This window comes from Companilactobacillus hulinensis, from assembly GCF_003946555.1.
In the GTDB taxonomy this organism is placed as follows: Bacteria; Bacillota; Bacilli; order Lactobacillales; family Lactobacillaceae; genus Companilactobacillus; species Companilactobacillus hulinensis.
Genome location: NZ_RHOO01000014.1, coordinates 1 through 57,671, shown reverse-complemented (window position 1 = coordinate 57,671; position 57,671 = coordinate 1). Strand labels below are relative to the sequence as shown.

At 37.1% G+C, this 57,671-nt stretch carries 49 protein-coding genes and 1 other annotated feature (1 of these 50 running past the window's edge); of the genes, 28 read left to right on the top strand and 21 right to left on the bottom strand.

The genetic code is table 11. The annotated features are described in order from the left end of the window. Window positions 1-404, bottom strand: the start of a protein-coding gene (locus EKM66_RS08180; RefSeq protein ID WP_125763480.1) for an aldo/keto reductase. The gene continues 439 nt to the left of window position 1, outside the view; only the first 404 of its 843 coding nucleotides appear in the window; it begins with the start codon at window positions 402-404; its stop codon lies beyond the left edge, outside the window. A gap of 166 nt (window positions 405-570) precedes the next feature. Between EKM66_RS08180 and EKM66_RS08175 the strand changes: the two genes are divergently transcribed. Beyond that, on the top strand, window positions 571-1,497 hold the full coding sequence (locus EKM66_RS08175) for a DMT family transporter (RefSeq protein ID WP_125763478.1): 927 nt from the start codon (window positions 571-573) through the stop codon (window positions 1,495-1,497). Window positions 1,498-1,777: 280 nt separating this feature from the next. Here the strand turns inward: EKM66_RS08175 and EKM66_RS08170 are convergent, their stop codons facing one another. Together EKM66_RS08170 and EKM66_RS08165 are read right to left on the bottom strand one after the other, a co-directional pair. Next, the gene (locus EKM66_RS08170; protein WP_125763476.1) at window positions 1,778-2,125 is read right to left on the bottom strand and encodes a DUF2178 domain-containing protein; all 348 of its coding nucleotides are present in this window, start codon (window positions 2,123-2,125) and stop codon (window positions 1,778-1,780) included. Beyond that, window positions 2,112-2,351 carry a helix-turn-helix transcriptional regulator gene (locus EKM66_RS08165; protein WP_125763474.1) on the bottom strand — a complete coding sequence of 80 codons (240 nt, stop codon included), beginning with the start codon at window positions 2,349-2,351 and terminating at the stop codon, window positions 2,112-2,114. The genes EKM66_RS08170 and EKM66_RS08165 overlap by 14 nt, the downstream gene beginning before the upstream one ends. A 145-nt stretch (window positions 2,352-2,496) precedes the next feature. Here EKM66_RS08165 and EKM66_RS08160 point away from each other — a divergent pair, with 145 nt between their 5' ends. From EKM66_RS08160 to EKM66_RS08150, 3 genes are all read left to right on the top strand, one after another. Continuing rightward, entirely contained in the window at window positions 2,497-2,733 is a 237-nt protein-coding gene (locus tag EKM66_RS08160) for a cytochrome b5 domain-containing protein (RefSeq protein WP_125763472.1), read from the top strand. 113 nt (window positions 2,734-2,846) lie between these two features. Next, window positions 2,847-5,381, top strand: coding sequence for a M1 family metallopeptidase (locus tag EKM66_RS08155; protein ID WP_125763470.1), 2,535 nt, complete (start codon window positions 2,847-2,849; stop codon window positions 5,379-5,381). A gap of 318 nt (window positions 5,382-5,699) precedes the next feature. Further along, entirely contained in the window at window positions 5,700-6,875 is a 1,176-nt protein-coding gene (locus EKM66_RS08150) for an RNA-guided endonuclease TnpB family protein (RefSeq protein WP_125763468.1), read from the top strand. 239 nt (window positions 6,876-7,114) lie between these two features. Here the strand turns inward: EKM66_RS08150 and EKM66_RS08145 are convergent, their stop codons facing one another. From EKM66_RS08145 to EKM66_RS08130, 4 genes are all read right to left on the bottom strand, one after another. Further along, entirely contained in the window at window positions 7,115-7,813 is a 699-nt protein-coding gene (locus EKM66_RS08145; RefSeq protein WP_125763466.1) for a Bax inhibitor-1/YccA family protein, read from the bottom strand. Window positions 7,814-7,883: 70 nt separating this feature from the next. Beyond that, window positions 7,884-8,966 (bottom strand): YdcF family protein, encoded by a 1,083-nt coding sequence (locus tag EKM66_RS08140; RefSeq protein WP_125763464.1) that lies wholly within the window; start codon window positions 8,964-8,966, stop codon window positions 7,884-7,886. 32 nt (window positions 8,967-8,998) lie between these two features. Beyond that, entirely contained in the window at window positions 8,999-12,166 is a 3,168-nt protein-coding gene (locus EKM66_RS08135) for an SbcC/MukB-like Walker B domain-containing protein (RefSeq protein WP_125763462.1), read from the bottom strand. 1 nt (window position 12,167) lies between these two features. Continuing rightward, window positions 12,168-13,352 carry an exonuclease SbcCD subunit D gene (locus EKM66_RS08130; protein ID WP_125763460.1) on the bottom strand — a complete coding sequence of 395 codons (1,185 nt, stop codon included), beginning with the start codon at window positions 13,350-13,352 and terminating at the stop codon, window positions 12,168-12,170. 412 nt (window positions 13,353-13,764) lie between these two features. Here EKM66_RS08130 and EKM66_RS08125 point away from each other — a divergent pair, with 412 nt between their 5' ends. Further along, window positions 13,765-16,608 (top strand): bacterial Ig-like domain-containing protein, encoded by a 2,844-nt coding sequence (locus tag EKM66_RS08125; RefSeq protein ID WP_125763458.1) that lies wholly within the window; start codon window positions 13,765-13,767, stop codon window positions 16,606-16,608. 95 nt (window positions 16,609-16,703) lie between these two features. On the opposite strand, the gene EKM66_RS08120 is transcribed toward EKM66_RS08125, so the two are convergent. Next, entirely contained in the window at window positions 16,704-18,551 is a 1,848-nt protein-coding gene (locus EKM66_RS08120; protein ID WP_125763456.1) for an FAD-binding protein, read from the bottom strand. A 184-nt stretch (window positions 18,552-18,735) separates the two neighbouring features. Between EKM66_RS08120 and EKM66_RS08115 the strand changes: the two genes are divergently transcribed. After that, window positions 18,736-19,923 (top strand): NADH-dependent flavin oxidoreductase, encoded by a 1,188-nt coding sequence (locus tag EKM66_RS08115; RefSeq protein ID WP_125763454.1) that lies wholly within the window; start codon window positions 18,736-18,738, stop codon window positions 19,921-19,923. Window positions 19,924-20,039: 116 nt separating this feature from the next. On the opposite strand, the gene asnA is transcribed toward EKM66_RS08115, so the two are convergent. Further along, window positions 20,040-21,047, bottom strand: a complete 1,008-nt coding sequence (asnA, locus tag EKM66_RS08110; protein WP_125763452.1) for an aspartate--ammonia ligase — start codon at window positions 21,045-21,047, stop codon at window positions 20,040-20,042. Between the two features lie 72 nt (window positions 21,048-21,119). Next, window positions 21,120-21,372, bottom strand: a binding site (T-box leader). Between the two features lie 314 nt (window positions 21,373-21,686). Here asnA and EKM66_RS08105 point away from each other — a divergent pair. Beyond that, window positions 21,687-22,658 carry a hypothetical protein gene (locus EKM66_RS08105; RefSeq protein WP_125763450.1) on the top strand — a complete coding sequence of 324 codons (972 nt, stop codon included), beginning with the start codon at window positions 21,687-21,689 and terminating at the stop codon, window positions 22,656-22,658. Between the two features lie 52 nt (window positions 22,659-22,710). Here the strand turns inward: EKM66_RS08105 and EKM66_RS08100 are convergent, their stop codons facing one another. The 3 genes from EKM66_RS08100 to EKM66_RS08090 all read right to left on the bottom strand — a co-directional run bounded on the left by EKM66_RS08100 (window position 22,711) and on the right by EKM66_RS08090 (window position 26,371). Then, entirely contained in the window at window positions 22,711-23,391 is a 681-nt protein-coding gene (locus EKM66_RS08100; RefSeq protein WP_164505094.1) for a matrixin family metalloprotease, read from the bottom strand. 146 nt (window positions 23,392-23,537) lie between these two features. Continuing rightward, window positions 23,538-24,680 carry an ArgE/DapE family deacylase gene (locus tag EKM66_RS08095; protein ID WP_125763446.1) on the bottom strand — a complete coding sequence of 381 codons (1,143 nt, stop codon included), beginning with the start codon at window positions 24,678-24,680 and terminating at the stop codon, window positions 23,538-23,540. Window positions 24,681-24,964: 284 nt separating this feature from the next. Next, on the bottom strand, window positions 24,965-26,371 hold the full coding sequence (locus EKM66_RS08090) for a C69 family dipeptidase (RefSeq protein WP_125763443.1): 1,407 nt from the start codon (window positions 26,369-26,371) through the stop codon (window positions 24,965-24,967). A 177-nt stretch (window positions 26,372-26,548) separates the two neighbouring features. Between EKM66_RS08090 and EKM66_RS08085 the strand changes: the two genes are divergently transcribed. The 3 genes from EKM66_RS08085 to EKM66_RS08075 all read left to right on the top strand — a co-directional run bounded on the left by EKM66_RS08085 (window position 26,549) and on the right by EKM66_RS08075 (window position 31,112). After that, the gene (locus EKM66_RS08085; RefSeq protein ID WP_125763441.1) at window positions 26,549-28,483 is read left to right on the top strand and encodes a M13 family metallopeptidase; all 1,935 of its coding nucleotides are present in this window, start codon (window positions 26,549-26,551) and stop codon (window positions 28,481-28,483) included. Window positions 28,484-28,660: 177 nt separating this feature from the next. Further along, entirely contained in the window at window positions 28,661-29,734 is a 1,074-nt protein-coding gene (locus EKM66_RS08080) for a C40 family peptidase (protein WP_125763439.1), read from the top strand. A 439-nt stretch (window positions 29,735-30,173) separates the two neighbouring features. Beyond that, the gene (locus EKM66_RS08075) at window positions 30,174-31,112 is read left to right on the top strand and encodes an FAD:protein FMN transferase (RefSeq protein ID WP_125763516.1); all 939 of its coding nucleotides are present in this window, start codon (window positions 30,174-30,176) and stop codon (window positions 31,110-31,112) included. Window positions 31,113-31,115: 3 nt separating this feature from the next. On the opposite strand, the gene EKM66_RS08070 is transcribed toward EKM66_RS08075, so the two are convergent. Further along, on the bottom strand, window positions 31,116-32,072 hold the full coding sequence (locus EKM66_RS08070; RefSeq protein ID WP_125763437.1) for a LysR family transcriptional regulator: 957 nt from the start codon (window positions 32,070-32,072) through the stop codon (window positions 31,116-31,118). Between the two features lie 192 nt (window positions 32,073-32,264). On the opposite strand from EKM66_RS08070, the gene EKM66_RS08065 reads away from it, so the two are divergent. The 8 genes from EKM66_RS08065 to EKM66_RS08030 all read left to right on the top strand — a co-directional run bounded on the left by EKM66_RS08065 (window position 32,265) and on the right by EKM66_RS08030 (window position 39,767). Further along, window positions 32,265-32,888 (top strand): NADPH-dependent FMN reductase, encoded by a 624-nt coding sequence (locus EKM66_RS08065; protein WP_125763435.1) that lies wholly within the window; start codon window positions 32,265-32,267, stop codon window positions 32,886-32,888. Further along, complete coding sequence (locus tag EKM66_RS08060) at window positions 32,888-35,317, top strand: flavocytochrome c (RefSeq protein WP_125763433.1); 2,430 nt, start codon at window positions 32,888-32,890, stop codon at window positions 35,315-35,317. Before EKM66_RS08065 ends, EKM66_RS08060 begins: the two co-directional genes overlap by 1 nt. Before the next feature lie 49 nt (window positions 35,318-35,366). Further along, window positions 35,367-36,593 carry an L-lactate MFS transporter gene (locus EKM66_RS08055; protein ID WP_125763431.1) on the top strand — a complete coding sequence of 409 codons (1,227 nt, stop codon included), beginning with the start codon at window positions 35,367-35,369 and terminating at the stop codon, window positions 36,591-36,593. Window positions 36,594-36,742: 149 nt separating this feature from the next. Further along, on the top strand, window positions 36,743-37,669 hold the full coding sequence (locus tag EKM66_RS08050) for a hypothetical protein (RefSeq protein WP_125763428.1): 927 nt from the start codon (window positions 36,743-36,745) through the stop codon (window positions 37,667-37,669). Between the two features lie 22 nt (window positions 37,670-37,691). Further along, complete coding sequence (locus EKM66_RS08045) at window positions 37,692-38,018, top strand: STAS-like domain-containing protein (RefSeq protein WP_125763426.1); 327 nt, start codon at window positions 37,692-37,694, stop codon at window positions 38,016-38,018. Between the two features lie 2 nt (window positions 38,019-38,020). After that, window positions 38,021-38,578: a hypothetical protein gene (locus tag EKM66_RS08040; RefSeq protein WP_125763424.1), complete on the top strand. Its 558-nt coding sequence runs from the start codon at window positions 38,021-38,023 to the stop codon at window positions 38,576-38,578. Window positions 38,579-38,662: 84 nt separating this feature from the next. Next, entirely contained in the window at window positions 38,663-39,394 is a 732-nt protein-coding gene (locus tag EKM66_RS08035; protein ID WP_125763422.1) for a class I SAM-dependent methyltransferase, read from the top strand. A 73-nt stretch (window positions 39,395-39,467) separates the two neighbouring features. Next, on the top strand, window positions 39,468-39,767 hold the full coding sequence (locus tag EKM66_RS08030) for a DUF2316 family protein (RefSeq protein WP_125763420.1): 300 nt from the start codon (window positions 39,468-39,470) through the stop codon (window positions 39,765-39,767). 150 nt (window positions 39,768-39,917) lie between these two features. Here the strand turns inward: EKM66_RS08030 and EKM66_RS08025 are convergent, their stop codons facing one another. Next, a complete protein-coding gene (locus EKM66_RS08025; protein ID WP_125763418.1) occupies window positions 39,918-40,760 on the bottom strand; it encodes a mechanosensitive ion channel family protein in 843 nt (280 codons plus the stop codon). A gap of 198 nt (window positions 40,761-40,958) precedes the next feature. Here EKM66_RS08025 and EKM66_RS08020 point away from each other — a divergent pair, with 198 nt between their 5' ends. The 4 genes from EKM66_RS08020 to EKM66_RS08005 all read left to right on the top strand — a co-directional run bounded on the left by EKM66_RS08020 (window position 40,959) and on the right by EKM66_RS08005 (window position 44,488). Then, window positions 40,959-41,519 carry an NADPH-dependent FMN reductase gene (locus tag EKM66_RS08020; protein WP_125763416.1) on the top strand — a complete coding sequence of 187 codons (561 nt, stop codon included), beginning with the start codon at window positions 40,959-40,961 and terminating at the stop codon, window positions 41,517-41,519. 21 nt (window positions 41,520-41,540) lie between these two features. After that, complete coding sequence (locus EKM66_RS08015) at window positions 41,541-42,683, top strand: NAD(P)H-dependent oxidoreductase (protein WP_125763414.1); 1,143 nt, start codon at window positions 41,541-41,543, stop codon at window positions 42,681-42,683. A gap of 2 nt (window positions 42,684-42,685) precedes the next feature. Continuing rightward, window positions 42,686-43,621 (top strand): FAD:protein FMN transferase, encoded by a 936-nt coding sequence (locus EKM66_RS08010; protein ID WP_125763412.1) that lies wholly within the window; start codon window positions 42,686-42,688, stop codon window positions 43,619-43,621. Window positions 43,622-43,897: 276 nt separating this feature from the next. After that, on the top strand, window positions 43,898-44,488 hold the full coding sequence (locus EKM66_RS08005) for a helix-turn-helix domain-containing protein (RefSeq protein WP_164505093.1): 591 nt from the start codon (window positions 43,898-43,900) through the stop codon (window positions 44,486-44,488). Between the two features lie 10 nt (window positions 44,489-44,498). On the opposite strand, the gene EKM66_RS08000 is transcribed toward EKM66_RS08005, so the two are convergent. Next, entirely contained in the window at window positions 44,499-44,714 is a 216-nt protein-coding gene (locus tag EKM66_RS08000) for a hypothetical protein (protein ID WP_125763408.1), read from the bottom strand. 586 nt (window positions 44,715-45,300) lie between these two features. On the opposite strand from EKM66_RS08000, the gene EKM66_RS07995 reads away from it, so the two are divergent. The 3 genes from EKM66_RS07995 to EKM66_RS07985 all read left to right on the top strand — a co-directional run bounded on the left by EKM66_RS07995 (window position 45,301) and on the right by EKM66_RS07985 (window position 48,326). Then, complete coding sequence (locus EKM66_RS07995; RefSeq protein WP_125763406.1) at window positions 45,301-45,882, top strand: peptidylprolyl isomerase; 582 nt, start codon at window positions 45,301-45,303, stop codon at window positions 45,880-45,882. Between the two features lie 260 nt (window positions 45,883-46,142). Further along, window positions 46,143-47,570, top strand: a complete 1,428-nt coding sequence (locus EKM66_RS07990; protein WP_125763404.1) for a C69 family dipeptidase — start codon at window positions 46,143-46,145, stop codon at window positions 47,568-47,570. Window positions 47,571-47,678: 108 nt separating this feature from the next. After that, window positions 47,679-48,326, top strand: coding sequence for a nitroreductase family protein (locus EKM66_RS07985; protein WP_125763402.1), 648 nt, complete (start codon window positions 47,679-47,681; stop codon window positions 48,324-48,326). 239 nt (window positions 48,327-48,565) lie between these two features. Here EKM66_RS07985 and EKM66_RS07980 read toward each other — a convergent pair whose 3' ends face one another. Continuing rightward, window positions 48,566-49,783, bottom strand: coding sequence for an ArgE/DapE family deacylase (locus tag EKM66_RS07980; RefSeq protein WP_125763400.1), 1,218 nt, complete (start codon window positions 49,781-49,783; stop codon window positions 48,566-48,568). Between the two features lie 161 nt (window positions 49,784-49,944). Between EKM66_RS07980 and EKM66_RS07975 the strand changes: the two genes are divergently transcribed. Then, window positions 49,945-50,271: a DUF2200 domain-containing protein gene (locus tag EKM66_RS07975; protein ID WP_404811462.1), complete on the top strand. Its 327-nt coding sequence runs from the start codon at window positions 49,945-49,947 to the stop codon at window positions 50,269-50,271. A gap of 120 nt (window positions 50,272-50,391) precedes the next feature. On the opposite strand, the gene EKM66_RS07970 is transcribed toward EKM66_RS07975, so the two are convergent. The 5 genes from EKM66_RS07970 to EKM66_RS07950 all read right to left on the bottom strand — a co-directional run bounded on the left by EKM66_RS07970 (window position 50,392) and on the right by EKM66_RS07950 (window position 55,671). After that, window positions 50,392-51,627, bottom strand: a complete 1,236-nt coding sequence (locus tag EKM66_RS07970; RefSeq protein WP_225426575.1) for a DUF389 domain-containing protein — start codon at window positions 51,625-51,627, stop codon at window positions 50,392-50,394. 21 nt (window positions 51,628-51,648) lie between these two features. Beyond that, the gene (locus EKM66_RS07965) at window positions 51,649-52,824 is read right to left on the bottom strand and encodes a cation:proton antiporter (RefSeq protein WP_125763396.1); all 1,176 of its coding nucleotides are present in this window, start codon (window positions 52,822-52,824) and stop codon (window positions 51,649-51,651) included. Window positions 52,825-52,989: 165 nt separating this feature from the next. After that, on the bottom strand, window positions 52,990-53,712 hold the full coding sequence (locus EKM66_RS07960) for an ABC transporter permease (RefSeq protein WP_225426574.1): 723 nt from the start codon (window positions 53,710-53,712) through the stop codon (window positions 52,990-52,992). After that, on the bottom strand, window positions 53,709-54,563 hold the full coding sequence (locus EKM66_RS07955; protein ID WP_125763393.1) for an ABC transporter ATP-binding protein: 855 nt from the start codon (window positions 54,561-54,563) through the stop codon (window positions 53,709-53,711). The genes EKM66_RS07960 and EKM66_RS07955 overlap by 4 nt, the downstream gene beginning before the upstream one ends. 112 nt (window positions 54,564-54,675) lie before the next feature. Further along, window positions 54,676-55,671 (bottom strand): LytTR family transcriptional regulator DNA-binding domain-containing protein, encoded by a 996-nt coding sequence (locus EKM66_RS07950; RefSeq protein ID WP_125763391.1) that lies wholly within the window; start codon window positions 55,669-55,671, stop codon window positions 54,676-54,678. Between the two features lie 109 nt (window positions 55,672-55,780). Between EKM66_RS07950 and EKM66_RS07945 the strand changes: the two genes are divergently transcribed. Both EKM66_RS07945 and EKM66_RS07940 read left to right on the top strand, forming a co-directional pair. Next, window positions 55,781-56,599, top strand: coding sequence for a metallophosphoesterase family protein (locus tag EKM66_RS07945; RefSeq protein ID WP_125763389.1), 819 nt, complete (start codon window positions 55,781-55,783; stop codon window positions 56,597-56,599). A gap of 124 nt (window positions 56,600-56,723) precedes the next feature. Next, a complete protein-coding gene (locus EKM66_RS07940; RefSeq protein WP_125763387.1) occupies window positions 56,724-57,221 on the top strand; it encodes a GNAT family N-acetyltransferase in 498 nt (165 codons plus the stop codon). Window positions 57,222-57,671: the final 450 nt, after the last annotated feature.

The following is a 57,671-nucleotide window of genomic DNA, read 5'->3' as shown; positions in this document are numbered from 1 at the left end:
AGGGTGTAGTTAGGATCAACACGATGCAATTGTAATAGGTCGATGTGATCCAGTCCTAGTGTCATCATATTGAGTTCAACTTGTTGGCGAAGATAAGCAGGTGTACCAACTGGAGTCCATAGATCAGGACCTTGCCTAGTGTTACCAACCTTTGTGGCAACCATAACATTGGCATCTTGGCGTTGTTTTAAGGCTTCTTTAACATACAAGTTAGAATAGAAAGGACCATAGGCATCAGCGGTGTCAATGAAGTTAACACCATTGTCGATTGCAGTAGTGATGACTTTGACAGCATTGTCAGGGTCACTTGAAGGTCCCCAGACACCTTTTCCAGGTAATTGCATTGCTCCGTAACCTAGACGGTTGATATTAAGATCTTTATCAAATGAGAATGTTTTATTCATGTGTTTTACTTCCTTTTGATAGATAATATATTTATTGATGACTATAAACTACACCTTGAAGTTCACTTTAAGGCAAGTTTTTTTAGTGGAGGATGATGTGGAAGAAAAAGTTAACTTCATCTTGTAAGACAATATTTGTGAGACTTTGAGAAATAGGGGTGCTCTTATGATTATACTTGCGTTAGTTCCTGTTTTAATGGGATGCGGAATTGCGATGCAGACGGCTATTAATTCCAAATTGCGACATTTCGTCAAATCACCATATTTAGCATCAACTGTTTCATTTACGATTGGTGCGTTATTCCTCATTGCTTTAACAATAATGAGTGGAGAAAGTCCGTTTGTCTCGACAAATATTATTATCGGTAATCCTTGGTGGATCTGGCTAGGTGGATTACTGGGGGTTATCGGATTAACTGCGAATATCTTGTTATTCCCACATTTGGGAAGTATTCAAACAGCTGTATTGCCGCTGTTTGGTCAAATTATTATGGGTATTATTATTGATCAGTTTGGCTTGTTCTCTTCGCCTAAGTCAGGATTGACGATTATCAAAGTGTTGGGAGTACTACTTGTAACAGTCGGGATGCTATTAGCTACAGGGATGATCGGGAGTAAAGATAGAAGAGGCACTGGTAAGAATAATTTGTTATTACAATTAGCTGGTATCGGAGCTGGTTTGTTAATGGCTAGTCAAGTTGCTATTAATGGTCATCTCGGTGTCATATTGAAATCTTCTGTGCACGCAGCTATGGTTTCATTTTCGATTGGAGCCATTCTGTTATGGATTTTGCTCTTCATTTTACGTACTCCAATTCATGATTTGAGCAGTGCAATTCATGCTGGTAAGTCATATTGGTGGATTTGGATCGGTGGATTCTTAGGTGCAGCTTATGTATTCGGGAGCGCTTGGTTGGTTCCACAAATTGGGACTGGTCAAGTAGTTGTCATTGCATTGTTTGGACAATTATTGTTCAGTGCTTTGATTGACCATCTTGGTCTATTAGGCTCACCAGTTAATCGTGTGAATTTTACTAGAGTGATTGGATTGATTATTATGTTTGTTGGTGTTGCTGGTATTCATTTCTTGTAGAAAAAATAAAGTCCTAAAAATCGTTTAAATTTTTAGGGCTTTTTCTTATTTCGGTTTTTATTCTTCTTGTAGAAAGTCTAGATGTATCTTCCTTGGTGATTGGTTTTTGTAACTCCTGGATTCGATTACTTTCGTTTGGAATTAAAGCAAACATTCTATCAAATACTCGATTCTGTACATCATTGTCGTCAGAATTATAATAGCGAATCAACATCAAAGTGAACTCTGTTCTGTCTAAGTCATTGATCACCTCTAGATATTACTACTAGCTTACTATCTTCTAACTCAAATCTCTATGATATTGCCACATCAGGTAGACTCCACCAATAAAGAAGACGATGGAGTATTTGAGCAAAAAGAAAATTTGCCACATGAATGCGTGTGGTAAAACAATGTCACAAATAACATAAGCTATAAACATAAAGGCAGCGGCACTGGCGATAATCTTGCTGGTGCGTTCGTCACCGCTACTAAAAATCTGCCAGCCATTGAAGAGATAATATCCTCTTATAATAATGGCGAAGCTAATAAAGAATAGGACGAAGCTCACTCCAACTAATTGATTCCAATTGGCAATAGATTCTGAAGCCCACAGATGCAGTGCGGTAAAGAAATTAATGTCGATCATTGTTGTTTCCTTCCTCGTATTGAAAGATTTCGTTCAATGGTACTTGGAAATAATCAGCTATTCTGAATGCTAATAACAGAGTAGGGACATAGTTGCCCTTTTCCATGACAAAAATTGTTTGTTTGGAAACACCCACTTTGTCCGCTAACTCTTGCTGTGACAATCTTTTTAGAACCCGATGTTCATAAACCTTGTTCGAGATGTTGTCGCCAAAATCTTTTTTCATTTGTTTCACCTCATGAAAGAATAATAACTTATACTTTTATAAAAGTAAAGTAAACTTATGCGAGCCTAAATTACTGTTTAAAATTAGGCAAACATGTAATAATGTGCTTAAGATTCAAAATTTATTATGATTGAGGGAGAAAATTATGGCAGATAGAGAATTCACATTAGAAGAATTGAAACAATATAATGGTCAAGACGGTAACAAGGCCTATGTAGCAATCGATGGTGTTGTTTATGATATGACCGATGTCAAACCTTGGGCCGGTGGAAAACACCACGGTAACGTTGCTGGTCAAGATCTATCTGAGGTTATTCCTAATGCTCCGCACAAGAAATCTGTATTACCTAAGTTGCCAGTAGTAGGTAAATTAGTTAAGTAAAACAAAATCCGTTATTAAGATAACGGATTTTTATTTTCATAATATTATAAAATTTCTAATAAAAGTCGTATAATGGAAAATGAAATCATTTTTTTGAAATTATGGAGGGACTTATGACTAGAATCACACATTCTTATGATACATTTCAACCCACACATTATGATATTTTTATAGATATCAATCGTGGAACTAAACAAATTGCTGGTAAATCCGTTATTGACGGTAATGCCACACAAAAAGATATCTTTATTCAACAGAAAAATATGGAGATTGCATCTGTTAAAGCTAACGGAAATGATGTTCCTTTTGAAGTTGATAATGATAAGGAAGCTATCAATATTACTTTGCCAGAAGCTGGCGAAACAACATTGGCAGTGGAATACAAAGCTCCTCTAACTGACTCAATGATGGGAATTTACCCTTCATATTATGAAGTTGATGGTGTTAAGAAAGAAATTATCGGTACACAATTTGAAACAACATTTGCTCGTCAAGCATTCCCAAGTGTTGATGAACCTGAGGCTAAGGCCAAATTTGACCTAGCCATCAAGTTTGATGAACAACCTGGCGAAACTATCTTGGCTAACATGCCAGAAGTTCGCAATGAAGAAGGCGTTCACTACTTTGATACAACCGTACGTATGTCAACATACCTAATCGCCTTTGCCTTTGGTGATCTTCAAAGCAAGATCACAACTACAAAGAGTGGTGTTAAAGTTGGTGTCTTCGCCACTAAAGCTCACAAGGCTAACGAATTAGACTTTGCTTTGGATATTGCTAAGCGTGCAATTGAATTCTACGAAGACTTCTATCAAACACCTTATCCACTTCCACATTCATGGCAATTGGCACTTCCTGACTTCTCAGCTGGTGCAATGGAGAACTGGGGATTGGTAACTTATCGTGAAGCTTACTTAACTCTTGATCCGGACAATACTTCGCTTGATACCAAGCAATTAGTTGCCACAGTTATTACTCACGAATTAGCTCACCAATGGTTCGGTGATCTTGTAACTATGAAGTGGTGGGATGACTTATGGTTGAACGAAAGTTTTGCTAACATGATGGAATATGTTTCAGTAGCTGCTATTGAACCTGACTGGAATATCTGGGAAATGTTCCAAACATCAGATGTTCCTGCCGCATTGCAACGTGATGCTACAGATGGTGTTCAATCAGTTCACGTTGATGTTGAAGATCCAGCAGAAATCGATGCCTTATTTGATAGTGCTATTGTCTATGCCAAGGGTGCTAGAATGCTCGTTATGATGCGTGCTTTAGTTGGTGATGATGCCTTACGTAAAGGCTTGAAGAACTACTTTGCTGCACATCAATACAACAATGCCAAGGGTGACGATCTCTGGTCAGCTGTTGGTGATGCCGCTGGTATGGATATCGCTGGAATCATGAACTCATGGTTACTACAACCTGGTTATCCAGTTGTTAGTGCTAGTGTTGTCGATGGCAAACTAACATTGTCACAAAAACAATTCTTCATCGGTGATGGTGAAGATAAAAATCGTCAATGGAAGATACCTCTAAACAGCAATTATGATGCTGCACCAACAATCATGGGTGAGAAGACAGTAACACTTGGGGATTATGCCGAGTTACGTGAAGCAGCTGGTGAACCTTTCCGTGTTAATGTTGGAAATAACTCACACTTTATCGTCAAATATGATGATGCTTTGTTGAAGGACATCTTGGATCACCACAACGAATTAGATGCCATTTCACAACTACAAATCTTGCAAGACTTGCGTTTGTTGGCAGAAGGTAACCAAATCTCTTATGCTTCGATCGTTCCATTGTTGCCTAAGTTTGCGGACAGTCACTCTAATGTTGTTAATGCTACTTTGTATCGTGTCGCTAATAACTTGAAGAAGTTCGTTACTCCTGATTCTGATGAAGAGAAAAAACTACAAGCCTTATTCGATAAGTTGAGTGCTAAAGAAGTCGCAAGATTAGGCTGGACTCCAAAAGATGGCGAATCAAATGATGATCAATTGACTCGTCCATATGTATTGAGCGCTGCTTTGTATGCTAAGAATCCAAAGGCTATCTTGGCAGCACATGAATTGTTTGAAGGTAGTGCTAAGAACTTGAGTAGTCTATCAGCTGACATTCGTCCATTTGTTATTCGTAATGAAGTTAAGAACTTCGGCAACGAAGCCTTGTTCGATAACTTGTTGAACGAATATCGCAAGTCATCAGATGCTAGTTATAAAGAAGACTTGTCTGTAGCTTTGACAGCTACACCAGACGACAAGTTGATTGCTAAGTTGATCAGCAAGTTTGAAGATGCTGGAACAATCAAGCCACAAGATCTACGTTCATGGTATCGTGGAGTCCTAGCTAATAATGAGGGACAACAAGCCGCTTGGGACTGGATCAGAAATGACTGGCAATGGCTTGATGATACAGTCGGTGGAGATATGGAATTCACAACTTACATCACTGTTACATCAATGATATTCCACACACCAGAACGTTTGGCAGAGTTCAAAGCCTTCTTTGAACCTAAGTTGAACACACCTGGTATGACTCGTGAAATCAGCATGGATATTAAGGTTGTTGAAACACGTGTTAAGTTGATTGAATCTGAAAAAGCTGCGGTTAATGCTGCTGTTGCTGAGATTGCTAAATAGGTTACGCTTTCAGCTTTTATAAATTTTAAATAAAATAATAGAGCTCTAGAAATCTTGATATTATCAGATTTCTGGGGCTCTATTTGTTTCTATTATGCGATTATACGTATTGGTTTACAGGATTTTGAAAAATACGCTAAAAAATGTGCAGAAATCTCCTGATTTCGATCAGAAGATGGGGATGTATGCATAGAACTTCCTCGATCGCTTACATTGCCATATTTAATCTGTTTCTTGCCTTAAGTCTAAACTTATTTTGCAGTCATATATACATTATAATGTTATAATTATTCTATATTAAAAGGTGGTGAAATTAATATGCCATTGAAAGGTGTAAGGCTCAGAATCTATCCAACACAATTACAGATACAACGTATTGAATCGAATTTTGGTGCGGTTCGCAAAGTTTGGAACCTTATGCTAGCTATGCAAAAGGACAGAAACAAAAATAATCCGAATTGCAGGTTTGTTAGTAAATATGATATGAATCTCTTTTTACCATTATTAAAAAAGGAACCAGAATATTCATTCTTAAAACAAGCTGAGAGTACCAGCCTACAAAGTGCAATCATTGATTTATCTGAGGCATTCAAAAAGTTTTTTAGGGAACACTCCGGTTATCCTAGATTCAAAAGTAGAAAATATCCAAGACAAAGCTACCGTTCAACATGTGTTAATCATAATATCAAACAGCTAGGCAAGAACTATATCAAACTGCCTAAACTTGGAGAAATGAGATTCAAGTGTGGTAGAAATATACCCGAAACAATAAAATCAGTTACTATCTATAGAAATTTAGCTGGCAAGTATTACGCTGTGTTACTAGTTGAATGTGAAAACCAAATATTCGATAAGACACAGGTTACTGTTGGACTTGATATGGGAGTTACTGATTTGATAATCACTTCTGATTCTGTTAAATACCCAACCATTCATTTTGACAAGATATTTGCTAAGAAGAAACTACATTGGGAACGTAAACTTGCTAGAAGAAGATTGCTTGCTATCAAGAATAGAGCTAAAATTAAGAAATTAGGGTTAGTTGATCCAAAACCCTTAGAAGATTATAAGAATGTTCAAAAGGCAAAAATCATGGTAGCTAAGTATTCTGAAAGGGTTGCGAATCAGCGTAGGGATTACTTAAATAAGATTACTACTCAATTAGTCAAAGACTATGATGTTATAGTAGTTGAAGATTTGAAAATCAAAAATCTTCTAAAGAATCATAATCTTGCACGTTCTATTGCTAACCAATCATGGAGAATGATTAGAACAATGTTGGAATACAAGTGTGAATGGTATGGCAAGAAATTAATAGTAGTTGATCCATTCAAGACTAGTCAGTTTTGTGCTGAATGTGGATATGATGATGGTAAGCATGAGTTAGATGTCAGACGTTGGACTTGTCCAGAATGTAATTCTGATAATGATCGTGATATTAATGCAAGTAAAAATATTTTAATGAAAGGCTTGGAACAAGCCATAGTAATATAGCGATGACCAATACTGAACGGCTGAAATGCTTGACAGCAAGTCATGTGTTCCTAGAAGCTCGGTACTTTAGTGCCGGGTAGTTCACTTGAACACCTGCCACCACTTTGGTGGGGTTGTAACGGCAAACCCATTGTAGGGGCTTGTCGTTTTTTATAACAGATATTAATTTAAACTACAATTAAAAACAAAATCCTAGAAACTCTGTAATTATACAGATATTTCTAGGATTTTTATGTGTTCTAGTTTCTATTACCAAAGATAGAAAGGATACTCAAGAAGATGTTAATGAAGTCCATTACCAAACTAATTGAGGCTACCAATGCGATGGCACCAAGGTTTTGTGAACCTTGAGAACTTGTATAGATACGTTTGATATTTTGTGAATCAAAGGCGATGTAGAACAAGAATACAAGAATAACAGCAATGTTAACAAGAAGTGCTGCGACTGTACTGTGGAAGATAACAATGTTAAGGAATGAAACGATAATGATTGAAATCAATCCGATCAATAACGTTCTGCTCCAACTTGTTAAATCCTTCTTAGTGAAGAAACCAATTCCGGCAGAAACGATGAAGATTACTGAGGTTACTGCAAGAGATTGGACAATACTTGAGGCTGTATACATGTAGAACACTGGAACACCGAATACTGACATCGTTAGGATGAATAGGATGTAACTAACGAACGTCATTGCGTACGAAGTTGTTGCAAATCGATTTGCCATACTGATGAATGCAAATGCGATGGCAATTGTTGCTAGTGAAAAGATTAGTGCGTGTGAACCCATCATGTTCATGATTGTGTACGAAAGTGAAGTGTTTCTGGCAATGGCATTAGCTGCCACAGTCCAGAAAGCAACACCAAGACCAGTGTACAAGTACACTAGAGAAGTGAAACGAGCCAAGCCAGTGGCTCTTGCTTTGTCTATTGATTGCATTTATTGCCCTCCTTTTGGTATTGAATATTGTAACAAATCTTGGGAGGGATTGCAGGTTTGGGAGATATATTTATTTCCCACCATAACGGTAATCGAACCAAGTAAGCACGCCAGATAGAATAGCAATCAGCACAATAGCGGCAGCGTGCCAATATTTGTTACGCATGAATATTGCAATGTATTCACGAATAATAGCATTGGGTAAGAAGAACTTAGCGGTATGCGCACCAATTCCGTCAGCTTTCAATCCAGCTTGTTTAGCGACCATCCCTGCACGGAAGGTGTGATATCCGTTTGTTACAAAGATGGCTTTAGGATTCTCAATGTTTTCTTTTTCAATTATTTTTTTGGAGTACAACATATTTTGGTAGGTATTCACGGATTCCATTTCAGCGACTCCATCGTCCTTAGGAAGCCCAACGCCTAGGGCATAGTTCAACATTGCTGTACCTTCAGGGAGCTTTTCGTCGCCACCTTGTCCACCAGAAAAAATCATTTTGGCAATTTTACCAGTTTTTCTAATTTGCTTATAGTAGAAGGCTAGTCCACGGTCAATTCTTTGTGCTAACAATGGGGAAACTTGATCACCATTCAACAAGCCAGCGCCAAGAACAATAATGTAATCTTGGTTATATTTTGGATGATTGAATTGGTACAACACTAACATAGTCAGGTAATTGTAGAACCAAAATAGGACATAGAATAATATCATATTTGAAGCTAATATGATGTAAGATGCAGCCACTGGCGGGATGTGTTCTGTTAACCAATTGGCAAAGAATGGTAGCAGTAAAACAGCTATTCCCAGTACTAGTGTCAGCATATTTGCTAACGAGTGGCTTTCACGTTTCCAAACTATCCAAGCATTCCATAATAGCAGTAAGGCTTGTAATGCAAAGGTGATACCCACTACTGTCAGGAATACTACGAAGATAGCGACACTTCCAATAATTAGTGGGTGATTGTCAGTTCCCAGAATTGTCATTGCGAGAACTGGTAAGAATGTATATAGAAATAAGTTAAACCAAATTCCGTTACTTAAACGGCGCTTTTCACGATGATAAACTAATGCAAAAGATATTCCGAAAAATATCGGTATTAGCCATAACCAATAAAGTACGGCGGGTATTGGAACCCAAGGTTGTTGGCTCATAAAAATCCCTCCCTGATTTTTTTACAGATAATTTACTTAGTAACAATTTCAACAGTACTACGGCCATCCCCAACTTTCTTAATAAGAACCTGCTGGCCAATAGTAGCTTTCATAGTTTCGATATGACTGATAACACCGACCATTCGATTTTCACCGATAGTTTCAAGTGCGGTCATCGACTTACCAAGTGTCTCATGATCAAGTGAACCGAATCCTTCATCAATGAACAAGGCATCGATTTTGACACCATTAGCTGACGATTGAACGACTTCACTTAATGACAAGGCAATTGATAGTGCGGCAATGAAAGTTTCACCACCTGATAAAGTATCGGATGAACGAGTTGCACCAGTTTCGTTGTCATAAACATTGATATCCAATCCATGGTCAGTCCGTTTATCAGAACCTTGTTCGGCAATTTCAAAGCTGTAACGATTGTTAGATAATAGGTTGATGAAGTTATGATTGGCGTAATCGAGAACCTTACGTAGGTAATTTTGAACAACGAAAGTTTCGAGCTTCAGCTTATCGTCATTGCCATCTTTACCGTTAACGATGTTGTATAGACTAGTAATTTCGGCGAGCTTTTTGCCAAAACTACTTTGATTCTTAATGATTTGTTTAATCTTTTTAAAGTTTGCAGAGATATTATCGTAAGTCAATTTCAGCTGTGCAGCTTTTGTGACTGCCAGGTTATTGGCTTCTTTTTGTGTATTCAAAACTTGTTGCAGTTGATCGATATCGGGAACTTTTGCATCAATTAGTTCAGCAGTCACTTTTTTGATGTCAGCGTTCAACATTTCTTTTTCTTTATTATATGAAGAAATCGTTTCGTTTAGCTTGTTATTGATGCCATCATTAATTTCAGTTATCCAAGACTTCAAAGTAGTTATATCAGAAGTCTTGGCGTCTTTAGATTGCAATGCAGTATCCAAGTTATTTTGTAGCTTATCAATTGAATTAATTTGTTTTTCAAGTTGATCATTAATATCCTTCAGCTGAGTTTGACCGTTAGATAAGATAACTTCACTTTGATGTACTTTAGTTTTGGATGCTTCTAATTGAGAGTTGAACTCAGTTATTTCTTGTTTTAAGTCAGCTTGTTCAGTTGTCAGTTCTTGACCGCTTTTGGTACCTTCAGTGATTTTTGCAGTCAAGTCAGCTAAGTCATTTTGGTAAGTAGTTTGTTTTGATTTGCTACCGGTTAATTTAAGTTGATTATCAGATATAGCTTGTTCATTTTTCTTGAGCGAATTCTCTAATGTATCAATTTCTTTGGCTAACTTAGCAGCAGTGGCTAAATTGGAATCAATTTCAGTAGTTTTGGTGTTGAAGATTTTTTTAATCGTATCAAGATCGAACTCACCTGGGAATTCGATTTTGGATGAACTTGTTAATTCAACGTAGGTAGAATTAATTTGTTCATTTACAGATATTAATTCTTTATTTGAATCATCAAGTTGCTTAGTAATTTCAGTAAGATTTTTTTGAGCAGTTTTTAAGTTTTGTTCAGCAGCTGCAAAATTCTTTTGAGAGGTATCCACGTCGTCAATCGACTTCTTTAATTCACCTTCGTTTGCAACGACCTCATGACTAACATTGGGATGAACAGTCGATCCGCAGACGACACAAGGCTGTCCATCAACTAATTCTTGTTGGAGCTGAGCAATCATTAATGATTGTCTGGTTCCAATCTTTTGTTGGTAATCTTCTTTGGCGGTCTCAAGCTTGTTTTGTCTTATTTCTACCTCTGATTTAGCATCGATCAATTTACTTTGTAATTTTGAGATATCATGTGTGATACTATCTTGCCTGGTTTTGATAGGTGACAGTGTTTCTACGAAGTTATCTTTTTCATGTAACAAGTCATCTTTTTGTTTTTGTAGTGTTTCAGTAGAAATCAAATTAGCTTGTTTAGATGCGATTTGAGTTCTCAGATCGTCGGAAGTTTTAGTTTGCTTAGTTATTTCAGCAGAAATCGTTTCTATTTGTGGTTGCACAAGAGCTAGATTGTGAGTTAACTCTTCGCGACGAGAAACTAAGGGAATCAGGTTAGATAATGAATCCACACGTTTGTTTTTAGCATCAATATTAGATTGCTTATCAGTTAGAATGGTTAAGTTTTCATCAGCATCGGCATTTTGTTTCTTGGCGGATGACAATTGAGTTTCGATGGCATTTTTGTCATCAAGACTGTGCTTTTGTTCGCCATTTGTCCTGTCTAAATCTCGGATAATATCTTTTAGTTCATTAGCCCAGTTGAGTTCAGCCACGTGTTTGATCGATTCTTCAACGTCTGCTTGTTTATCAGTAATATCTGTTTTGAATTGGGCTTTCAATTCATCTAAACGTTCGAACTTTTTCTGGATGTCCGTGGCGGCTTTTAGTTCTTGGTCGGCTTTAGTGAGAGCTTTATTTGTTATATCAGCTTCACTTTGAGCCTCAGCCATTTGTGATTTTCGCTCAGCAACGAATTTCTCTAGAATTATGACCTTTTGGTCGTCAGCTTCATGTTTGAGCGTTTCTAATTCTGATTCGTCCAAGTTCATGGCAGTTATCTGGGTATTTATTTCAGTTTCAAAGCCAGTATTTTGTTTTTTGGCGTCATCATATTTGGCTTTTAATGCATCTGTGAAGTCGTCAAAAATTTGAGTACCAAATATTCGCTTGAGGATGGATACTTTGTCGTCAGTTTTAGCTTTCAAGAATTCCGAAAAATCATTTTGTGGAAGCAAGATGATCTTTTTGAATTGATCGGCGTTTAACTTCAAGATATCGGCGATTTCTGTACCGACATCAACTGGTTTACCGGCGATACTTTGAATTTCAGCTCCACCAACTTTTTCAACTATACCAAGTGTTGCGGTGGGCTTTTTGTTGGTCAAACCTTTTCCTCGGCTTTTTTCTAATCTTTGTTCTGGTGTGCGCTCAACTTTGTAGAGGTTATTTCCTTGTTCAAAGTAAAAAATAACACTGGTAGCACCATTATCTGGGGCAAACTGGCTACGCATTTCTTTGGCATCGCGATCACTAGTTGTACTGCCAAAAAGGGCGAAAGTCATGGCATCAAAAATCGTTGATTTACCAGCTCCAGTATCACCACCAATTAGGAAAATGGGTGCTTCTTCTAATCGTCTGAAGTCGATAATTGAATGTTCATGTGGTCCAAAATAATTCATCTCTAAGTAAACTGGTTTCAATTTATTCGCCCCTTTCTAATTCTACGAAGATATTATCAACTAATGATTTTTGTTCTTCTGATAGCTCATCACCAGTAATTGATTCGAAGAATTTACCGACAACATCCTCATTACTCATTTGACTGATATTTTGTGAAGTTGCTTCTTGATCATTCTTCTTCTCGACATTGTCATAATCCAACTCGACGACAGTTCCGTAGATATCCTGTAGTTGTGCACGCACATTAGTTGAGACGTGCTGACTGCGATCAAATTCTTTGATGGTGATGGCGAACCAATCTTTTCTGACAGGTTGTTTGGAATAGAATTCTGGATCGAGTAAAGTTTCCCAAGTTTCTTCCAGTACTATTAGGTCGGTTCCGGGTGTGATTTTGCGGAAATCTGTTTTGTCTGGTTGCTCGTCGGTATCAACGATATAAATACCTTTGTCAGTAGTCATCTTGGCTTCTTTGACGTTGAATTTGACTGGACTTCCGCTGTATCTGATCTTGTCGCTTGGTGATGCGAGGTGAGTGTGAATGTGACCAAGCATTACGTAGTCGAACTTGTCGAACTGTGAAGCAATCACCGTTTCAAGTCCACCGACTTTTGAAGTTGTTTCACTAGTTAACTCTATTTCTTTATCGGCACTGGGAGATACCGCGAAGTGAGTTATCAAAATGTGTTTTTTGTCGGTATCGAATGATTTGTACATGTCATTTACGACTAATGTCATTGCATCGCCAATAGTTCTGATGCCTTTAACTTTATCCTCGTCCATACCTTGTTGCTGATAATAGACACGGGCATCCATTGGATCGAAGAAGGGTAGTAAGAACAGTTGCGTATCTTCAGTTTCAATTGGTGTGAATGCTTCTTCTAGTAAGGTATTGATGTGAAAATTATTGAATTCCATCCAGTCACGTCCGTAATTCAGACGCTTAGCACCATCGTGATTTCCTGAAATGGCGTAGATGGGAAACTTATTGTCGATATTCAGTTCTTTGAACATCTCATTTAAGGTAGTAATTGCATCAGTACTAGGGATGGCGCGGTCATAAATATCCCCAGCGACCACGATACCATCGACTTTTTCATCTTTAGCAATTTGTAGAATTTGTTTGAAGGCATATTTTTGTTCGTCTAATAACGAGTAGCCGTTAAGCGTTCGACCAATGTGCCAATCGGCAGTGTGTAATAGTTTCATATTAATCCCTCCGTTAGATATGTTAATTGTAGCAAAAAAGAGAGTGTAGGAAGTCTTTATTCTTACACTCTCTTGATAAGTTTTTTGGTTTTTGTTGCCGCTTCCGATTACGAAAAAAATTATCTGCCGTGTGGAACGATTCAAGCCAAAATGCGGTCTTGAATCTCGACTTGAAGCTTTGCATCGCAAATCTCCAAGCTCTTCCAGTGGCTTTGCCACTCTCACGGCTGATAAATTTTTTGTAATCTCCAGCTAATGATGCTAGGTACGATATCTGTATAATCTATCTAGTTTTTATCGGTCACTGTATTGAAAATCAAAGGAACTATTTTTTGAAGTTTAACTTTGGATTAATGATGTATACTTTATTTGTTGTAACCGCTATCACAATACAGTTTGGGGGGATTTACTTATGAATAACGTTAAATTATCAAAGAGGAGAAAATTAACGATTGTAGGGGTAACTTTCTTTTCAGCAATTATTTTGGGAGGATTAAATACTACTAAAGTAAGTGCGACCGTTGATGACCAACAAGTTAATAGTCAGACAGTTAATCAGAACGAAGTTAATGGAACAATAAGTGAGAATGGTACAGACGCAGAAACTGGTTTTGTTCCAGATACTAAAGATAATGCAGATGAACCAGATAATAGTTCGAAGTTATCTAGGAAGGCATTGCCAGCTGGTAATAATAATTCTGATGATCAATCTGAAAACGATATTAATGATAATACGGAGAGAGATAATCAAATACCTAGTGTGAATGAAACTGTTTCTTCCAATAGTGACGAGTCAGTTTCAGATTCGTCCACACCAGCATCTAAAGAAATTCCTGTTTCCGATTCTCAAGGAGATTTACTTGATTGGAATAATAGAAACAATTATGATCCTAGTGCGAATAGTGGAATTATTATTAATTATAAAATCAAGGGAACAGATGGCGCAGAGCAAAATGCAGTGACTAATCAGCGAGGAGATAGAATTTTTGTTGGTAATGCTGGAGATACCGTAGATCTAACTAAGTCTCTTCCCGATGGTTATGCACTTATAAATGAGTCTGACAGAATTCAAACTATTGGAGTAGCATATGATGGAACGAATGCTAGTTCATATATAGATGGAATAACTAAAACTGTTTATGTTACTAGAGCGGAAGGGAGTACGGCACAAGTTCTTCCAGTTGTGTATGGATTTAAATATGGGGAGATAAAGTTTCCCAGTCTCTATATAACTTATTTGGATGAAAATATGGGACCATCAGGGTTCATGACAAGTTTGCTTCCGATTGGATTTAGAACTGAACTGACAAGTGAGCCCAATCCAGTTACTTATATGCTATATAATGGGATACATAGTAATAGATTTGATAAACCCATAATAAAAGATGAATTAACTAAGTTGAGTAATTCTGTAAATTTTGTTTTGGGTAATAAAACAATAAGCACAAAAACAATGGATGAAATGCAAATAGGTAATACTACTAGTATAGCGGCACCTGCAGGATATAAGTTCTCAGATGGAACTACGACAAAAACTATTACGATAGGTGCTGCTAGTCCGATGTATATGGCTTATTATGAATCATTAGGAATAACAGATATCGATCCCTCAGTGCATGATTTTAGCATTATAAAAGATCCAAGTATTGCATCTAAAAAGAATGTCACTTTGGATGTTGAAAAAGGAAAAAAATGGAGTCCATCTGAGACTTATGATGCGATAAATAGTACAGACGAAAATGGTAATTCAATTCCGTATGAGAATTTAACATCAGTTGAAATTAAAAAAAATGGAACTGATATTCCTGAAACTGGTGTGAATATAGATTTATCGGAACCAGCAACTTATACAGTTATTTATAGATTTAATGATTATTCATCAAGTACCGTAGTTAATGTTGTTAAAAATACTGTTGAACCAACAATCAAAGTTCATGATTCTAATTTAAAGCCGGGCGAATCGTGGAATGTCAAAGATAACTTTGATAGCGCAATGGATGAGTATGGAGAACCATTGGATATATCTAGGATTAAAGTGGATTCCTCTAAGATAAAACCTGATATAGCTGGTGTTTACAATGTCATTTTTACGTATGGTAATGTAAGCTCCATTGCTAAAGTGACAGTTACACAGCTTTCAACATTGGCTGTCAAACCGTCAACTGTACATGTAGGGACTAAGTGGGATGCAAATAGTAGTTTTGTAAGTGCAACAGATGAGAATGGTAACGCTGTTGATTTATCTGAAGTGATGGTAGATTCATCAAAACTAGATATTGAAACTCCCGGAGTATATAATGTGATATATAGTTACGATGGTATTACAAGAACAGTACCAGTGACAGTAACGCAAGATGCGACAATGGAATTGAAACCATCATCAGTACGCGTAGGTGAAAAATGGAATGCAAGTAGTAGCTTTGTAAGTGCAACAGATGAGAATGGAAATTCTGTTGACTTATCTAAAGTATCAATTGATTCATCAAAGTTGGATATCAAAACTCCTGGAACATATGATGTTATTTTCGCATACGGTGGTTTAATAAAGACAACGCAAGTTAAGGTTTTGCCTAATAGCAATAATTCAAGCGTGATAGTTACTCCTTCAAGTGATAAGAAGTGGGTCATTAATGCACCTTATTTAGTAAAGGCTGATAATTATGCACGAATATATAGTTCACCATCATTAAATAATCCAGTGAAAACACGGAGCTTGGCTCATGATACTGACTGGATGGTTGGATCAGCTATTCAAAATAGCGAGGGAACTTTCTACAAGGTGGCGACTCATGAATGGGTTAAAGCTGAAGATATGTGGGCATTTAAGCAAGTGGCAGGAATACTTTATGTGGATAATTCAAATAATGCTGAAGTATATAGTACAGTTGATGTTTCTAAAAGGATTGATAGGAAATTAGGATATCAAACAGCTTGGGTTGTTGACCGTATAGCAATTGATGGCGCTGGAAACACACTCTATCGTGTTGGTGTAGGAAATTATGTTAAGTCATCAGATGTTACAGAGGTGACTTCGGATACCAAGAATAGAGGAGTAGTCAAAGTAACTGGAAACGACAATGTTGCTCTTTATCATCTTGATTATTATGGAAATGTATCTAAGGCTTCTCGTGCTGTGGCAGGTGGTACTGCATGGATTTCTAATAGCAAGCGAGAATTGAATGGTATAACTTATTATAAAGTTTCTAGTTCAGAATGGATTTCGGAAAATGATTCAGTATTTGTAAAACAAAATTAGATAGAAAAAGCTCTGAGAATGTTTAACGTTCTCAGGGCTTTTGTTATTTTGGAATAAAATAAAAGTAATATAGTAAAACGAGCCGTAGGCGAAATCTATTCGGTAACCTCAGAATCAGCAGTCTTCAATGCATTAGCAACAGCTTCTTTAATAGCACGACTAGAAGCAGATGCACCAGAGATAGCATCTACATCAACTGAGTTCTTGGCTACGATATCTTTTGGCAATTGTTCGACAGCTTGTTTGCCATAGTCATCGGACTCACTCTGTTTCAAGACTTCAACATTCTTAATATCTTTATTGTCGTCAATTGTTACACGAACGACTATTTCATTACCCATGCCAGCGGTTGATTTACCAATATATTGATTTGGTCCAGTTTCAAAATTGTCTTCAGAAATATCCGAACCTAAGGTACCAACTTTTTTGTTTTCGTCATGTTGGCTAGCAGATGTATTTGCATCGTAACCGGTCAAGTCGGCAGAGACACCATTAGCGGCATTTTCACCAGCAATTTTACCAATGATCAGGTCTTCAGCTAGGTTACTGCCACCGTTGTATTTACGTCCCATCATGCTACCCAATTCACCGGCAGCATATAGATTAGGGATGACTTTTCCGTCTACATCGATTACTTCGGCTTGTGCGTTGTGAACTGGTCCGCCTTGAGTATTCAATAATCCTTGTGCCAATGGAACGGCATAGAATGGTCCATCATCAAGAGCAGTTAATGTTTCAGGATCACGGTTGAAGGCGTAGTCACGTTTTACTTCGGCGAAGTGATTGAAATCTTCAATTGTTCCTTTAATTTTATCAACGTCAACGTTCATAGCTTTTGCTAAATCATTTAAGGTATCAGCTTTAACAGCCATCTTTAAGAATTCTGGATATGGAGCATTTTCGTCATTTGATAACTCGTCATATTTCTTTTGATCGAAGACTACGTATGGATGCAATTGAGCATTTGGCACTCTCCATTGTCCATGGTCTTGAATGTGTCCATGTCTGTGAATTTCATTTTCATCAAAGTAACGTGTTCCGTCATCACCGACAACGAAGACACTGCCTTGATGGAATGCTGGCCAATCAAATGGCATGAATAGGGCACGTTCACCGTCTTGTGGCTTTGGTGTTAATCCATGGAAAATACCATAGGCTTCATAGTTAGCCATGTTATACATCTTTGCACCGACATCTTCAGCCATTGAAACACCAGCACCTTTGTTATATAAGGAGCCAATTGGATGCAAGCTTGTTTCACCCAGGTATGTCTCGATCATTTCTGGATTGTTCTCGAATCCACCGGTAGTCATGACAACACCATGGTTAGCCTTGATATCTAGTAGTTTTCCATTGCGTTTGATTTGAACACCAATAACTTTCTTACTATTGGAATCTTGAATCAAATGAACAGCTGGTGTTTCATATAGAACATCGATTTGATCTGCTCGATCCAAAACTTGTTGTCTTAAGTTCTTCCAAAGTGCAGCATCAGCCACGCCCTCATGGACCGTAACTAACTCATGAGTCTTTGAACCGGGTAGTTCAGGATATTCATGAGCCATGAAGTATAGGCCTTTGTATAATGGAGAATCCTTGTGTTCATTCATCACGAATGGTTTCACACCAAGATATTTCTCTAGAAATTCAGGAATCTTATATAGTCCCTCTACATATGTATCCATTAAATTCTTATCATATGAAAGTGGATAAGCCAATTGTTTGTAATATTCTCTTAAGTCGTCGAGACTATCACCGGATGAAATAACTTGTCCAGCATAACGAGTATTACCACCTTCATGACCCTCAGGAGCTGAGTCGACCAACAATACTTTGGCACCATTATCAGCTGCAAATCTTGCTGCAGTAGCTCCGGCACCACCGAAACCTAATACGGCAACATCGTAAGTTGCGTCCCAGCTAGTATATCTATTTTTAAACATTTCCTTCACTCCTTTAACTTTGAAACTATTAAACAAGATTATTATAATTCCAATTTTTGTTTTTGTGAGCGCTTATTTAATTTAAATGTTTGATTAATTGAATAGACACTTTAAGTAAATTATACATTTCACAAAATTGATTGTAAGCGATATCATGATTGTATAAACAATTGGAGGGGTATGTATGACAGATTATAAATTTTTAAAGCCGTATACTTTTGAGAAAAAAGGCATCACAGTCAAAAATAGAATCGTAATACCACCAATGACAGAAATGATGAGCTTTTCAAATGGTGAGGTTACTCGCGATGAATTGAGGTATTACCGCATTCACACTGGTGGAGCGGGAATGTTTATCACAGCTGTAGCTAATGTTAATGATGAAGGTAAAGGATTTGAGGGTGAATTAAGCGCCGCTGATGATAAGTTTATTCCAAGTTTGGCCAGTTTGGCTGATGCAATTCATAAAGATGGAACTAAGGCAATTCTTCAAATCTTCAGTGCTGGACGTATGACGTTTACTTCAGTTTTACGAGGCAAGCAACCTGTTAGTGCAAGTGCTGTAACAGCATTACGTAATAATTCTGAAGAGCCTAGAGCATTGACAGCTGATGAAGTTGAACAAACGATCAAAGACTTTGGTCAAGCAACCAAACGTGCAATTCTCGCCGGATTCGATGGAGTGGAGATTCACGGTGCCAATACCTACTTGATTCAACAATTTTTCTCACCACATAGTAATCGTCGTGATGATAAATGGGGTGGCAGCTTAGAGAAGAGAATGGCATTCCCATTTGCAGTTATCGATGAAGCTCAAAAGGCAATTGACAAGTATGCTGATAGACCATTTATTCTTGGATATCGTTTGTCGCCTGAAGAAGTCGAGAAGCCTGGTATTACAATTGAAGATACTTTGGCATTTGTTGATGAAATTAAGAACAAGCCAATCGATTACTTACATGTTTCTATGGGTAATGTATGGCGTAAGTCATTGAATGATCCATCAATTGATACACCATTGAATTTGTTGATCAAGGAGCACTTAGGTGAGGATATTCCATTGATTGGTGTAGGTGATATTCAATCACCAGCTGATGCTGAAAAGGTTCTTGATAATGGTATTGAGTTCGCAGCAATCGGACGTGAAAGCTTACGTGAACCTAAATGGGTTCAAAAAGTAGAATCTGGTGATGAGAATGCAATTCGTTATACATTGTCACTTCAAGACCATGATGAACTAGGTTTGTCAGGTACATTCTGGGAGTTCTTACTACAATCATTTAGACCAGGATTACAAATCAGTAGTGACGAAGCAACGGATCGTTCGTTATTCAATAATGCTTTGGACGAAATATTCGCTGGAGCTAAATAGTTAATTTTTAAAAATAAAGTGTGACAAAACACATTTGATTTCTGAATATAATCTGAAAAAGTCCACGTATTTACATAGTAAATACGTGGACTTTTTTGGGGAAGGATTATATTTGATTACAAAATTTGAATCTTGTGTTCGTAACATTTGTCGATCATATCTTGTGGCCATACACTAGCTTGGACTTCACCAACGTGAGCCTTGCCTAGTAGTAACATACATAGACGTGATTGTCCGATACCGCCACCGATTGTGTATGGTAATTCGCCATTTTCAAGCATTTGGTGATATGGAAGTTTGAGACGATCTTCAGCACCAGCTTCTTTGAGTTGTGTTTTCATTGATTCTTCACTGACACGGATACCCATACTTGAGATTTCAAGTGCCATTTGTAGGGGTTCATACCAGAACAAGATATCACCGTTTAGTTTCCAGTCATCGTAGTCAGGGGCACGTCCGTCATGACGCTTACCAGATTTCATTTTGCCACCGATCTGCATTAAGAATACACAACCAAGTTCTTTGGTAATAGCATTCTCACGTTCTTTTGGTGTCATCTCTGGGAAGCGGTCTTCAAGTTCTTGTGTAGTAACGAAGTGAATCTCGTCTGGTAAGTGGTGAACAGCTTCTGGGAACTTGTACCAAACCTCGTGTTCCATATGTTTGATAACTTTGAAGATATCACGAACTGTACTCTTAAGTGTTTCAGTTGTACGTTCTTCTTTTGAGATGACTTTTTCCCAATCCCATTGGTCAACGTAGATTGAGTGGATGTTGTCCAAATCTTCGTCTTTTCTGATAGCGTTCATATTTGTATAGAGACCTGTATGCATACCGAAGCCATAACGTTTAAGAGCAACACGTTTCCATTTAGCAAGTGAGTGGACGATTTCGATAGTTTGGTCAGGGATGTCTTTCATTGAGAATGAAACAGGAGTTTCGACACCATTAAGGTTATCGTTTAGACCTGTTGATTTTTCAACGAACATTGGTGCTGACAAACGTGATAGGTTGAGTTCTTTACCGAATTCATCTTGGAATGTCTCACGGATATAGCGGATAGCTTTTTGTGTATCGATAATTGATAGCTTTGGATCATATGATTCTGGAATTGTTAAATGCATAGGTAGGTCTCCTTCATTTTTTTAATTTGATCGATGAAAGACAGGCAACAAAAAAAGTCTTCCATCCCTAATAAAAGGGACGAAAGACTTTCGCGGTACCACCCAAGTTGCTTATATAAAATAAGCCACCTCAATAAGAGTACAAAAATTCTATACTCTGCCGATGGTAACGTACCGGTTACGTCTAAACCTACTGTGGCTAAGCCATTTCAGCTAGAAACATAAGAAAGTGTTATTCAGACAAATCAAGCGCTGGTAGGGTTCTCACTATTCCCAATTCACTGTCAGGCTGATAAGTCTTACTCTTCTTTCTTGTCGTCTTTATCTTGTGACACTTATAATAATCATTTATTTTTAAAAAGTAAAGGTAAAAATTAAAATATTACTAATTATTTTATGGATTACTAATTTAAAGTGAATGCAAAAGTGATTTTTAGAGTATAAATCTTTTTGATATTTTATAAAATATAATATGAAAATAATGCCAGTTAAAGTCTAATACGACACAATGAACGAACACCTGATACAAAAGGGCTTCTAGATGGTTTTCAGCTCGTAAAAATGTCTTGAAAGACAATTTGTAAAGGATTACATTTTATTGTGTAATGTAAATAAAATGTTGATCAGGGGGACAATAAAGTGTCAACAAAAAAGGAAATATGTGAACAATTAGAAAAAGTCGATACAAAGTTTTCTATCAAGGATCCTAGTAAAAAGTTAAGATTAACTGACTTTGCATCATTCTTATCTTTTAAAAATTTACCAAGTAATGAAAAAGTAAATACTGAAGTAACCTCACACCATAACAAAAAAGGTGAAAAGGTTAAAATGACACCTAAAAATGCTGTTAAATATGCAGGAGTAGACTTGAATGTGGGTGATTCTGTCGACGATGATTCTGAATTTGATCGAAAATATATGTTTGTTGGATTGAACTGTGCGGTTCGGAAAAATAATTATAATCATGAAAAATGGCATCAGTTCCATGATCAAGAACAAATCAGCCATACATTTGATTTGGCCGCAATGACTAACAGAGAAGAGTTTGCTGGCAGTTATATTACTGATATTCTTAAAAACACATTGGATAGTAAGGCCAGTAGCGTAGGGGAAAATTTTCTTGTTAAAATGGAATCTAAGAATCCAGGGATATTTTTAAGTGGGGATATTAAAGTATTGTCTGAAGAACGTAGTAGACTAGACGCTCTTCGTTATAATCGAGATGTAAAAGCTAACAATAATCGCAAGAAACCTAGAGATAGCAGTACTATTACTCCAGCTCGTAGTTCTGAAGAACTTGAGGAATCAGTAAAGGAATATCAAAAAGCATATAAAAATAGTGCTGATCTATTTATCAAAGAATGTGAAATTATTAAGCCAGAACAATTGATTGTTTTTGGAGATACCGCCAAAATTGTTATGGATAATATGCTTAAAGCTAAGATGTTTGATAAATCGGCATTTGTTAAAAAGTTAGTTGAAGAAGCAATTGAAACTACCCATTACAGCAAACAAGGTAAAGGTACCAAGACGGTTGATTTTATGAAACACCATTTAAATGTATTGAGTGAACAAGTCGGATTGTCCGAGTTGGTCGGCTCTAAAAATTAGATATCAAAAATACCCAACAACTTTTCTGTTGTTGGGTATTTCTATACATAAATTATTTGTCATAAATAGCTTTTAAACCAGCAATATCAGCATCCGATAATGATCTGACACCTTGATTAGAAGGGTACATGATAGAGCTAGTATCATTGCTGTGATTCAATCCGAGTGCATGTCCGAGTTCATGCATTGTTACGGAATCACTGACCGCTTCGGGATAGGTCATATTGATTTTGGCAGTAGCATGATTGGTAGCGTGCTTAGTTGGATCGACTGTTTTATAAGTTAATTCCGGCCCACCAGTTCCAAGCTCCAATGTTTTAGCATTATTACCTTCGTCTTTGTAATAGATTGAGAAGGTAATTGTGTTGTCACTAGAACTGCCTTTACCTTCGACAAGTTTGACGATTCCAGTCTGATTATAGGCATAGATAGCATCGTTAAATGCTTGTCTAGCAACCTTTGGAGTCTTGTCAGTGAAATGATAGTAATAAGTATTTCCAATAACGAACTTATTTATCATCGAAAAGGCGGGAGTTCTATCAGAAGAATTAGTCTGTTGGTCATTTGAAGTGGTTGCTTCTTTTTGCGTGGTACTTGGTGTCGCAGCCTGATTAACCTGACTGTTAGGATTTATTTCAGCAATTGCGGATTCTAAGTAAACTTTTGATTTGGCTAAATTAGTAACGATTTGAGCTTGAATCGTTGTGGGTAGAACATCGGTATATTCTGCCAAAAATATGCCACCTAGAATAACTATTAGTACTAGGGATGTAATGTGTCTTCTCATGTATTGCTTCTTTCTGTTGACATTTGTCTACTAATACTACAATCAAAAACAGGCAATGTCTATTAAAGACATATTACAATTTGGTAAAAGTTTTAATCCAAATATTCAACAAAAATATCTTTGTACATATCAATAAATTTCAAATACATATCTTTAGCAACATATTCATTAACTTGATGTGGTGTATCATTTCCAGGTCCAAACATTACGAAGCCGAAGTCATCTGGTTTGTTCTTCAAAAACATAGCAGCATCAGTCGTTCCGGCAACTCCGTATTTGCCGACATCTAATCCAGTATGTGCTTTCGCTACTTCGCCAGCAATTTTGAGTAATTTGGAATGATCACTAGCTTCAACTGGATTTAACTTCATGATTACATCAATTTTCAAGTGATAATCGTCATTTTCAGAATTCAATTTATCAACTAATTTTTGAATATCAGCTAGAACTTGATCACTAGTATATTCTGGCAAGGTTCTGGAGTTTATTTCAGCTTCAGCATGGTCGGGAATAGCATTGACCTGTGTGCCACCTTTGATAGTCGTGACATTGAAGATGAAGTCTCCCATGATGGAATCAGATTTACCAGTATTTTTGAATTCAGAATTGGCTTGAGCGAGGAAGTCTAACAAGTGATCGATAGCATTATTACCTGATTTTGGTGTTGAACTGTGAGCAGCCTTTCCTTCGGATGAAACTTTGATATCAAGTGAGCCCATGTGTGTATAAACAAAGTTGTATCCACCTGGTTCACCTATCAATAGTGCATCTGCATCGTCCATATAACCTTGATCAGTCAGTTGTTCAGCGCCATATTCGCCAACCTCTTCGGCAATAGTCGCGAGCAATCTGACAGTACCTGATTTTGGTAGGCCGGCATCGTGCAATTCAATCATGGCAATGACTAGAGCGGATAAACCACTCTTCATATCAACGGAACCAAGTCCGTACAAATTACCGTCTTTTTCAGTTAGTTTATGTGGATCAGTATTCCACTTGGCTAAGTTGCCGACATCGACAGTATCCATGTGTCCACTGACAGCAAGTACAGGGTTGCCTGTACCGATTTCAGCAACTAGATTGTAGCGGGTGTCGGAATACTTGATTAGTTTAGCTTCAATACCGTGTCTGCCAAATAGGGTCTTCAAATATTCGGCGACTTCTTTTTCATTGTCATTAGCTGTGTTGATGGCAACTAAGTCTGACAAAACGTGAATCTTTTCGTTCTCGTCCATTGTTAGGACTCCTTTGAATTGATTTATTAATAATTTCATACCATTCTATTTTAGAGCTGATTAGGTTGTAACCCAACAGCTAGCGGATAAATATAATCATTTTTTGCGTAATTTATTTTAAGAATATTATTGATGGTTTTTCCGCTTATGGTTACAAAATATTTGATCTGCCATGGGGACCGGTTTGAGTCGAAGTGCGGTCCCACAGCAGGCTTATTGTTTTTGAATTGTAGGTGGCAAAAAAGGCTTACTAATCCCATCAGGATTAGTAAGCCTTTTAAAATCTAATCATTCAAATTATATCTAAGTTTCATATGTTCTGATCCAGCAATAACCATGTCACCCAACAACTTAGTTTGACGTTTCAAAGCGTCATCAGCTAGTTTGTTGTTAGCATCTTCCAAGAACTTAGCGATATCGCTTTGTCCTGAAATTGCAGCATCAGTGTCATTTTGAATCTTACGATATGAACTCATTGTGTCGAGTTCATAATCATTACGCATATCAACGTAGAAGTCATAATCTGTATCACCAAGAAGGGCCGTAGTACAGCTCAACCAGTACATGTTATTCAAGTCAAATGTACCAGTAGCATTCTTGTAGCAAGCAGGTGTGTCATTTACGTTTGCGTAGAATGGAACAACTGTATTGAAGGTATTTGCACCATAAGCTAGCCATTCAACACCGGCAATTTCATCAGGAACGTTATTTCTGATTTGTAGGATATGAACGTTGTGATTACGGTTGATACCGATTGGACGGAATAATGTCTTCTCGTCTTCAGTGCCACTGCCGTAAGGATCGTATTTTGTATTCTCAAAGTGAGAACTCAAAACAAATTTAACATCTTCGATTGAGATTTTTCTGTTGGCGTGACAAATGAATGGTAGATCTGCATCCATTGGGTCATTTTCAATCTCAGGATTGAAGAACTTTTGTCCATACCAAGTACGTGGATTGTTGTAAACAGTATCTTTGATAGATGCACTACCGAAGATGTGACGGAAGTTATATTTATCGAAGTCTGGATTTAAGTGATATTTTTCAATCAAGTCCTTCAAATCATCTGAGCACAATGTGTCAGCTGAATCGAAGTCGAACTCGTCAATGTTCATACGATTTGGTGCTACAACATAAGCATCATCAGGAACACGGACGGCTGCCCAGTGGTGTCCACCGATTGTTTCGAGCCACCAAACTTCATTATTGTCATTGAAGGCAATTCCGTTTGGTTCATAAGTACCATATTTCTTCAGCAATGATCCAAGGCGTTCTACACCTTCCTTGGCACTGTGAATGTATGGTAATACTAATGTAACGATATCTTCCTCACCAATACCGCCTTCAACGAATGGATCCATACCTAAGACACGTGAGTTAGTAGTGATTGTTTCAGTAGCGGACATACCAACATTTTCACTATTGATACCAGCTGCCGGCCAAATTCCGTTAGTCAAAATTGAGTTAGGAATTGAACTGTAACGTAGTGGGTTATCAGGAAGATCGATTTTAACTTTGCTGATAACAGACTGGTAATGTCTAGGTTGATCTTCAGGTTGAACGATGACAAAACGTTGTGGGTCTAGTGCTTCATGACCATCATCGTTTCTAGAGATTATTGTAGAACCATCTATAGAGGCATCTTTACCAACTAAAATTGTCGTACATGAACCTTTGATCCTTTTTTCCATTATTAAGTACACTCCCTTTTTATTTATTAATATCATTATAACGCTTTCATTGAACTTTCTAAATGACACAAATGCTTGGAGTCTTGTTAACGAGAAATAAGTTATTAAATTATAATTGCTCTAATTAAATTAGAAGAGTACCATGGACTTACTAAATAAGTTGTGGCGGTGAATTAATTGAGAATTAATAAAGTTATAGGTGGTGCCGGTGATTTGGCGCTTGATACTAAACCAACTGATTATAAAGATAATTTATATTTAGCAGTCAATGGTGAGTGGCAGGATAAGGCTGAGATTCCAGCTGATAAGTCTAGTGCTGGGGCTTCTGTTGATCTGGAATTAGAAATTGAAAAGAATCTTATGAAGGAATTCCATGATTTTGCCGAAGATGATAGCGCAATCGATGACTCAAAGTTTTTACAGGCTATCAAATTATATCGAGTAGCTAATGCTGATAAATCATCTAAGAATTCAATATTGAAAGATATTGACCGTATCAATTCTTTGAACTCAGTAGCTGACTTGAGTAAGAACATGGCAGAGCTTGGCAAAGATAACTTTGTTATGCCATTGATACTGTTCGTTGAAGCGGACATGAAGAATACGGAGAAGAACATCGCATATATAGATGGTGCTGATTTGTTCTTGCCTGATAGATCTTATTACGATGACGATAATGAATTTGGTCATAAGTTGTTGGCTAAATATGTTGCTGTTGCTACAAAATTATTGGAGAAGTTAGGCTATAGTGATGACGATGCTAAAGAGACAGTTAAAAAAGCATCAGAATTTGACAGTTCATTAGTACCAGTTGTGAAAACTTCTGAAGAATGGGCTGAATATACTAAGATTTATAATCCTTATGATTTTGATGATTTTGTCGCTAAGTCGAACGTTTTGGATTTGAAGGATTGGATTACCGGTGAAATCAAAGATACTCCAGAAAAAGTTATTGTTGTTCAACCAAGATATATGAATAATCTAAATAAATTAGTAAATGAAGAAGCCTTTGAGAATATTAAAGCTTGGATGATCGTTCGATACTTGATGGAAAATGCCGAATACGTTAGTGAAGACTTCAGACAAACTTACGGTGAGTTCAAGTTAGCACGTAGTGGTGCCAAAGAATTGCCTACACGTACTAAGTTTGCCTATCATCTAGCAGAAAGAACATTCAGTGAAGTTGTCGGCGTCTATTATGGCAAGAAGTATTTTGGTGAAAAGGCTAAAGCTGATGTGCGTGATATGATCAAAAAGATGATCTCTATTTACGAGCAACGACTAAGTGTTAATGATTGGTTGAGTGAAGATACTAAGAAAAAGGCTATTGTTAAGCTAGAAAAAATCGTTGTGAAAGTTGGTTATCCTGATAAGATTGAGGATATTTATCAAAAACTAACAGTTGATAAGAATGCTGCATTGTATGACAACATGATGAGTTTGGGTAAAATTTTGACACAAGATAATTTAGACGATTATCAACGTCCTGTTGATCGTACTAAGTGGTTGATGCCAGGACATATGGTCAATGCTTGTTACGATTCATCGCGTAATGACATTACTTTCCCTGCTGCAATTTTGCAGACGCCATTTTATAGCTTGCAACAGACAAGCAGTGAAAACTATGGTGGTATCGGTGCTACAATTGCTCATGAGATTTCTCATGCTTTCGATAATAATGGTGCCCAATTTGATGAATACGGTAATATGCATAATTGGTGGACTAAAGAAGACTATGCTCATTTCAAAAAACTGACACAAGATATGATCGATCAATTCCAAGGCATTGCTTACGCAGGTGGTAAGGTCAATGGTAAGTTGGTCGTTAGTGAGAATATTGCTGATGTCGGTGGTATGCGCTGTGCCATTGAAGCCGCAAAGCTGGATTCAGACTATGATCCTAAACAGTTCTTTATTCAGTGGGCCAAGTCTTGGCGCTTCAAAGCTACGCAAGAATACAATGAAGACTTATTAGCAACTGATGTTCATGCACCACAACCAATGCGTGCTAATGTAATGTCACAAGACTTAGATGAGTTTTATGATGCCTTTGGTGTTAAACCAGGGGATGGCATGTGGGTCGATCCTGATAAGCGGGTTAATATTTGGTAGTTTAAATATGGGAGTCATATCTTACTTGGTATTGTTACCTCAAGTAAGTTATGGCTCTTTTTCGTATGTGGTTAATATTTCTACTAAGTAGAGACCAAAAATTACGAAATATTTTATATATTAATTATTTTAATACTAGTACAATTGCCTTATGTGACTCGATGAGGGGAGAAGCGGATGAACGACTTACTGCACAGCTATCGAATGTCCAAAGGGATAGGATTTCTGATTTTGTTCGGGCTATTTATATTTGGAACATTGCCGATCATGATAATCGCATATTGCTATCTGGCGTTAGTTTTGATTATTCACACTTGGATGAAAGTGGAGTTCAGCAAGAAGGTGAGAATCAGTTTAACGGTTATTTATGGATTTATGATGGCAATTCAGATAGCTTTCATTACGTTGACAGTATTCCCGATGCACAATGTTAATTTGATGTATTATCCTGCTAAAGTATTTGCGGTTATTTTGTTCTGCACGCCTTTTTTTGTGGAACGATTCATCACTGTTAATAATGGAGCTGAGTTCTACATGCCTACTGTTGAGGATGTGACCGCAATAAGTTTTGAGGAACTACGAGATAATACTAAGCGGATTAGATCAATGATGCAGAGTGTTTCTAATATGAAAAGAAGCGTTTCGATCGATCACGTTAAAACAGTTTTAGAAGACATTCCACGTCATAGCTCAGTCAGATACATTAATCAGGGAACGTTAACGGATTATTACTTCGATGCTGCAAAAGCTAGTCTGGATGATAATCATATTTATCTGGTTGTCTCCAATACTGGTAGTCCAGCTAGTGAGATCATCTCGGCATTCACGCAGAAGCAATTCAATCATGTATCCTTATCGTTTGATCGAAACTTAGATACTATCATCAGTTATAATGGCGGCGATAATATTTATCCCCCAGGGATGAATGCTGAGACACTAGATTTCTTTCATCAAAAGGACGATGCGTCTGTTTTGGTTTATAGTCTGCCAGTTACTAGAGAGAAGAAACAATTTTTGATCGATAAAATCGCTGAAATAAATCGTAGTGGTAGTGCATATAACTTGATCGGTCTGGTGGTCAAGCATTCATATAAACCAAATATTATGTTTTGTTCGCAGTTTGTTTATAAGATGTTAAAACTTGCTGAATTAGAGTTTTTTGAGAAGCAGGATGGTGAAGTGAGACCAACTGATTTCATCGAATTGGATTATTATAAGAAATTAGACTTTGAATATGAAATTACCTTTTAGGAACTTAAATGGTTCCTTTTTTTTATTGCCGCTTCCGGTTACAAAATATTTTATCTGCCGTGGGACCGGTTTGAGCCGAAAAGCTGTCTCAAACCTCGACTTTAAGCTTTGCTTCGCAAATCTTAAAGCTCGTCCTGTGGCTTACGCCACTATCACGGCTGATTAAACATTTTGTAACCTCCAGCTGGATTGTTTATATTTGTAAGATAGTTATTTTATTAAAATAGTAAAATTAAAAGTAGCTGGAGGTTGGAAAAAATTAGCCAGCAGTGATAGTGATGTTAGGTCGGTGTTTTTTGCCGACCTTACATTACAGGACGACTTTTGAAATCTGCATTTTATGCAGAGTTCAAAATCGAGATTTCAGACCGTACTTTGGCTGAAGTCGATCCCACAGCAGGCTAATTATTTCCAACCGGAGGCGGAAATGGAGATAGTAATGGAAACAGCCAGTCGCACACTACACTTGATGGGAACGATAATACCTATGTGGGTTGAATCTGAGAATCCAGAATCTTTGTTAGATGTCGCTGAAGCAAAGTTAGTAGATTATGAAAGACGTTTCAGCGCTAATGATGATAACTCACATTTGATGCATATTAATCAGAGCGCCGGTGTTCAGCCCATTAAAGTCGAGGATGATTTGTTTGAATTGATCAAAATTGGCAAAGAACAGAGCTTGATCCGCAATAGTGCTCTGAATATTGCTATTGGTCCGCTGATTCAGGAATGGCGAATTGGATTCGACGATGCGAAGTTTCCTAGCCAGTCAAGAATCGATGAATTGCTTCAAGTTATTGATCCAGCAGATATTGTTTTGGATGAAACTAATCAAACTGTGTTTTTAAAGCATAAGCAAATGTCGATTGATTTAGGTGCAATTGCCAAAGGGTATTTTGCGGATAAAATTATTAATTATTTCAAAGGTGAAGGCGCTAAAGCGGCCTTCATTAGTTTAGGCGGTAATGTTTTGACTTTCGGCGATGAACCTGAACACACTGACGGTATGTGGAGAGTTGGAGTTCAAAATCCTTTTCTGCCACGTGGTAATTTTGTTGCAGCAGTAAAAATCAAGAATCAATCGGTTGTTACATCAGGTATTTATGAGCGCAAGTTTGTCTGGAAGGGTCACACTTATCATCATATTTTTGATAGTCAGACTGGTTATCCCATTAAGACAGATTTAGCCAGCATTACAATAGTGGCCGACAAGTCGATCGATTGTGAGATTTGGACGACCCGGTTGTTCAGTAATAATGCGCTTGAGGCAATTGAAATACTTAATACTCTTGATGGAATTGATGGAGTAGCAGTCACAACTGATGGTCAAATGGCCTATTCAAATGGTTTGAAAACAAAAATAACGCCGGTTCAATGATAATCAACTTATCATTGAGCTGGCGTTTTTTACTTCAATATCAAATTTTAAATAGTGCAGGAATGAATCAATTAATTCTGTTTCGGCCGCAATTAAGGTTTTGTCAGCGGGATGAGCGATGAAATAATTCAGAGATATCAGGTCTAACGGTAGTTTGTAGATATTGATGTTGGCATCAGTCTTAGGAATAGGCACACTTTCTGGCAAGAATGTCACACCTAGGTTGTTGGTGGCTAGAGCTACGATGGTGAAGATATTATTACTCTCCAATGCAATATCAGGTTGAATCTTGAATTTGTGAATCAGATAGTCGACTTGTCTTCTAATCGCAGAACCATGAGTTGTAAGAATTAGTTTTTCTTGAAGCAATTCTTTGATTGAGATGCTCCCTGGTTTTAGAAGGGTTGCTCCAGCTTGGTAAAGGTTGGACGATTCAGGGATGATTGCATAGTAGCCATGTTTTCCTTGGTCATAAACCGTTAGTCGTGGTGAGATGGTCTCAGGATTCTGGCCGATGAAGAAGTCAAGATCCCCGTTGAGAGTTTTCTTTTCATTCACATCAGGGATGGCCTCATGAAGTTCAATTTTTACGTTTGGATGTGACTTGAGATAAGTTGGTAAGAATAGTGGTAATAGATAGGTTCCCAAACTAGAAAGTATCCCGATACGGATAATTGTATGTTCGGTTGATGCGTATTGTGAGATACGTTTGCGGAAGTTATCCTGTTCAACTTCCATAGAGTTCAAATATTGGTAATAAATCCGACCGGCTTCAGTTAATTGTAGTGGAGTGTCGTGTCGATTGATAATTTCGATGTCGAGTTCTTTCTCGGCTTTTTTTATTGTCTGTGTTAAGTAAGGCTGAGAAATATATAGGCTTTTTGCGGCTTTGGTATAGTTCCCATATTTGAGCAAGGTATCCAGATATTGCAGCATGTTTGGTGAATCGATCAAAGGCATTATCAACACTCCAGTCTTAGTTGCCTTTATTATAACAAATTTGTTATAGGTCAATAATTAAATAAATATTTCACAAGAATGATTTTATAATCTAAACTTTAAATTAAGGAATTTTCTAAGGATACAAAAGGAAATCCAATTTTTTTGAAATTATTTGTGAAATAAAGAACAAAAATTGAAAGGGGCACTAATATGAAATTCATCGGTATCGTCGGTACTAATGCTACCAAGTCAACCAACCGTCAATTGCTACAATTTATGCAAAAACACTTCTCATCAAGAGCAGAAATCGAGATTTGTGAGATTAAAGGTCTACCAGCTTTTAACCAACCAGAGGATCGTGTTGCTCCAGAAGGAATTCAAGTTTTATCAGATAAGGTTGAGGCCGCTGATGGTGTAATTATCGCTACTCCAGAATATGACCACACAGTTCCAGCACCATTGAAGAGTGTTTTGGAATGGTTATCATACACATCACGTCCATTCATCGATAAGCCAGTTATGATTGTCGGAGCTTCATACGGAGCTTTGGGATCATCACGTGCTCAAGGTCATTTGAGACAGATCCTTGATGCTCCAGAATTAAAGGCTCGTGTTATGCCAAGTGAAGAGTTCCTATTAGGACACTCACTACAAGCTTTTGATGATAATGGCGACTTAGTTTATGAAGATAAAGTTACTGAATTAGAAGAATGCTTCGATCAATTCTTACAATTTGTAGATATTACTAATCAACTTATTAAGAACCACAGTTTTCAAGCAGAGCAAAATAAGAACTTTAGCTGGGAAAAAGCAAGCGAAGGAGGCAATAACTAATGAAATTTATCGGAATCGTCGGAACAAACGCCGCAAAATCATATAACCGTATGTTGTTGCAATTCATGAAGAAGCATTTTAGTGACAAGGCTGAAATCGAGATTCTTGAATTAACTGATGTCCCAATGTTTGATGAATCAGATGACCAATCAGACAGCGACATTATTCAAATGTTTAACAAGAAAATCAGTGAGGCTGACGGAGTTATCATTGCAACTCCTGAACATAATCACTCAGTTCCATCAGCTTTGAACAGTATTCTTGAATGGATGTCATTCAACTTGCATCCCTTCGATGGTAAGCCAGTTATGATTGTTGGAGCTTCATTGCATCCACAAGGATCATCACGTGCACAGCTTCATTTGAGACAAATCCTTGATGCTCCAGGTGTCAATGCGACAGTTATGCCTGGTTCAGAATTCCTATTAGGACAAGCACAAAAGGCCTTCGATGAGAATGGTGATTTGAAGTCAGAGGGAACCGTTGATTTCTTGGACAGCTGTTTTACCAAGTTCCAACGCTTCACAGAAATTGCCAACTTGTTGAACGTTCCTGAAGATTTGAACTTCAAACCAGGTACATTTGAAGTTACTGCTAAAGGTCATAATGGGGACCTTCCAATGTCAGTTACTTTATCCAAAGATCGTATTGAAGACATTGATATTGACACTTCAACTGAAACACAAGGTATTGCTGATGTTGTCTTCAGTAGAATTCCACAAGAGATCGTTAATGGTCAAACTTTGAATGTTGATGTTATCTCTGGAGCTTCGATTACTAGTCACGGTGTTATCGATGGTGTTGCTAGAGCTGTCAAGATGGCCGGTGGTAATCCTGAGATTTTGAAGAAGCGTCCAAAGGCTTCAAATATCGTTCAAAAAGATGAAGAATACACAACTGATGTAGTAGTTGTCGGTGCCGGTGGTGCTGGATTAGCAGCTGCCGCAAAAGTTCTTGATGAAGATAAAAAGGTTATTATTGCTGAAAAGTTCCCATCACCAGGTGGTAATACAGTTCGTGCCGGTGGTCCAATGAACGCAGCTGATCCTGAATGGCAAAATACATTCGATGCTATTCCTGGAGAAGCACATCGTCTTAAAGAAATTAAAGATATGAAGTTAGATGATATTGATCCCGAATATCGTGATGACTTCCAAGAATTACAAAAACAAATTGGTGAATATCTTGGTAGTGACGGCAAATACTTATTCGATTCTAAGTTGTTGTTCCGTATTCAGACATACTTAGGTGGTAAGAGAACCGATCTTCAAGGTAATGAGATCCACGGACAATATGACTTAGTAAAGATCTTGACTGACCATGCTTTGGAATCAGTTAAATGGCTTGAAAAGGTCGGTGTATCATTCGATAAGAATGAAGTAGCAATGCCAGTTGGCGCTTTATGGCGTCGTGGACACAAACCTATGGGACCAGAAGGATTTGCTTACATTCAAGCACTACAAAAGTATGTTGAAGATAACGGTGGCAAATTGATGACTGAAACTCCTGTCAAAGAACTGATCATTGAAGATGGCAAGGTTTGTGGTGTTATCGCTCGTGGTGCAAACGGACAAAAGATCACTATTCACGCAGAATCAGTTGTTCTAGCATCAGGTGGTTATGGTGCTAACACTAAGATGTTGAAGAAGTACAACACTTATTGGACGGAGATCGATGATGATATCCAGACATCTAACTCACCAGCTATTACAGGTGATGGAATCAAACTTGGATTGAGTGCTGGAGCTGACTTAGTTGGTATGGGCTTCTCACAAATGATGCCAGTTTCTGATCCAGAGACAGGTGAACTATTCACTGGAGTACAAGTTCCACCAGCTAACTTCATTATGGTTAATCAACAAGGCAAACGTTTCGTTAATGAGTACGGTAGCCGTGATCAATTGACTCAGGCTGCTATCGATAACGGAAGTTTGTTCTACTTGATCGCAGATGACGGAATCAAGGATACAGCATATAACACATCTCAAGAAAAACTTGATGCACAAGTTAAAGCCGGAACCTTGTTCCGTGACGATACACTTGAAGGTTTAGCTAAACAATTGAAGATGGACCCAGAAGTATTAGTAGATACCATCAAGAAATACAACTCATATGTTGATGCCGGAAGTGATCCAGAGTTTGGTAAAGACGTCTTTGACTTGAAAGCCGTCAAAGCACCATTCTATGCCACACCAAGAAAACCAGCCGTTCATCATACAATGGGTGGATTGAAGATCGATACAGGTACACACGTATTGAATAAAGACGGGAAAGTTATTGATGGATTATACGCTGCCGGAGAAGTAGCCGGAGGATTACATGCAGGTAACCGTTTAGGTGGTAATTCATTAGCAGATATCTTCACATTTGGACGTATTGCTGGAGAGAATTCCGTTGAGGATAAACAGAGAGTGGAGCAAAACGATTAAATTCTGAGCATTTCAGAGAATGAAGAAAATTGAATAGGGGTGAACTACAATGACTAAAAAAATTAATCGTTGGCAAGTGTTAGTCGCATCAACTGCAATTTTACTTTGTACCGGAGCTGTCTATGCTTTTAGTGTTTTCGCTGGACCATTGAGTGCCAGTAAAGGCTGGAGCATGCCAGAAATCATGTTAGCTTTTACTATCAATTCCGCAATCAGCCCAATTCCTATGATTCTTGGGGGATTCTTGACTGACAAGCATTTAGCAAAATGGACTGTTGTTGTCGGTGGATTGATGTTTGGACTAGGATTCTTCCTAACAGGATTAGTTACAAGCCCAAGTATGCTGTATCTAACTTATGGATTGATCGGTGGACTTGGTCAAGGATTAGCATATTCAGGTTGTTTAAGTAACACTATTAAGCTGTTCCCAGACAAAAAGGGACTTGCTTCAGGTATTATCACTGCTGGAATGGGTGGAGCTGCTATCATCGCCGCACCTATTGCCAACAGTTTCATTCAAAGTCATGATGCATTATACGCATTCCGTATGTTAGGAATTGCATATATGATTGTTGTTGCGATTGCTAGTTTCTTCATCAAAGAAGCACCCGTTGATTTCAAACCTGAAGGTTGGAATCCTCCAGAAAGACACGGAAAAGGTCTTCCTAATAAGAATTGGATTGCTATGTTGAAGACACCATATTTCTACTTAATTTTCTTAATGCTATTCACAGGTGCCTTTTCTGGACTGATGATTGCATCTAATGCCGCTGTTATTGGACAACAAATGTTCAAACTTTCAGCTGGTACCGCTGCACTTTATGTAAGTCTATATTCATTGAGTAATTGTGCTGGTCGTGTTGTTTGGGGTACTGTTTCCGACAGATTTGGCCGTAACAATGCATTGAATATTATACTTGGAGTTATTGTTTTAGCTTTCGTTGTTTTAGTTACAGTGTCATCACAAGCTGGATTTGCAATCGGAATTATTGTCTTAGGGCTTTGTTTCGGTGGTGTAATGGGAGTTTTCCCACCACTTGTAATGGAGAATTACGGACCAGTTAACCAAGGCGTTAACTATGGAATTATCTTCTGTGGTTATTCTGGTGCTGCTTTCTTCGGACCAAAAGTTGCCGCCAATATGGCTGCAGCAAATGGCGGAGATTTCTCTAAGGCATTTTACGTAGCTATTGCCGTTGCTCTAATGGGATTAGTATTTAATCTAGTTTATATGCAATTGAAGAAGAGAGAATCTGCTGAAGTTGTTACTGGATAATAATTTAAAAATAATGTTAGTCGATCATGATAATCGACTAACATTATTTTTTTGTCATTATATTTAATTAATTGTATATGAACTTTTAAGTTGTTATGCGAACATACGTACGATAAAATATAATCTATTATATCAGTGAGTGAGGCCATATGGACAATTTAAATAAAGCGTACATTAAGATCCCTAGATCTTTTACGATGGATTATGAACAGATAGATTCAATTCTTAATGAATTAGCAGTCATAAGAAATAGCGATGTTCATGAAATTGGTTTAGATTTTACTTATACAAACTTTTTTAGTGCAGAACTATCGACTTTCTTAGGAATTATTATTCAGCACTTACAGAGTGAAGGTTATGAATTGTTTGCTAGAAATTTAAAAATTGACTCCAAGGTTGGAAGAATTCTATCGAAAAATGAATTCCTTAAATTGATTATGGACAAAGATCCAATAAGGGATACGTATAATTCCACCATAAAATACGTAAAAGTTAATTCTGAAAATATTAATTCTATAAATAGTTACTTAGAAAATAATTTTATTCCTAAGTTTGAAAGCACAGTAAAAACTAGTGGCTTGAATAAGGAATTAGAGGAATCATTTAAAGATTCCATATTTGAGTTTTCTGATAATATTAGCTCCCATTCCCATTCAAAATATTTGTATATGTGTGGACAATATTTCTATAATAACAAGGAATTAAAAATGGCTATTGCAGATATGGGTATTACTATTCCTAGGAATCTTAGAGAACATCATGTTTTGGTAGGTGGCGTTAGCGATGATGAATATATTGACTGGGCTATGCAAAAAGGAAATTCCACAAAAGGAATCCCACAAAGTGGCATGGGCTTGAATGAGATAAAAGAGGCTATGAAAAGATTAGGCCATATGACCATAGTATCTAATAGAGGATATTGGAAGCAAAGCTATGATGGTACAATAGAAAAGAAATTATTATCTGAGCCATTTCCTGGAACTTTGTTGCATATGAATATTTTGCTGAACAAGAGTAGTGACTATGAGAATGACATTTTAAATATATTTGAGAATGATGACGATTTGGTATTCTAATTTCTGAATTAGGAGATTACATATGAATAAAAAAATAATTGTAAAAGATATTATAGAGAGTCCCCTAGCCGTTAATACTAAGCAAGGAAAAGAAGTTTTTGAAGTTATAGAGAAAGAATTAGGTAAACAAAACGTAGTAGATGTCGACTTCAGTGGATTAACGACTATTACCACGGCATTTTTGAATTTGTCTATTGGTAAGCTATATAGCCTGGATGAACCTAGAGAATTAAATAAGCGTGTGAAGATATTAAGTGATTCGTTAACAGTGTTTCAAAAACAAAAAATTCAAAGAGTAATGGAAAATGCCAAAATAAAAATTTCTGATGAAGAACTAAATGAAGGGTAAATATGAATCAATTGGGAACCTTTAAGCTACATAAAAATTCTAAGCTTAAAAATGGTAATTACTTATTGGATACTAATATTTTTTTGTATTTGTTAGATGATATTCAGCAAAAAAATGATCCCGGTTATTCCGATATTATTTATGAATCTAATAATTTGGAGGGTGTAAACTTCTTTGTTGATATATACATAATCTCGGAGTTTATCAATCGTAACTTGAGAAACTCTGGTTACGCCTATGCTAAGAAGAATAATATTTCTAAGTACAATTATAAAAGAGATTATAGAAGCACAGTGGACTTTGAAGAAACCTATGAGTACAGTCTAGATTTAGTGAAAAATGATATATTGACTTTATGTAATATGTCCAAATCACTTGATCGTGATTACTTGATGGGAGCTATAGATAATCCCCAAGCCAAAGACTTTAATGACCAGTTGATAATTAATGATGCAGTTCAAAATGATTTGAACATAATTACGCATGACAGAGATTATTTTAAATTGAAAAGCATTAATCCTGATTTGCCTGCAATGTACACTTTGGGAAAACTAAAATAGGAGAATAACAATGATTGTATTCAAGAGAGTATTACTCCATGTGGTATTAAACTAAACAAATCTAACTACATGGAGAGAACGAAAATGAATAATATTTATGATAATGAGAACTTTTTTGAGAAATACAGCCAAATGAATCGCAGTGTTAATGGATTATCAGGTGCTGGTGAATGGAGCACTTTGAAACCCATGTTTCCTGATTTTACTGGTAAGACGGTACTAGACCTGGGATGCGGGTATGGATGGCATGATAGATATGCTGTTCAAAATGGTGCTGAATCTGTGATAGGTGTTGATTTATCAGAAAAAATGTTGAAGGTAGCAAAAGAAAAGACCAATACTGACAAGATAAGATATATTCAAGATGATATTTCTAAAATCAATTTTGAAGATGATCAATTCTATGTGGTGATCAGTTCGTTGGCACTTCATTATATAGGATCATTCAATGATTTGGTTGTTAAGATAGGCAAATATCTCAGATCTGATGGGACATTCATATTTTCAGTTGAACATCCGATTTTTACTGCACAGGGTAGTGAAGAATGGGATTACGATGATAATGGCAAAATAAAGGATTTTCCAGTTGATAATTACTTCTATGAAGGTAAACGTGAAACTGATTTCTTAGGTGAAACAGTCGTGAAGTATCACAAGACATTAACGACTTATCTGGATGGATTGTTAACTAATGGCTTTAGACTAGATCGGGTAGTTGAGCCAATGCCACCCAAAAATATGATGGATATTCCTGGAATGAAAGATGAAATGCGCCGTCCGATGATGCTGATAATTTCAGCTACAAATACAAAGTAGCTTTTGATTGAAAAGTTAAGTATGGGAGTATAACATGTTCCTCTATACCACAAGTTATTGGAGGAATGTATATATGTCCTTAACTGATGAAGAACGAGCAGCAACAATTAAAGAATTTCATGCTAATTTAAAAATTTCAGAGTTGACCTTTGCTCAAATAGCCGATGCATTGGATACAACGGCCGGAGTTATTGAAGATGTCTTAAACTTAAAGGTTAAAAAAATCGAAGATCCGTGGATCCTTAGAAATTATCTGATGAAAGAAATTATTGATTCAAATAAAGATCCAGTACCGTTCACAGCTTTGGCTGGTGATTATCATGATTACTGGTTCTTGGATTCTAAGATTATTGATACAGGTAAAATAGTGTAAACAAAAAAAAGCGTTACAAAACACGGTTAACTTTTGAGTATAACCTAAAAAATCCTCGTATTTACATAAGTAAATGCGAGGATTTTTTTAGTTAAACGGAAGAAGTTGTGCTTTGTAGGACATTTACGCCACAATTTTAATGATATGACATTATTTTGGAAGCTCAATTCCGGCACTAGTTAGTGCTGTTAAATATTTTTTCATCAGGATATTCTTAACTTGAAATTGTTCGCCATGTTTGGTGAATGCAATAACTTGAATAACTATAGTTCCGTCATTTAGATTAGAAAAGCCCAGAATAGACGGTTTTTGAGTTATCTTTAAAGCTTTTAAATCCAACTCTTTATCGACGTGTTCGATGACATCTTTGATAGTGTCAAAAGGAGAATTACTGGAAACAGGTATTTCAACTAGAGCCCGCATGTCGTTACGTGAAAGATTACTTACCACAGTGATGTTGCGGTTGGGAATAAAATTAAGCGTTCCATCAACACTCTTTAACTGTGTAGTCCGAATACCAACGTAGGTAACGGTGCCTTCAATACCATTGATATTAATGTAGTCGCCGACACTTATTTGTTGCTCTAATAAGATGAAGAAGCCATTGACCATATCGGAAACGAACCCTTGTGCTCCAAGTCCAATTGCCAAACTGAATATTCCGGCACCAGCAATCAAAGTTCCCACAGGGATGCCGATTGCTGACAGAATTGCATAGATCCAGAAGAATAATAGAACGTATTTGAAAATATTCAGTACGATCGTATAAATGGTATCCATTTTGTTTTGTGAAATAGGATTCTTACTCAGCTTAAAATCACTTTTGAAAATATGTTTGATGATTTTTTTGCCGATCCAATTTATTAGTAGCAGGACTATGGTAAGTAAGACCAATTGGGTTATGACTGAGAGGATATGTTGAGCTAATCCTTCCCAATCAAATTTGAATAGTAATTTCTTGATGAATTGGTTTATGCTTAGTGTAAGTTGCAAAATGAGACATCCTTTCTATCTTTATTAGTATAACTTATTAAGTTGTCGTACAAACATTCCAATAGTTAAAACTATTTATATAATTTATTATATATAAATTCTGAAAGCGCTTGCGTACGTGTATAATAAATATTAAAATTATGTTTGTGAAGAACTTTGCAATTCTTGTGCAAAATGTCAATCAACGGGAGGCTATTTATGAAAATTGAAGCTATCGTGGGCTCAAATAAAAAGCTGTCTTATAATCGTAAACTATTACAGTTTATCAGTAAACATTTCACCGACGATGAAATTCATATTAATGAAATAAAAGATATTCCGATGTTCAATGAAAATTATCCGGCGGGTGAAGATGATCATGATCCAGAACTTATTACAGAGTTGGCTAAGCGTATTGAAGATGCTGACGCTGTGATCATTGGATGCCCTGAATATAATCATTCCGTGCCTTCAGCATTGAAGAGCGTGATTGAATGGCTGTCATATCGCATTCATCCACTTGGAGGCAAACCAGTCATGATTGTTGGTGCTTCGATTCATCCTCAAGGATCATCACGTTCACAGACACATTTGCGTGAAATTCTTGATTCTCCAGGAGTTAATGCTGAAGTATTTCCTGGTAATGAGTTCTTCTTGGGTACAGCGAAGAAAGCTTTTGATGAAAATGGAGATTTGATCAATCAAGGAACAGTTGGATTCTTGGAGCAATGTTTTGATGGATTCAGAATATATGCGGATGAAATTCATAAGTTCAAATAATTTGGGAAGGAAGTAGACTTTATGAAACTTGTTGCTATTGTCGGTACCAATGCTGACTTTTCATATAACCGTATCCTATTGCAATATATGAAATGGCATTTTAGAATGGCTGCCGATATTGAAATACTAGAAGTGAAACAATTGCCGCCTTTCAATGAGGACTTACCAGATAGTGAGCAAACTGAAGTTTGGCGTTTCAATACGAAAATCAATAATGCGGATGGTGTAATTATTGCCACGCCAGAGTACGATCATTCAATTCCAGCTGCTTTGAAGAGCGGATTAGAATGGTTATCATTCAATCGTGACACTATGAAAGAAAAACCAGTCATGATCGTCGGTGTTTCCTATGGAACACAAGGAACATCACGTGCACAACAACAGTTACGTCAAATGTTGCTGTCACCAGATTTGAATTCAGATGTTTTACCTGGTAATGAAGTCTTGATTGGAAATGCTGCCAAAGTATTCGATAAGAATGGATTTGTGACTGATATTAATATTGTTCATAATCTTGAAACCAGCTTTACGGCATTTAATAAATTTGTAAAATCGAATATGCGTTATTTGGAAAGAGGAGACGATAATATGACAGAACCACATATTAGTAGTGATGCTAAGATTCAATTCCGTACAGGTAGTTTAAGCATCAAAGAAATTCAACAAATCTTTAATACTCTACCATTCGAAATTGACTTTATTGATGCAAATGATGAATTTTCATATTTCTCAGATAAACCAAACCGTGAACACGTGCGTCACACAGCCGAAATTGGAGAACCAGTACAACAATGTCACCCACCAAAGGTATGGCCTATTGTTAAGTCGATCTTTGATAGTTTCAAGTTAGGCACACAAGATCATGTTGAACGTTGTCTACCATTGAATGGACACAAGGTATGGATCAATTACTTTGCTGTTCGTGATGAAAATGGCAAGTACTTAGGTACTATGGAATTCACTGGTAATGTGGGTCACCTTGTTACACTTGTTAAAGAAGGCAAGTTCGATGGATTCCCAGAAGGAGCTGACGCAACAACAGGAGCTTCAAAACATGATGACGCAGAGCCCGAACAACCAGCTGGTCCAGCAATGAATGCACAAGCAGATGCAACAACAGGAGCTTCAGAACATTCTGATGAGGATGAAGATAAGACTGAATAATTATGATAGATAATCTTGCACAACACCGAACTCACAAAAGTGGCTACGCATTAGGAACCAACATTCAGCTGACAACATTTGGCACAATAGATAATGCTGGCGTTAATGAGGCTTTTAAGCTCATTCAAAAGTACGAAGATCTATTAACAGTCAATCGAGGACACTCAGAAATGATGTCCGTCAACAAGTCGGCGGGTCTTGATCCAGTGCAGGTTTCTGGTGCAACTTATTCGTTAGTTAAAACATCAATGAAATATAGCCAACAGAATTTTGGTTTCAATGCCGCTATCGGCCCATTGGTCAAACTCTGGAAGATAGGATTTGTTGGAGCTAATATACCTAGTGAGACCGATATAGAGAATCAAATGCAGATCATAAATCCTAATGATGTTGTCTTGGATGACAAAAGTCAGTCGGTATTCTTACGTAAATCAGGGATGGAACTCGATCTTGGTGGTATTGCCAAAGGTTATATTGCCGATAGAATTAGAGACTTATGGCATGCCATGGGTATTTCTAGCGGGATTATTGATCTCGGCGGCAATGTTCTTTTTGTTGGGGACAGTCCGACACATGATGATCATAAGTGGATCGTCGGTGTACAGAATCCCACTAGCGAACGTGGTGAAACAATCGGCAATGTTCGAATTGGTGAATGTTCGGCTGTAACTACTGGTATTTATGAGCGTTATTTAGAAATAAATGGCAAAAAATACCATCATGTTATTGATCCCAGAACAGGCTATCCGTTGAAGACTGACCTCGCCAGCGTTACAGTTTTCGTTAAGAATTCAATTGAAGGTGAACTAGAGGCCAAGCGTCTATTCTTCAATGATGGTCCAATTCCTGATTGGGGAGTTAACAATGATGATTTATATGGCGCTGTTTTGATATATCAAGATGGCAGTGCAACTATGATAAATGTTGACTTAATCTAAAATAGAGCGTGATAAAACACGTTTAGCTTCTGAGTATAATCTAAAAGAGCAACTCATTTATTTAATAAATGGGTTGCTCTTTGTAGTTAAACGAAAGAAGTTGTGCTTTGTTACGTGTTTATGTTGCAAGTTTGATGATTTATAGTTATGCGAGGGTCTCTTTTGGATTGTACTAGCGTTATAACGATAAAAATGTATAATTGTGGGTATCAAAATACCGTGTGCAACGATTCAGAGCGCGCAAAAACGTATTATATTGGGAACAGGGGTGCTATATTGTCACTAGAACTTGGAAATCAAATAAAAAAATGTCGAATTAGCTCGGAAATGACTCAGAATGATTTGGCGGAGAAACTAAATGTTTCACGACAAACAATTTCAAAATGGGAATTGGAAAAGAGCTATCCCGATATTGAATCGTTAATCAATCTGAGTAAAACGTTCGATACGAGCGTTGACTCATTATTAGGACTGACCAACGGGAATGATTCTTCCAAGTCTGAAGTTAATAAGACTGAGAAGAAGCGACTAAGCAAACTTCTCAAGGAGTATATTATGAAAACTAGAGACGAAAAAGTACAAACCATGTTGGATCAGATTAGTGCTGCCTATTCAGATCCTGAAGTTAAAAAGAATCCAGAAGTTATGAAATTTCTATTTGAAAATGCCAAAGAGCTCAATAAAAATGAAAATTATGATGTGATAGCTTCAAGATTATGTAAGGAAATATCATTATATTCATTTGAAAATCCTAAGAAACCATTGAAGGGATTGACCACTTTGTACTATCAAATTAAAGGACACGCTACTAAGTATGATGGAATTGCTATGGCCGCAATGATGTTGCCCGTTTGGGGCGGTCATTAGAGTGGAATATCTATAGATACTTGACCGATTCTTTTAAGTCACTACACAATTTGACGTAAGAATCATATTCTTCCTGGGTAGTGTAATCGAGATCAGATAATGATTTGATTAAGGCAATTGCGGCCTTAAGTCGTAATTCGTTGGTAAAATTATTGTGACCATTTGCATAGATTTTTAACAAATCGTCATTTTGAATATCGTGGTTCACTATTTCTAAAGAATGCATTTTGAAAAGAACTCCTATCTAAATATAAGTTGTGATTAGTGTTTTTTTGCCGCTTCCGGTTACAAAATATTTCATCTACCGTGGGACCGGTTCGAGCCAAGGTCTCTCACCTCGACTTTAAGCTTTGCGTAGTTCGCAAATCTTAAAACTCGTCCTGTGGCTTCGCCACCTTCACGGCTGATAAAATATTTTGTAATCTCCAGCTAATGTATTCTGAATGAATTGATCAAATATTATTGCAATAATTACAGAATTAAGAGTTAGTAAGTTGAATATGAGCCGGAGATAAAAAATAATCAGTCAGCTGTGATAGGTGCCGTAGAACGGTGGTTTGCCGTTCGTACAGCACAGGACGACTTTTGAAATCTGCGGTTTATGCAGAGTTCAAAATCGAGAGCTTCAGACCTTGGCTGAAGCCGGTCCCACAGCAGACAGATTATTTTTTATCGTAGGCGGTAATCACAGCAGACTAATTGCTTTTGACCGTAAGCGACAAAAAAACATAATACTAATCATTCCAACCATTAGTTGGTATAATTAAAATTACGATAAAAATATGAGATTTTACTTCGGAAGGAATAAATAAATGTATCCACAATTAGATTTAGAAAATGCATTAGGAACAAAAGTTACTATCAAAACAAATCATGGCGACATCAAAATTCAATTGTTTGACGAGCTAGTACCTAAGACAGTTAAGAACTTCGTTGAATTAGCAGAAAAAGGTTATTACAATGGCGTGATCTTTCACCGTGTAATTCCTGATTTCATGATTCAAGGTGGTGACCCAACTGGAACTGGTATGGGTGGCGAGAGTATTTATGGCGACGCCTTTGAAGATGAATTTTCAGATCAATTATTCAATCTAGACGGTGCTCTATCAATGGCAAATGCTGGTCCTAACACTAATGGAAGCCAATTCTTCATTGTTTCTAACCAAAACGTGCCTAAGCGTATGATCAAGCAAATGGCACCAGCTGGTTATCCAGAGGAAATCATTGCTGCATACAAGAATGGTGGTACACCTTGGTTGGATCACAGACATACCGTTTTTGGTCAAGTAATCGATGGTATGGATGTTGTTAAAGAAATTGCTAAAGTAAAACGTGATCGTAATGACAAGCCTAACGAGGATGTTGTTATGGAAACTGTTGAAGTAGCTAAATAATTAATTGAGAGATTAGGACAAACACGTTCAACTTTCGATCATTAAGGTAAATAGGGGGTGTAATCCAATTTTGGATTACGCCTCCTATTTGGTTTAAGCAAAAAAGTTGTGTCTTGTAACACGTTTACGCTAAAAGTTTAACCAATATGATAGTTATGCTCTGGATATATTTGTAGAGTTAATTATAAATTTTGTAATAAAGTGGGTGGTTTAAATGTGCATCTACTCCTATACTTGTTATCAAAGAGGGAGTGAATGAAATGAAAAATACAAGTTCTGATTGTACTGAAATTCTAGTTGGTAAGGCTGCTAGTATGGATGGTTCCACTATTGTCGCCCGTAATGAAGACGGTTATGGTCCAATCAATCCGATTAAATTTGTTGCTCATGAAGCAAAAGATCAAAAGAATGCCGAATATGTTTCTATAACTACAGGTGTTAAAGTACCGCTACCTGATCACGCTTATCGTTACACTGCTACACCACAAGCTGACCAAAGCGATGGACAATATGAAGAAGCTGGTATCAATGAATACAACGTTGGTATGAGTTCAACTGAGACAACTGCTACTAATGCTCGTGTACTAGGCTACGATCCTTTAGTTCACGATGGTATTGATGAAGAAGCTATGCTGACTTTGGTATTGCCATACGTTAAGAGTGCTAAAGAAGGAGCAATTCGTCTAGGTGCATTGTTGGAAAAGTACGGTACTGGTGAATGTAACAGTATTGCTTTCAATGATAAGGATGAAATTTGGCTACTAGAAACTGCCGGTGGTCACCACTGGGCAGCAATGCGTTTGCCAGAAGATACATATGCAATCGTTCCTAATCAGACTGTTATGCAAGATGTTGATGTCAATGATACTGATAACTTCTTGGTTGCCACTGATTTAGTAGAATTCGTTGAAAAACACCATTTGAATCCACAACCTGGTCAATTCAACTTCCGTGAGATTTTTGGTACTCAAAGTGAAGCTGATGCGTATTACAACACACCACGTACATGGTATGGTCAAAAAATGTTTAATCCTGAAATTGAACAAGATCCAACTGCTCAAGATATGCCATTGTTGCGTAAACCAAGCAAGAAGATTGCTATTGAAGACGTGGAAGCATTCCTGTCTTCACACTATAATGGAACGAAGTTTGATCCATTTGGCACATTTGCATCTGGTACAGCTGAAGAACAACGTCAATTCCGTTCAATCGCAATGGATCGTAACCAAGCTTCTTCAATTCTTCAAATCAGAAATGATGTTGATGATAAATATGCTGCTGTTCAATGGTTAGCTATGGGATTCTTCGCCTACAGCCCTTATGTACCTTTCTATACGAATATTACTGATACACCAGAAGATTATAAGAATACAACTAATGATGTAGACGTAAATAACGTTTACTGGTTAGAAAAGACTTTGTCAGTTATGATCGAGCCACATTATCATGAATATTCAGATATGGTTCATGCATACTTAGATGGCTGCCAATCATATGCTCGTCAACGTGTGGAAGCTACTGATGAAGAAGCTGTCAGATTTACTGGTGACATGTCAGAATTGTTAACAAAGAATAATCTTGAGACAGCAACTGAAATTTCTGGACGTACACACAAGTTATTCGATGAAATAGTCAAGAAGGGCTTGATGCTTTCAAATACTACTTGGGAAAAAGGTCAGAATTTATAGTAAGTAAAAGTCCTGATTTTACTTAGTTTCATTTGTTAGAAAGCGCTTTAGTGATATTATTAACTTGTGAAGTAAATTGAAATAATAATATTTATTGGGGGTACTTTCATGGATGCTACAAAGAATTTAGTTAATAACGATTTTTCTGATATTATGATGAATCGTCACTCATATAGAAAATTTAAGACTGATGTGAAGATTTCTCGTGAAGAGATCTCTGAAATGTTGGAAGAAGCTACAACAGCTCCTTCAGCATGTAACCTTCAATCATGGCACTTCGTTGTTTGTGACAATGAAGAGGGCAAAGAGAAGGCACATTCAGTTATGATGCCATTCAATTACGCACAAACAGATACTAGTTCAGCCGTTATTTTTGTACTAGGCGACACACAATCACATTATAAATATCGTGATGTTTGGAACAAAGCTTGTGAGAATGGACAAATCACGCCTGAGATGCGTGATAAAGTCTTCAAGACATTCTTGCCATTGTACGAACATGCCGATCGTTCATTCTTGGAAAAGGATGCAACAATTGACGGCAGTATGATTGCAATGCAATTGCTATTGATTGCTCGTGCACATGGATATGAGGCTAACCCAATGTCAGGTTATGACTTCGCCAAAGTAGCACCAACATTTGGTTTGGACGGTGACCGCTATATTCCAGTTACAGCCGTTGCAATTGGTAAACCAGATGGTGAGTTTACTAAGTCAGTACGTTACTCAGTTGATGACGTTACAGATTTTATGTAGATCAGAGCGCGTTGAAGGTCGGTAACTCCTGAGCATTACCTAGACTAGCAATTGTGACACGTAGTGTCACAGTTGCTAGTCGTAGTAAGCACAGGGAGTTGACCTTCATAAGCGCGTTTAGGAAGAGAGTAGAGCAAAGCGGTAATTCGCTTCAACCAAATTTAAAACAAAAGCTGCAGGGCAACCACCCCGCAGCTTTTTTAATACAAAAAAACATCGAAATCAATCGGTGTAGTCAATTATTCGAAATATTCAGTGAAAATTTCTTTGTACATTTCAATGAAATCATAATACATAGCTTTAGAAACATTCTCATTATCTTTATGAGAAGTATCATTACCAGGACCAAAGACAATATAGTTTGCACCAACGGGCTTATCGATCAAAAACTTAGAAGCATCAGTACCACCAGATACTCCCATAGTTAGAATTTCTGTGCTGGAGAAGGGCAGTCCCACTAGTTTTTCAATCATTTTACCTTTTTGAATGTCAGCTTCACTGTAATGAACTTTAGCGAAGTGTTTATTTCCGATTTCTTTAACCAACTTGATAAGTTTGGAATTAGGATCACCCAGAACAGGAATAATATTCATATCCACTGTGTAGGTTATTTCACCGTTATTATTTGAGTTGAAATCATCAACACATTCTGAAATTGTTTGGAGAATGTCATCATTATTGAACTCAGGAATAGTTCTAATATTGATACCGGCAGATGCGGAACCGGGAATAGCGTTGATTTGTGAACCGCCGTGGAAAATATCGATGTTAAAAATAGTTCCACCAAGAACATCATTGGTAATATCTTTGGTCTTAGCAGTCATAGTATTCGAAATATTGTTGATAATGTGAATCAGATTCTCCACGGCATTGATGCCGAGATTTGGCATCGAACTATGGGCAGCTTTACCAACGGAATTCAGCGTAATATCTAGTTCACCTTTGTTGGCGTAAACAGCACGATATCCAGCTGGTTCACCAATCAATAGTCCGTCCACATCATTCATATATCCTTGCTCCGTCAACTTTTCGGCACCCAATTGACCGACCTCTTCACCAAGGGTAGCTAGGAATCTGATTGTCCCATTGATAGGTGTATTTGATTGTTTTAATTCAATCATCGCAATAACAATTGCAGCTAAACCACCTTTCATGTCTGTGGCACCACGACCATATAAGTCGTCACCGTCAGCTGTCAGAGTGAATGGATCCGTGTTCCAATTGTCGGTATCCACGTCGACAGTATCCATGTGACCAGATACAACTAGAATAGGTTTGCCACTACCAATTTCAGCAATCAGGTTAGAACGATTCCCAGTGACAGGAATAATCTTGCATTCAATGTCAGCTTGATCAAACAACGTTTTCAGATACTTTGCCACATCATTTTCGTTATCGTTGATGGAATTAATACTTACTAATTTCTTGAAAACTGCCAATTTCTCTTCGTTTGTCATAACGGTTAAGCTCCTTTATGAAATTAATTGTATTCGCTTACAGTATACTTACAGCAGTATTTAATTAAAAGTTGTTTTTGTATAGATATGGTTATGCTTCATGTATACTTTAGTTAAAAAAGTGGAGGAATAACGCGGTGGTAAACGATCGAGTATTCAAAATGCCCTTTAGCAAGATATACCCAATGTATATTCAAAAAGTTGAACGTAAAAACCATACCAAAGCAGAGGTTGATCAAGTGATTGAATGGTTGACGGGATATGATGAAACTTTGTTGCAAAAGCAAATTGCCTCTGATGTGACGATGCAAGAATTCTATGACCAAGCACCAAAGATGAATCCCAACGCTAAGTTAATTACCGGTGTTATTTGTGGAATAAGAGTAGAGAATATCGAAGATCCACTCATGCAAAAACTTCGTTATTTGGATAAATTGGTTGATGAAGTGGCCAAGGGTAAGTCTATGGACAAGATTTTGAGAAAATAATACAGGACCTATAATAATATTTGTCCTATATAAGAAGAGCCTCCAATTCAATTTGCGAATAGGAGGTTCTCAGTGATTTTAGTATTAATGAATCTAAACTAGTCGGAGATCAAAAATTAACTAATTATAAATAACAGTAACGTCAGAATCAGAAATAGTCTTCTTAACAAGCTTTTGAATTTGCTTATCAAGATTATCCTTATCATTTTTACCATCGTCAGTTAACTTAACGAAGACTACTTTGTGTTTCTCATCAGAACTATCTTTCATATTGCCAACATAAACATCCTTAATATCGTCGTTATATTTTGCTGACATAAGCTTATCTTGCAACTTTCCTAAGCTAGATTCATTGTCTCCAGACGTAGTTTTTACATTATTTTGTTCTTTAACATACTTATTAAAGGCGTCGGTGGTAATGTAATCGCCATTAGTCAGTTGATTTATTTTTAGTGAGTATCCGCCAAGATGATACTCATTCAAATCATTGTTTAGAGATTTCAAACGAGTTTTATTAATAGAATTTCCAATAACTGACAGAGTGATTTTGTTATCACTGACGTCTTTTTTAGTAACATAAACACTACCTAATTCTGCGGTCACAAATTGATCTAATTGAGCTTCCACATATGATTGTTTAACGATTGAACTGGCAGAGATCATACTTGGAATGATGATGATAATGGCCAAGGCAATTGTGAAAATACGATTTTTTAAAGGAAGGTCTAGTTTCTGTCCACTTTGTAGTCGGAAAATGATTGTTCCTAACAAAGCGGATAGTGCGATGAAAAAGGCGTTGATCAAGAACAAGTAGGCAGCTCCACCGATGATTGACCAGTTTCCTTGACTAATTCCATAGCCCACGGTACAAAGTGGTGGCATTAAGGCTGTGGCAATTGCGACACCAGGAAGAATATTTCCTGGTGTTTTTTTGGATGCAGCGATAATTCCTGCAATTCCACCAAAGAAGGCAATTAGAACGTCCCAAAGTGTAGGGGATGTTCGATTCATTAATTGTTCACTAGCTTCTTTCATTGGAGACAGAGTGAAATACAGAGATGACGCAACTATACCGATGGACAATTCAATAACAAAGATAGTGACGGATTTTCGCAGCAAGCGGGTGTAACCACTACCGATGCTATATCCAATCCCAGTAATTGGCGCCATAATTGGTGATATTAGCATAGCACCGATTATTACTGGGCTTGAGTTCATATTCAAACCTACACTAGCGATGATAATGGAACAAAAAAGTATAGCAAAGTTAGACCAGTCTAGCTTCAGATCAGCTCTAACACTGGCATCGATCGTGTCGATACGTAATTCAGATTCTTCTTCTGATGGTTGATTCATAATTACTCCAAAGGATTAGTATTACCGGTTGAGGTCTTTTGGAATTTGCGGTGACAATTTTGCGGCATGCTTCAATAAGAAGGGGGCCAACAAGGTTGTCAGAATTATTGCAGAAATTATAGCTGAATAATAATCTGATGAGATCAATTTGGATTGATATCCGATTTGAGCAATGATCAATGCCATTTCTCCACGTGATACCATTCCAGCACCGACCATATATGATTCCGCAAATGTGAATTTGGATAAACGAGCACCTAACCCGGCACCAACAAGTTTAGACAAGATTGCGATAATCGTCAAAATAATAATAAACCATAGATCATGCTGAATTCCGTTCAGAGTCATATTTAGCCCAATACTGACAAAAAATACTGGGATAAAAATAGCATAACCAATTGGCTCAATACTGTGATCCACTTCTTCCAAGACTTTAGTCTGAGAAATTGCGATTCCGGCGAAGAAGGCACCAACAACAGAACTAAGGCCAATCAAGTCAGCCAAATAAGCCATTCCAAAACAGAGAATCAGGGCCATGATAGTTGGTCCTACTGGAACAAACAGCTTTTCACCGATTTTGGCCATGTAAGGAGCTAAGAATTTAACCACAAAATAAATTGCGATGAAAAATAGTAATTGCATGGCAAATGTCATCACCAAAGAAGTACCACTAGATGATTCTTTACCTTCACCGAGAAGACTAACCATAACGCTTAAGATTATTACTGCTAAAATATCATCAACTACGGCAGCCCCTAAAATTGTGGCTCCAGCTTTTCCGTTTAGTACGTTCATTTCTTTGAGTACCGCTACAGAGATAGAAACAGAAGTTGCGGCAAAAATAACACTGATGAAGAGACTCTCTTTGAATCCGAGGTTAAACATTATTCCTAGTCCGTAAGTTAGTACAACAGGAACGATAACTCCAAGAATTGCCACTAGAATACTAGGCTTGAGATATTTTTTGAGAAGCTTCAGGTCACTTTCGATACCGGCGATAAACATCAAAATAATTACACCCATTTCTGAGAATACGTGAATGAATTCGGACGGCCTTACCCAATTCAGAATTGCTGGTCCTAAAACAATTCCTACTAGTAGCTGTCCAATAACAGCAGGAATTCCTATTCTGGAAGAGTAGTGACCAACGATAGTCGTTGTGATCAAAATTATAACTAATACGCCTAAAAAGCCCATATATTAAAAATCTCCTTTTAAATAAAAATTTCGGCAAAAAAAAACTCCAAAATAACCCCTCTCACACCCCTGAGAGGAAATTACCTTGAAGCTTTCGCCAACCGATCGTACAATATCTATTTTTTACAGAGTAACATAATTCTTTTTGCGCGTATAGTTCTAAGCCTATTCAGAATCAAGTCCGTGCTTAGTGTAGGCGTAGATGAAAAATACAATTCCAGCGATTGTCCAAACACTAAGAATGGCAATATTCTTGAAATTAAGTGAATATCCCTTCAGTAACATATCGTTGATGAAATCAATAATAGTACCAGAGTATGTGAAGGATGCAATGTGGGCGACAGTCTTATTGATCATTTGAAACATTGGTGTCATCGTGAAAATCAATAAGATCGGCATACTGAGATTTCCAGCCTGCATTTGATTCTTGGAGTAAATACCGACGATATATCCAATCAAAATACTGATTAATCCACTCAATGTTGTATAAATAAGATAGATGGGCCATTCAATCTTGTTGATGGGAATGCCAGCGACCGGAACTAAAATTATATTTATGATGAATATAATAAGTATTGACGGCAGAATACTGCCAATAATAAACTCGGCTCCATTGACTGATGATGTCATTAGTACTCGCAGGGTATTTTTTTCTTTTTCTTCTGCTAGTGGGTAACTTCCCATCATAATTCCGCCCATGATAGCATTGAATAATACTCCAAATCCCAGAAGAAATGCACCAGTTGCCACCATTTTAGGCATAGATAGTTTCATGATCAATACAAATCCAATTGCTAGTATTGGCGCAACCATGACTGACATATTGGTGAAGATAGATTGGATCTTTAGCTGAAAAATAGCGTTGATTTTTCTAATTGATAATTTCAAATTAATTTCCTCCCGGTTACTTCGATGAAGACTGTTTCCAATGTTGGTTCACATGAATGAATGGTTACTAGTTCGTTGCTAGTCATCCACCAATTGATTTTTTGAGTTGTTTCTTCAGATTGTGTTAATGTCAGTTCTTGATTATTTTTTAGTAGAACTTTATATTGCTTCTTCTTGTTGTGTCTTAAACGTATATCTCGTGGCGTACCAGTTTCTACAATTTTTCCATCATTTAATAGTGCCAAATGATCACATAGTTTATCGGCTTCTTCCATATTATGAGTTGTTAGGAAGACCGCTGTGCCGTTGTCCCGTAATTCCATGATCAAACGATGGATTTCAATTTGTGTACTTGGATCTAAGCCACTAGTCGGTTCATCTAGGAATAATACTTTTGGCTGATGAAGTACAGCTCTAGCCAGAATCAATCTTTGACGCATTCCTTGTGATAATTTGCCGGCAATTTTCTTTCTGTCTGATAGCAATCCAACCTGTTTAAGGATTTTGTTAATTCTAGCCTTTGGTACGTTCAATATTCTGGTGAATATCTCTAGATTCTTATAAACGGATAGTTTGTCATATAAACCACTGTTATGAGAAACGATGCCAATTTGTTCATAAATACTTTCGTTGATTTCTTCAATAGGTACTCCTAGTACCGATGCTGATCCATTGGTTTGTTTAAGCTGTCCAGTCAATATTTTAATAGTAGTAGTTTTGCCAGCTCCAGAAGGTCCTAATAAACCGAATATTTCTCCTGATTTAATTGAGAAGCTCAAATCCTTTAGAGCGTCTTGATTTTTGAAATACTTAGATATGTGCTCAACTGTAATTATATCTGGTTGTGTCATTGCGTTCTCCTTTTCTTGTTTACGAGATTAATATTAAAAGGGGAGCCAATGATTGTATTAAAAAATTGCCCAACTGTGTCAGGCAATCTCCGAGTTGTGCGTTATTGGACCGTTATGCTTCGATTAATTGGCGTAATTCTTCCACCTTTACACGAGATAATGGAAGCTTTTCTTTCGCTGGTCCTTTAAGTACCAGGGTATAGCTATTCCTGGAGTAACTAATTAGTTCTGAGATCCGCTGTAAGTTTACGAGATATGATCGATGGCATCGATAGAATCCAAAGTGTGCTAATTTTTCTTCCAATTCATTCAGAGTTAGAGCAGATGGATAGTAGTCTTCGCCAATGCGAATATTACTAACGGAGTTGATACTTTCGATGAAGTCAATTTCGTCTGGGCTAAAGAATATGGTCTTGTCTGCAAGCTTGCAGGCAACTTTGAAGACGTTTTGAGGTTGGAATTTATCAGTATTACTATTATCATCCTCAAAATCAGATTCTTCAGAAATATCAGTTTTCTCCAATCCAACTTTGGCGTTATAGCGATAGACATCAGTGCCAAGCAATAATAATTCTTCTATATAATGAGAAGTCGTCAAGATAGTGATTCCAGAATCTTTGACAAATTTCATGGCTCGTAAGTATAGTTCGATGCCGCCGTCACTCAAATTAGCCAATGGACTCTCAATCAGTAATAGTTCTGGAGATAGAATGAACATTCTCAACAAGCTGACACGTTTTTTTTGATCAATGCTTAGTTTCTTGATCTTAACGTTCCAAATATCAGCAATTGAGAATTCCTGTAAGTAGTCTGAGATGTTTTTATTAGTGGTACCTATTTTGTTGAATAAGGTTAGATACTTTTTGACAGTCAAATTATCATACAGTCCATCATTACTAAGTTCGTAGAGAATGTTATTAGTATTTGTAGTGATAGTCCCGCTTGATGGTTGCATTCTTTTAGATATTAGTTGGAATAGTATCTTACTTTCAGCTGGAGCCATTTTGATACCAATTTGGGAATTGGCATCAAGACTTAAGCTGACATTCTTTAAGATATTTTTCCCAGCTATTTGTTTTGTCACGTTGGTCATTGAGATCATTGCCATCGTATATTAACTCACTTTCTAAAATTTACACAATTGTTACATTAATTATATAGTTTTTATACGTCTGTTCGATATTATTTAGTTACAAAATTGTCGGGGGACGATAGAAATGAAAATAGTTCAGATTACTGATACCCATTTAACTCCGCGGGATGCTCGACCAGCCAATCATCAGAGAGTTGATCCATATTTGAAGCTGCAAAATGTCTTTCAAGACGTTGAGATAATGGCAGACAAACCTGACCTTATTGTAATAAGTGGTGATTTGGTTCATGAAGGCATTGAATTTGATTATCGGAAGCTGCACGACATTATAGATTATCAAAGTAACAAACTTAAACTGCCGGTTTATGTAATTCTTGGTAATCATGATCGTACAGAGGCATTTTATCGTGGATATTTGAAAGAAGAGCCACGCGACAAGTACTACTATAGTATTTCAACAAATGAGTGTGATATTTTCTTTTTGGATAGCAAGTTAGGTGATCTTGAACAAGGTGAGATCGACTCGACCCAATTATCATGGTTGCAGCATGAATTGAACAATAGTACAAAGAACTCTTCTTTGATATTCATTCATCATCCTATCGATGGACCATCTTTACGACACATGCGTTATAGTATTCTTCAAAATAGTCGGGAATTTGTAGAAACTATCAAGGGTACTAATGTCAGAGCAGTTCTTTCAGGACATATTCATTTCGGAGATACATTTGAGCAGGACAATATTCTATATAGTGCCGCTGATTCAAGTGCTTATCACATTAATTGCGATAATCATCATAATCATTTGGTTATGGATTCGACGTGCTACGACATTATTACTTTGGAAGATGATAGAGTGGGAGTAGAGACTCGTTATTTATTGACGCATCATGATATTATCAATCAAGTACCGATTACTCATACTGGCTGGTGTAAAGAATAAGATTGTTGCGGGATGGGATTCCTTAGACTAAAATAAAAGCCAATCATAATAAAGAAGCGTCACGGAATCTTAGTCCTTATTAGGATATAGATACGTGACGCTTTTTGAGTTAGGAGATTGCCATATGACTGAGATAAGGCCAGTAACAGAAGAGGATGCACAAGTACTACTAGGAATTTATGCGCCATATGTATTGGATACTGCGATAACTTTTGAATACGAAGTTCCTACTATAGAAGAATTTGTTTCAAGAATAAAAAGCATATCGAAAAAATATCCGTATTTAGTGGCTGAAGATGCTGGCAAAGTAGTCGGATATGCATATGCTGATACTTATAATTCTAGGGATGCGTATAACTGGACAGTAGAGATTAGTATCTATGTTGATAGTCAGTTTAGAGGTCAGGGTATTGGAAAGATGCTGTATCATGAACTGGAACAGAAATTGCTGCAGCAAAAAATAGTTAACATTCTGGCATGCATCACAGAACAGAATACTAGTAGCATAAGGTTCCACGAGAGAATGGGGTACGAGTTAGTAGGTACGTTCAAGAAAGTTGGATTCAAATTCGATACTTGGTATGACATTGTTTGGATGCAAAAGAAGCTCGTTGACCAGTAAGGGATTGATATTAGTACAGAAGGTATGGATATTTTGAATAATATGCCAGATACAGGTTCAAAGGTGTTTCATAACTCTGTACAAGAATAGATATTTTGAATGGTGTTTCTATCTAGAAGATGTCTTTTTGTTGTATTGATCTGTACTAGGGAGTACCATTATCAGCAATCATTCAAAAAAGTGTCGAGTACTTGTGGCACGAAAATTGAACTGGTAGATGTTACTTGAATCGTTGACATACTATAGTAGGTTTCTGTACAATATTACTTGAATATTGAAAAGCAAATGTTTGAATTCAAATCTCTTTTTAAGAAAATTGAAAAAAGTTTTTAAAAACACTTGCAATGATGATATTCCAATAGTAAGATATTACTTGTTGTTGCGACAGAGCAACGGCGACAACGACTTGAGAGCTTCCAACTTGATAGTCGTTGAAAAATTATTTTAAAA

Excerpts from the sequence above, each read along its gene's own strand:
- EKM66_RS08115 (WP_125763454.1), top strand. The coding sequence starts at position 18,736 with ATGACAGATTATAAATTTTTAAAGCCGTATACTTTTGAGAAAAAAGGC.
- EKM66_RS07940 (WP_125763387.1), top strand. The coding sequence starts at position 56,724 with ATGACTGAGATAAGGCCAGTAACAGAAGAGGATGCACAAGTACTACTA.
- EKM66_RS08140 (WP_125763464.1), bottom strand. The coding sequence starts at position 8,966 with ATGAGCCAACAACCTTGGGTTCCAATACCCGCCGTACTTTATTGGTTA.
- EKM66_RS07965 (WP_125763396.1), bottom strand. The coding sequence starts at position 52,824 with ATGGGCTTTTTAGGCGTATTAGTTATAATTTTGATCACAACGACTATC.
- EKM66_RS07980 (WP_125763400.1), bottom strand. The coding sequence starts at position 49,783 with ATGACAAACGAAGAGAAATTGGCAGTTTTCAAGAAATTAGTAAGTATT.
- EKM66_RS07985 (WP_125763402.1), top strand. The coding sequence starts at position 47,679 with ATGGATGCTACAAAGAATTTAGTTAATAACGATTTTTCTGATATTATG.
- EKM66_RS07950 (WP_125763391.1), bottom strand. The coding sequence starts at position 55,671 with ATGGCAATGATCTCAATGACCAACGTGACAAAACAAATAGCTGGGAAA.
- EKM66_RS08075 (WP_125763516.1), top strand. The coding sequence starts at position 30,174 with ATGGAAACAGCCAGTCGCACACTACACTTGATGGGAACGATAATACCT.
- EKM66_RS08050 (WP_125763428.1), top strand. The coding sequence starts at position 36,743 with ATGGACAATTTAAATAAAGCGTACATTAAGATCCCTAGATCTTTTACG.
- EKM66_RS08060 (WP_125763433.1), top strand. The coding sequence starts at position 32,888 with ATGAAATTTATCGGAATCGTCGGAACAAACGCCGCAAAATCATATAAC.
- EKM66_RS08165 (WP_125763474.1), bottom strand. The coding sequence starts at position 2,351 with ATGAAAAAAGATTTTGGCGACAACATCTCGAACAAGGTTTATGAACAT.
- EKM66_RS07990 (WP_125763404.1), top strand. The coding sequence starts at position 46,143 with ATGAAAAATACAAGTTCTGATTGTACTGAAATTCTAGTTGGTAAGGCT.
- EKM66_RS08065 (WP_125763435.1), top strand. The coding sequence starts at position 32,265 with ATGAAATTCATCGGTATCGTCGGTACTAATGCTACCAAGTCAACCAAC.
- EKM66_RS08095 (WP_125763446.1), bottom strand. The coding sequence starts at position 24,680 with ATGGACGAGAACGAAAAGATTCACGTTTTGTCAGACTTAGTTGCCATC.
- EKM66_RS08055 (WP_125763431.1), top strand. The coding sequence starts at position 35,367 with ATGACTAAAAAAATTAATCGTTGGCAAGTGTTAGTCGCATCAACTGCA.
- EKM66_RS08045 (WP_125763426.1), top strand. The coding sequence starts at position 37,692 with ATGAATAAAAAAATAATTGTAAAAGATATTATAGAGAGTCCCCTAGCC.
- EKM66_RS07995 (WP_125763406.1), top strand. The coding sequence starts at position 45,301 with ATGTATCCACAATTAGATTTAGAAAATGCATTAGGAACAAAAGTTACT.
- EKM66_RS08090 (WP_125763443.1), bottom strand. The coding sequence starts at position 26,371 with ATGGAAAAAAGGATCAAAGGTTCATGTACGACAATTTTAGTTGGTAAA.
- EKM66_RS07975 (WP_404811462.1), top strand. The coding sequence starts at position 49,945 with ATGCCCTTTAGCAAGATATACCCAATGTATATTCAAAAAGTTGAACGT.
- EKM66_RS08040 (WP_125763424.1), top strand. The coding sequence starts at position 38,021 with ATGAATCAATTGGGAACCTTTAAGCTACATAAAAATTCTAAGCTTAAA.
- EKM66_RS08010 (WP_125763412.1), top strand. The coding sequence starts at position 42,686 with ATGATAGATAATCTTGCACAACACCGAACTCACAAAAGTGGCTACGCA.
- EKM66_RS08130 (WP_125763460.1), bottom strand. The coding sequence starts at position 13,352 with ATGAAACTATTACACACTGCCGATTGGCACATTGGTCGAACGCTTAAC.
- EKM66_RS08145 (WP_125763466.1), bottom strand. The coding sequence starts at position 7,813 with ATGCAATCAATAGACAAAGCAAGAGCCACTGGCTTGGCTCGTTTCACT.
- EKM66_RS07970 (WP_225426575.1), bottom strand. The coding sequence starts at position 51,627 with ATGAATCAACCATCAGAAGAAGAATCTGAATTACGTATCGACACGATC.
- EKM66_RS08170 (WP_125763476.1), bottom strand. The coding sequence starts at position 2,125 with ATGATCGACATTAATTTCTTTACCGCACTGCATCTGTGGGCTTCAGAA.
- EKM66_RS08035 (WP_125763422.1), top strand. The coding sequence starts at position 38,663 with ATGAATAATATTTATGATAATGAGAACTTTTTTGAGAAATACAGCCAA.
- EKM66_RS08000 (WP_125763408.1), bottom strand. The coding sequence starts at position 44,714 with ATGCATTCTTTAGAAATAGTGAACCACGATATTCAAAATGACGATTTG.
- EKM66_RS07955 (WP_125763393.1), bottom strand. The coding sequence starts at position 54,563 with ATGACACAACCAGATATAATTACAGTTGAGCACATATCTAAGTATTTC.
- EKM66_RS08150 (WP_125763468.1), top strand. The coding sequence starts at position 5,700 with ATGCCATTGAAAGGTGTAAGGCTCAGAATCTATCCAACACAATTACAG.
- EKM66_RS08015 (WP_125763414.1), top strand. The coding sequence starts at position 41,541 with ATGAAACTTGTTGCTATTGTCGGTACCAATGCTGACTTTTCATATAAC.
- EKM66_RS08175 (WP_125763478.1), top strand. The coding sequence starts at position 571 with ATGATTATACTTGCGTTAGTTCCTGTTTTAATGGGATGCGGAATTGCG.
- EKM66_RS08020 (WP_125763416.1), top strand. The coding sequence starts at position 40,959 with ATGAAAATTGAAGCTATCGTGGGCTCAAATAAAAAGCTGTCTTATAAT.
- asnA (WP_125763452.1), bottom strand. The coding sequence starts at position 21,047 with ATGCATTTAACAATTCCAGAATCATATGATCCAAAGCTATCAATTATC.
- EKM66_RS07945 (WP_125763389.1), top strand. The coding sequence starts at position 55,781 with ATGAAAATAGTTCAGATTACTGATACCCATTTAACTCCGCGGGATGCT.
- EKM66_RS08120 (WP_125763456.1), bottom strand. The coding sequence starts at position 18,551 with ATGTTTAAAAATAGATATACTAGCTGGGACGCAACTTACGATGTTGCC.
- EKM66_RS08160 (WP_125763472.1), top strand. The coding sequence starts at position 2,497 with ATGGCAGATAGAGAATTCACATTAGAAGAATTGAAACAATATAATGGT.
- EKM66_RS08155 (WP_125763470.1), top strand. The coding sequence starts at position 2,847 with ATGACTAGAATCACACATTCTTATGATACATTTCAACCCACACATTAT.
- EKM66_RS08070 (WP_125763437.1), bottom strand. The coding sequence starts at position 32,072 with ATGCCTTTGATCGATTCACCAAACATGCTGCAATATCTGGATACCTTG.
- EKM66_RS08030 (WP_125763420.1), top strand. The coding sequence starts at position 39,468 with ATGTCCTTAACTGATGAAGAACGAGCAGCAACAATTAAAGAATTTCAT.
- EKM66_RS08080 (WP_125763439.1), top strand. The coding sequence starts at position 28,661 with ATGAACGACTTACTGCACAGCTATCGAATGTCCAAAGGGATAGGATTT.
- EKM66_RS08125 (WP_125763458.1), top strand. The coding sequence starts at position 13,765 with ATGAATAACGTTAAATTATCAAAGAGGAGAAAATTAACGATTGTAGGG.